The organism is Nocardioides sp. zg-DK7169 (genome assembly GCF_013155365.1).
Classification (GTDB): Bacteria; Actinomycetota; Actinomycetes; order Propionibacteriales; family Nocardioidaceae; genus Nocardioides.
Genome location: NZ_JABJRA010000018.1, coordinates 1 through 44,134 on the forward strand (window position 1 = coordinate 1; position 44,134 = coordinate 44,134).

General features: G+C 72.7%; 31 protein-coding genes. 23 read left to right on the forward strand and 8 right to left on the reverse strand.

Annotation, left to right across the window (positions count from 1 at the left end):
• Positions 1-405: 405 nt before the first annotated feature.
• The 4 genes from betT to pcrA all read left to right on the forward strand — a co-directional run bounded on the left by betT (position 406) and on the right by pcrA (position 6,951).
• Complete coding sequence (betT, locus tag HOQ23_RS19900; protein ID WP_172217280.1) at positions 406-2,472, forward strand: choline BCCT transporter BetT; 2,067 nt, start codon at positions 406-408, stop codon at positions 2,470-2,472.
• A gap of 95 nt (positions 2,473-2,567) precedes the next feature.
• Entirely contained in the window at positions 2,568-4,004 is a 1,437-nt protein-coding gene (locus tag HOQ23_RS19905) for an APC family permease (protein ID WP_172217282.1), read from the forward strand.
• A 3-nt stretch (positions 4,005-4,007) separates the two neighbouring features.
• A complete protein-coding gene (locus HOQ23_RS19910) occupies positions 4,008-4,469 on the forward strand; it encodes a universal stress protein (RefSeq protein ID WP_172217284.1) in 462 nt (153 codons plus the stop codon).
• Positions 4,470-4,533: 64 nt separating this feature from the next.
• Positions 4,534-6,951: a DNA helicase PcrA gene (gene pcrA, locus HOQ23_RS19915; RefSeq protein WP_172217286.1), complete on the forward strand. Its 2,418-nt coding sequence runs from the start codon at positions 4,534-4,536 to the stop codon at positions 6,949-6,951.
• A gap of 340 nt (positions 6,952-7,291) precedes the next feature.
• On the opposite strand, the gene HOQ23_RS19920 is transcribed toward pcrA, so the two are convergent.
• The gene (locus HOQ23_RS19920) at positions 7,292-8,374 is read right to left on the reverse strand and encodes a M23 family metallopeptidase (protein WP_216654477.1); all 1,083 of its coding nucleotides are present in this window, start codon (positions 8,372-8,374) and stop codon (positions 7,292-7,294) included.
• A 521-nt stretch (positions 8,375-8,895) separates the two neighbouring features.
• On the opposite strand from HOQ23_RS19920, the gene sucC reads away from it, so the two are divergent.
• Complete coding sequence (gene sucC / locus HOQ23_RS19925) at positions 8,896-10,062, forward strand: ADP-forming succinate--CoA ligase subunit beta (RefSeq protein WP_172217336.1); 1,167 nt, start codon at positions 8,896-8,898, stop codon at positions 10,060-10,062.
• A gap of 18 nt (positions 10,063-10,080) precedes the next feature.
• Positions 10,081-10,965 carry a succinate--CoA ligase subunit alpha gene (gene sucD, locus HOQ23_RS19930; protein ID WP_172217288.1) on the forward strand — a complete coding sequence of 295 codons (885 nt, stop codon included), beginning with the start codon at positions 10,081-10,083 and terminating at the stop codon, positions 10,963-10,965.
• Positions 10,966-11,098: 133 nt separating this feature from the next.
• Here the strand turns inward: sucD and HOQ23_RS19935 are convergent, their stop codons facing one another.
• A complete protein-coding gene (locus HOQ23_RS19935; RefSeq protein WP_172217290.1) occupies positions 11,099-12,922 on the reverse strand; it encodes a sigma-70 family RNA polymerase sigma factor in 1,824 nt (607 codons plus the stop codon).
• A 270-nt stretch (positions 12,923-13,192) separates the two neighbouring features.
• Between HOQ23_RS19935 and HOQ23_RS19940 the strand changes: the two genes are divergently transcribed.
• The 5 genes from HOQ23_RS19940 (at position 13,193) to HOQ23_RS19960 (ending at position 18,089) form a co-directional block, all read left to right on the forward strand.
• Positions 13,193-14,422: a DUF6350 family protein gene (locus tag HOQ23_RS19940; RefSeq protein ID WP_172217292.1), complete on the forward strand. Its 1,230-nt coding sequence runs from the start codon at positions 13,193-13,195 to the stop codon at positions 14,420-14,422.
• Positions 14,423-14,441: 19 nt separating this feature from the next.
• Positions 14,442-15,074, forward strand: coding sequence for a phosphoribosylglycinamide formyltransferase (gene purN, locus HOQ23_RS19945; protein WP_172217294.1), 633 nt, complete (start codon positions 14,442-14,444; stop codon positions 15,072-15,074).
• Between the two features lie 190 nt (positions 15,075-15,264).
• Positions 15,265-16,839, forward strand: coding sequence for a bifunctional phosphoribosylaminoimidazolecarboxamide formyltransferase/IMP cyclohydrolase (gene purH / locus HOQ23_RS19950; RefSeq protein WP_172217296.1), 1,575 nt, complete (start codon positions 15,265-15,267; stop codon positions 16,837-16,839).
• Positions 16,840-16,848: 9 nt separating this feature from the next.
• Positions 16,849-17,700: a bifunctional methylenetetrahydrofolate dehydrogenase/methenyltetrahydrofolate cyclohydrolase gene (locus tag HOQ23_RS19955; RefSeq protein ID WP_172217299.1), complete on the forward strand. Its 852-nt coding sequence runs from the start codon at positions 16,849-16,851 to the stop codon at positions 17,698-17,700.
• A 5-nt stretch (positions 17,701-17,705) separates the two neighbouring features.
• The gene (locus HOQ23_RS19960; protein WP_172217301.1) at positions 17,706-18,089 is read left to right on the forward strand and encodes a DUF3017 domain-containing protein; all 384 of its coding nucleotides are present in this window, start codon (positions 17,706-17,708) and stop codon (positions 18,087-18,089) included.
• A 115-nt stretch (positions 18,090-18,204) separates the two neighbouring features.
• Here HOQ23_RS19960 and HOQ23_RS19965 read toward each other — a convergent pair whose 3' ends face one another.
• On the reverse strand, positions 18,205-19,188 hold the full coding sequence (locus HOQ23_RS19965) for a malate dehydrogenase (RefSeq protein WP_172217303.1): 984 nt from the start codon (positions 19,186-19,188) through the stop codon (positions 18,205-18,207).
• 107 nt (positions 19,189-19,295) lie between these two features.
• Between HOQ23_RS19965 and HOQ23_RS19970 the strand changes: the two genes are divergently transcribed.
• Positions 19,296-20,024 (forward strand): hypothetical protein, encoded by a 729-nt coding sequence (locus tag HOQ23_RS19970; protein WP_172217305.1) that lies wholly within the window; start codon positions 19,296-19,298, stop codon positions 20,022-20,024.
• Here HOQ23_RS19970 and HOQ23_RS19975 read toward each other — a convergent pair.
• Positions 20,005-21,216 carry an MIP/aquaporin family protein gene (locus tag HOQ23_RS19975; RefSeq protein ID WP_172217307.1) on the reverse strand — a complete coding sequence of 404 codons (1,212 nt, stop codon included), beginning with the start codon at positions 21,214-21,216 and terminating at the stop codon, positions 20,005-20,007. The two genes, HOQ23_RS19970 and HOQ23_RS19975, sit on opposite strands and share 20 nt — an antisense overlap.
• 169 nt (positions 21,217-21,385) lie before the next feature.
• Here HOQ23_RS19975 and HOQ23_RS19980 point away from each other — a divergent pair, with 169 nt between their 5' ends.
• Together HOQ23_RS19980 and HOQ23_RS19985 are read left to right on the forward strand one after the other, a co-directional pair.
• Positions 21,386-23,575, forward strand: a complete 2,190-nt coding sequence (locus HOQ23_RS19980; protein ID WP_172217309.1) for an NADP-dependent isocitrate dehydrogenase — start codon at positions 21,386-21,388, stop codon at positions 23,573-23,575.
• Between the two features lie 140 nt (positions 23,576-23,715).
• The gene (locus HOQ23_RS19985) at positions 23,716-27,318 is read left to right on the forward strand and encodes an ABC transporter ATP-binding protein (protein ID WP_172217311.1); all 3,603 of its coding nucleotides are present in this window, start codon (positions 23,716-23,718) and stop codon (positions 27,316-27,318) included.
• Between the two features lie 47 nt (positions 27,319-27,365).
• Here the strand turns inward: HOQ23_RS19985 and HOQ23_RS19990 are convergent, their stop codons facing one another.
• Entirely contained in the window at positions 27,366-29,291 is a 1,926-nt protein-coding gene (locus HOQ23_RS19990; RefSeq protein WP_172217314.1) for a hypothetical protein, read from the reverse strand.
• Positions 29,292-29,434: 143 nt separating this feature from the next.
• On the opposite strand from HOQ23_RS19990, the gene HOQ23_RS19995 reads away from it, so the two are divergent.
• The 5 genes from HOQ23_RS19995 (at position 29,435) to HOQ23_RS20015 (ending at position 33,688) form a co-directional block, all read left to right on the forward strand.
• Positions 29,435-30,676 carry an MFS transporter gene (locus HOQ23_RS19995; protein ID WP_367650596.1) on the forward strand — a complete coding sequence of 414 codons (1,242 nt, stop codon included), beginning with the start codon at positions 29,435-29,437 and terminating at the stop codon, positions 30,674-30,676.
• A 125-nt stretch (positions 30,677-30,801) separates the two neighbouring features.
• A complete protein-coding gene (gene trpS, locus HOQ23_RS20000) occupies positions 30,802-31,818 on the forward strand; it encodes a tryptophan--tRNA ligase (RefSeq protein WP_367650597.1) in 1,017 nt (338 codons plus the stop codon).
• Between the two features lie 64 nt (positions 31,819-31,882).
• On the forward strand, positions 31,883-32,413 hold the full coding sequence (locus tag HOQ23_RS20005) for a 2'-5' RNA ligase family protein (protein WP_172217316.1): 531 nt from the start codon (positions 31,883-31,885) through the stop codon (positions 32,411-32,413).
• A gap of 3 nt (positions 32,414-32,416) precedes the next feature.
• Entirely contained in the window at positions 32,417-33,463 is a 1,047-nt protein-coding gene (locus tag HOQ23_RS20010; protein ID WP_367650598.1) for a YihY/virulence factor BrkB family protein, read from the forward strand.
• Positions 33,464-33,688, forward strand: a complete 225-nt coding sequence (locus HOQ23_RS20015) for an SCO4848 family membrane protein (RefSeq protein ID WP_172217318.1) — start codon at positions 33,464-33,466, stop codon at positions 33,686-33,688.
• Positions 33,689-33,795: 107 nt separating this feature from the next.
• On the opposite strand, the gene HOQ23_RS20020 is transcribed toward HOQ23_RS20015, so the two are convergent.
• Genes HOQ23_RS20020 through HOQ23_RS20030 form a run of 3 tightly spaced genes read right to left on the reverse strand, consistent with a single transcriptional unit; the run spans position 33,796 to position 37,302 of the window.
• A complete protein-coding gene (locus tag HOQ23_RS20020) occupies positions 33,796-34,539 on the reverse strand; it encodes a succinate dehydrogenase/fumarate reductase iron-sulfur subunit (RefSeq protein ID WP_172217320.1) in 744 nt (247 codons plus the stop codon).
• Complete coding sequence (locus tag HOQ23_RS20025; protein ID WP_172217322.1) at positions 34,536-36,587, reverse strand: fumarate reductase/succinate dehydrogenase flavoprotein subunit; 2,052 nt, start codon at positions 36,585-36,587, stop codon at positions 34,536-34,538. The genes HOQ23_RS20020 and HOQ23_RS20025 overlap by 4 nt, the downstream gene beginning before the upstream one ends.
• Before the next feature lie 13 nt (positions 36,588-36,600).
• A complete protein-coding gene (locus HOQ23_RS20030) occupies positions 36,601-37,302 on the reverse strand; it encodes a succinate dehydrogenase cytochrome b subunit (protein WP_172217324.1) in 702 nt (233 codons plus the stop codon).
• 379 nt (positions 37,303-37,681) lie between these two features.
• Between HOQ23_RS20030 and HOQ23_RS20035 the strand changes: the two genes are divergently transcribed.
• The 4 genes from HOQ23_RS20035 (at position 37,682) to HOQ23_RS20050 (ending at position 43,932) form a co-directional block, all read left to right on the forward strand.
• Positions 37,682-39,424: a methylmalonyl-CoA mutase family protein gene (locus HOQ23_RS20035; RefSeq protein ID WP_172217326.1), complete on the forward strand. Its 1,743-nt coding sequence runs from the start codon at positions 37,682-37,684 to the stop codon at positions 39,422-39,424.
• A complete protein-coding gene (gene scpA, locus HOQ23_RS20040; RefSeq protein WP_172217328.1) occupies positions 39,421-41,583 on the forward strand; it encodes a methylmalonyl-CoA mutase in 2,163 nt (720 codons plus the stop codon). The genes HOQ23_RS20035 and scpA overlap by 4 nt, the downstream gene beginning before the upstream one ends.
• Before the next feature lie 19 nt (positions 41,584-41,602).
• Positions 41,603-42,613 (forward strand): methylmalonyl Co-A mutase-associated GTPase MeaB, encoded by a 1,011-nt coding sequence (gene meaB / locus HOQ23_RS20045; protein ID WP_172217330.1) that lies wholly within the window; start codon positions 41,603-41,605, stop codon positions 42,611-42,613.
• 107 nt (positions 42,614-42,720) lie between these two features.
• A complete protein-coding gene (locus HOQ23_RS20050) occupies positions 42,721-43,932 on the forward strand; it encodes an amidohydrolase (RefSeq protein WP_172217332.1) in 1,212 nt (403 codons plus the stop codon).
• Positions 43,933-44,134: the final 202 nt, after the last annotated feature.

Below are 44,134 nucleotides of genomic sequence, written 5' to 3' on the forward strand. Positions count from 1 at the left end.
CAACGCACGACCACGTCCTACCCTCGACATGCGGACCCCAGCCCAAGCGCTGGACCAGCTGCTGGCCAACCGGCCAGCAGCCTGACCGTTGCTAACACCGGTTGACCTCGCCGAGACCTTCGGCGGGTCGAGTCGAGACTCCCGGTTCCTCGGCGCGCCACAAGCACCGACTCGCGCCACCACAAGCGCCGACTCGGCGCGCCACAAGCACCGACTCGCGCAACCACAAGGGCCGACTCGGCGAGAAGGGGGGAGCGGGCGGTGGGGCGTCCACCCCCTGGACGGAGGGGGTACGGCGGGGGTCGGGCATGATCACCTAGCCACGCGACGGCGCTCCTGCGCCCGGGGACGGCTGGGTCGTCCCGCGCCGCCACGACCGCGCTGATGCGCGAGGAGGACGCTGCCATGAGCGCGACCACGAGAACCCCGTCCGACGCGCCCGCACCCGCAGGGCGGCGCACCGAGGAGCCGTCGAGCCGGTTGAACCGGCCGGTGTTCGCGGTCTCGGCGACGTTCATCATCGCCGTGACGCTGTGGTGCACCATCGCCCCGGAGCACGCCTACTCGACCCTCGGCGACCTGGTCGCGTGGGTGTCGACCTGGTTCGGGTGGTACTACGTCGCGCTGGCGACCGGCATCCTCGGGTTCGTCCTCTTCCTCGGGTGCTCCCGCTACGGCTCGGTGCGCCTGGGCCCGGAGCACTCGCGCCCGCAGTTCAGCACCGGGGCGTGGTCGGCGATGCTCTTCGCCGCCGGCATCGGCACGGACCTGATGTTCTACGCCGTCTACGAGCCGGTGACGCAGTACCTCGCGCCGCCCTCGACCGAGGCCGGCACCGTCGACGCCGCCCGCGAGGCCACCGCCTGGACGCTGTTCCACTACGGGGTGACGGGGTGGGGGATGTACGCCCTGATGGGCATCGCGCTGGCCTACTTCGCCTACCGGCTTCACCAGCCGCTCGCGGTCCGTTCCGCGCTGTACCCGCTGATCGGGCGTCGGGTGAACGGCCCGATCGGGCACTCCGTCGACGTCGCCACGGTGCTCGGCACCATCTTCGGCGTCGCCACCTCGCTCGGCATCGGTGTCGTGGGCCTCAACGTCGGGCTGGACCTCGTGTTCGGGCTGCCGCAGGGACTTCCGGTCCAGGCCGCGCTCATCCTGGTCGCCGTCGTGATCGCCTCGGTCTCGGCGGTGAGCGGCGTCGAGCGCGGCATCAAGCGGCTCTCCCAGGCCAACGTCCTGCTGGCCGTCGCGCTGGTCGTCTTCGTGCTCGTCACCGGGCGCACGTCGTACCTGCTCAACGCGGTCGTGCTCAATGTCGGCGACTTCGTGCGGCTGTTCCCCGAGATGTCGATGCAGACCTTCGCCTACGAGGACACCGGCGACTGGATGAGCTTCTGGACGCTGTTCTTCTGGGCCTGGTGGATGGCCTGGGCGGCGTTCGTCGGGCTCTTCCTGGCCCGGATCTCGCGCGGCCGCACGATCCGTCAGTTCGTCGTCGGCACGATGATCATCCCGTTCACCTACATCGTGATGTGGGTGTCGGTCTTCGGCAACGCCGCCCTCGACGAGGTCCGCAGCGGCAACGTCTCCTTCACCCGCACCGCCTCCGAGGCGATCGATCCCTCGGTCGGGCTGTGGGCGCTGCTCCAGGAGTACCCCGCCTTCACCTTCACCGCCGGCCTGGCGATCGTGGTCGGCCTGCTGTTCTACGTCACCTCGGCCGACTCCGGCGCACTGGTGATGGCCAACCTGTCCTCGCACCAGCGCACCGTCCACGACGACGCGCGGCCGTGGCTGCGGGTGTTCTGGGCGGTCGCGACCGGCGCGCTGACCCTCGCCGCCCTGGCGGCGGGCGACATCTTCGCCCTCCAGTACGCCACGGTGGTGATCGGACTGCCGTTCGCCTTCGTCATGCTCGCGGTGGGCTGGGGTCTCTACCGCGCGCTGCGCACCGAGATGCACCTCGCCGACAGCCGCGACAGCGTGCTGCCCGGCGCCCTGTCGGGGCGGAGCACCGACCCGAGCGACGCCCGGCCAGCGGTGCCGTGGCAGGCCCGGATACGCCGGATGATGTCGTTCCCGCCGCGGGCGCGCGCCGAGCAGTTCTGCGCCGACGTGGTCACCCCCGCCCTGGCGGACGTGGCCGCCGAGCTCACCGAGCAGGGCGTCGCGGCGACGGTCCGCGTCGAGGACACCGACGGCGAGCTCGCCGTCGAGCTGCGCGCGGAGGTCGGGGGAGCGCTCACGTTCTGCTACCGCGTCGAGCACCGCAGCGCCCCCGTCCCGGCGTACGGCGGGGCACCGCTGCTCGGCAGCGACGTCTACAGCCGCCTCGAGGTGCACCTGCTCCACGGCGGCGAGGGCTACGACGTGATGGGCTACTCGCGCACCCAGCTGCTCGACGACGTCATGGACCAGTACGAGCGACACCTGGAGTTCCTGCGCCTGCGGGACGGGGCCGGGGCCTAGCAGCACCCGCGGGCCGCCGCCCGGGCATCGTTTCGCCCGGCGGGGCCGCGGGTACGGGCAGGCGGTTCCCGACCCCTCGCACCAGGAGCTCGCCCGTGAGCCAGGCAGATCCAGCAGCGCCGGCGCAGCCCGAGGGCGATTCCGAGCTCAAGCGGAGCATCACCGGCCGGCTGCTGTACTTCTACGTCCTCGGCGACGTCCTCGGGTCCGGCATCTACGTCCTGATCGGCGCAGTCGCCCTCGCCGTCGGCGGCGCGTTCTGGATCGCCTTCGCGGTCGGCATCACCGTCGCGACCATCACCGGCCTCGCCTACGCCGAGCTGGTGACGAAGTACCCGCAGGCCGCGGGCGCCGCGCTCTACGTCAACAAGGCGTTCCGCAACCCGATGCTGACCTTCCTGATCACGGTCTGCATGCTGTCCGCGACGTACGCCGCCGCGGGCTCGCTGGCCAACGGCTTCGCGTCGTACTTCAAGACCGTGTGGGAGCTGCCCCCGGAGCTGCTGCTGACGGTGGCGTTCATCATCGTCCTGGCAGTGGTCAACTTCATCGGCATCACCGAGTCGGTGATCGCCAACATGGTGATGACCCTCGTCGAGGTCAGCGGCCTGATCATCATCTTGATCATCGGGGTCTGGTACATCGCCCAGGGCGACGCCCGGTTCGCGACCCTCGTGGAGTTCGACACCGGCGACAACAGCGCGCTGCTCGGGGTGATCTCCGGCGTCGCGCTGGCGTTCTTCGCGATGACCGGCTTCGAGAACGCCGCCAACGTCGCGGAGGAGACCATCGACCCGGGCCGGACTTTCCCGCGCGCGCTCGTCGGCGGCATGGTCACCGCCGGCGTCATCTACGTCCTGGTCGCGGCGGTCACCGCGCTGACCGTGGACATCCCGGTGATCCAGGAGGCCGGTCGCAACGACGAACCGGCGCTGCTGGAGGTCATCGAGAAGGGCATCATCCCGGTGCCGGTGGGCTTCATGACCATCCTGTTCGCGATCATCGCGATGGTGGCGATCACCAACACCACGCTCGTCTCGGTGGTCACCCAGTCGCGCATCCTCTACGGCATGGCCCGCGAGGACGTCGTCCCGGGCATCTTCGGCCGCATCCACTCCACCCGCCGCAGCCCGTGGGTGGCACTGGTCTTCTCCGCCCTGGTCGTCTGCGGGCTGCTGGTCTCCGGCGCCGACATCGCCCGGCTGGCCACCGTCACGGTCGTGTTCACCCTGTTCATCTACGGCCTGGTCATCGTGTCCGCGCTCAAGCTGCGCGGGCAGGACGAACGCGAGGACACCTTCACCGCGCCCCGGCCGCTGCTGCTGCTCGGCGTGCTGGGCAACGCGGTGCTCCTCGTCTACGTCGTGTACGACGACCCGAGCTCGCTGCTGTGGTGCGCGGCGTTGCTCGCGATCGGCGTCGCCCTCTTCATCGTGGAGAGGATCTTCGGCGGCCGCACCCGCCCGCCCGGCCGGGACCAGGGCGAGACCGCCCTCGGCGAGCCGGTCACCCCGGATCGGCAGGAGGACTGAGCCATGCACATGATCGTCGCCACCGACGGGTCCAAGCAGTCCCTGGCCGCGGCCCGCTACGCCCGCCAGGTGATCGACCCCTCGAGCGTCACCGACGTCTCGGTCGTGGCGGTGCTGCGTCCGCTGGCCGCCGTGTCCTTCGCCGACGACCTGTCCGGCTCCGACCGCGAGCGCGCCGGCGTCGAGAGCATCAGCTTCCGCGCGGCCGCGGAGAGCTCGGTCCGGGTGGTGGCCGAGGTCTTCGCCGACTGGGGCCCGCGCGTGCACCGCAAGATCCGCAGCGGCTCGCCCGCCAACGAGCTGATCAAGGCGGCCCGCACGCTGGAGGCCGGGCTGGTGGTGGTCGCCTCCGGCAGCCGCGGGCTCAGCGAGACCGTGCTGCTCGGCAGCACCGCCCAGCGCGTCCAGCACTCCGCGCCCTGCCCGGTCCTCGTCGTACGCCCGACACCGCGGCGCAAGCGCTGAGCACCGACCGCCCGCCCCCGCGGCACCCGCACCGGGGGTGGGCGCACGTAGGCTGGGCGGCAGCATGAGCACCCCCTCCCTTCCCGGTTTCGAGCACCTCCTCGAGGTGCGTCCCGACGACTCGGCCCGCCAGCGGCGTGGCCCCTCCCGTGAGCAGCTGCTGGACGGGCTCAACGAGCCCCAGCGCGCCGCGGTGGTGCACGAGGGCGCGCCCCTGCTGGTGGTGGCGGGCGCGGGCTCGGGCAAGACCCGGGTGCTGACCCGGCGCATCGCCTGGCTGATCTCCGAGCGCGGTGCCCACCCCGGCTCGATCCTGGCGATCACCTTCACCAACAAGGCTGCGGCCGAGATGAAGGAGCGCGTCGAGGAGCTGGTCGGCAAGCGCGCCCGCATCATGTGGGTCTCGACCTTCCACTCCGCGTGCGTGCGGATCCTGCGCAAGGAGATCGACCGGCTGGGCTACAAGTCCTCGTTCTCGATCTACGACGCCGCCGACTCCAAGCGGCTGATGTCGATGGTCATCAAGGACCTCGACCTGGACCCGAAGCGCTACCAGGCCGGGCCGCTGCTCAACTGGGTCTCGAACCACAAGAACGAGCTGCACGGCCCCGAGGAGGCCGCCAAGGAGGCGGCCAACAAGCTGGAGGAGACCTACGCCGCGGCGTACACCATCTACCAGCGGCGCCTGCGGGAGGCCAACGCGCTCGACTTCGACGACCTGATCATGATGACGGTCCACCTCTTCCAGGCCTACCCGGACGTGCGCGAGACCTACCGCCGCCGGTTCCGCCACGTGCTGGTCGACGAGTACCAGGACACCAACCACGCGCAGTACGCCCTGGTGCACCAGCTCTGCGCCGACCAGCCCGAGCAGGACCGCCGCGAGGACCCCACGGCCGTCGAGCCGGCCGAGCTGATGGTGGTGGGCGACGCCGACCAGTCCATCTACGCCTTCCGCGGCGCCAACATCCGCAACATCCTCGACTTCGAGCAGGACTTCCCCAACGCCTCCTCGATCCTGCTGGAGCAGAACTACCGCTCCACCCAGACCATCCTCACCGCCGCGAACGGCGTGATCGCGCACAACAAGGGACGCAAGCCCAAGCGGCTGTGGTCCGACGCGGGCGACGGCGAGCGGATCGTCGGGTACGTCGCCGACGACGAGCACGACGAGGCCCGGTTCATCTCCGGCGAGATCGACAAGCTCGTCGACGCGGGCGCGAAGGCCTCCGACGTCGCGGTGTTCTACCGCACGAACGCCCAGTCCCGCGTGCTGGAGGAGGTGTTCATCCGCACCGGCCAGCCCTACAAGGTGGTCGGCGGGGTGCGCTTCTACGAGCGCCGCGAGGTCCGCGACGCCCTCGCCTACCTGCGGCTGCTGGCCAACCCGGCCGACGAGGTCTCGCTGCGCCGCATCCTCAACACCCCCAAGCGCGGCATCGGCGACCGCGCCGTGGCCTGCGTCGTCGCCCTCGCCGAGCGCGAGCGGATCACCTTCTGGGAGGCGCTGCGCCGCGCCGAGGAGGCGCCCGGCCTGGCGACGCGCTCGCTGAGCAGCATCCGCGTCTTCGTGGCGATGATCGAGGAGCTCCAGTCGATGGTCGAGGCGGGGGAGCGGGCCGACGTGGTCCTCGAGTCCGTGCTCGCCCGGTCCGGCTACCTCGCCGAGCTCGAGGAGTCCGACGACCCGCAGGACGCCACCCGCGTGGAGAACCTCGCCGAGCTGGTGGCCGTCGCCCGCGAGTTCAGCGACGACCCGGTCGCTGGCCCGTCCGCCGACCCCAGCGACGTCGACGCCGGCACCGTCGTGCCGGGCCTGACCGACTTCCTGGAGCGAGTGGCGCTGGTCGCCGACAGCGACCAGATCCCCGAGGGCGGGGAGGGCGTGGTCACCTTGATGACGCTGCACACCGCCAAGGGGCTGGAGTTCCCGATCGTCTTCCTCACCGGCCTCGAGGACGGCGTCTTCCCGCACAGCCGGGCCCTGGGCGACCAGACCGAGCTGGAGGAGGAGCGCCGCCTGGCCTACGTCGGCATCACCCGCGCCCGCGAGCGGCTCTACCTCTCCCGCGCGGTCGTCCGCTCCGCCTGGGGCGCCCCCGCGCACAACCCGGGCTCGCGGTTCCTCGACGAGCTGCCGGTCGACCTCGTCGACTGGCGCCGTACGGAGGCCGCGCAGACCCGGTGGAGCCGGCCCGACCTCTCCGGCGGGTCCTCCGGCCAGCGCCTCGGCACCCCGACCGCGGCCGGGCGCCGCAACTTCTCCTCCGCGGCGCTGCGCGTCGATGCCGCCGCGAAGGCGAAGAAGTCGCGGGAGATCCCGTCGCTGGCCCCGGGGGACCGGGTGCTGCACGACTCCTTCGGCATGGGCAGCGTGGTCGCAGTCGAGGGCGCGGGGGACAAGTCCGTGGCCTCGATCGACTTCGGCTCCGAGGGCGTCAAGCGGCTGCTGCTGCGCTACGCGCCGGTCGAGAAGCTCTGAGGACCCGCTACTGAGGACGGCCGCTCAGCGGCCGGCCACCTCCGCGCCCTCACGGACCCGCCACGGGGTGCCGTCGACCTCGACCCGGTTGCCGACCACGTCGATGTCGCGTCCGAGGGTGCTACGAGGGCACCGGATCGCCGTCGCGAGCGTGCTGGGTCCGAGCGTCCGGGAGCGCAGGCCAACCCGGCCGAAGAGACCCAAACTCGGTCGCCGGCAGCCAACGGCGGCCAAACGGCCGCCCCTCACGGGACCCGAAATGGGCTCGACCCCGCACGTCGTGGGACGTGCGGGGTCGAGGGGGACTGTGCCCCGGATCAGGCTCGGATCGGGCCGCCGCTCACGGGTGGAGACCGTGGTGGTGGAGCTGCGACTCCGGGTCGACCGGGTCGCCGCCGCCGGGACGGACCTCGAGGTGGAGGTGCGGGCCGGTGCTGTTGCCGGTCGAGCCGAGGGTGCCGATGCGCTGGCCGGCGTGGACCTTGTCGCCCACCGAGACCTCGATGGAGGTCTGGTGGCAGTACCAGATCTCGGTGCCGTCCTCGAGGGTCAGCACGGTCTTGTTGCCGTAGGCGCCCTCGTACCCGGTGGAGGTGACGGTGGCGTTGGCCACCGCGAGCAGCGGGGTGCCCGCGGGGGCGGCGAAGTCGAGGCCGGTGTGGACGCTGGCCCACAGGCCCGAGGACTGGCCGTAGCGGGCGGTCAGGCGGTAGCCGCTGACCGGGAGCACCCACTGGTTGCGCTTGATCTTCTCCGCCTGCGCCTCGGCCTGGGCCGAGAGCTTCTGCAGGGCGGTGTTGCGCTGGGCGTTCTTGGCCTCGGCAGCCTTCACCAGCTTGCTGTCGGTGGCGTCGTCGAGGGCGTCGCGGGAGCCGTCACGGCTCACCACGTTGCCCCGGGGCCGCACGGACCCGGTGCTGCTCGCGCCGCTGAGGGCGCTGGCAGCGACGATGGCGCGCTTCGCTTCGGGGGACGGCTCGGAGTCGTCGGTCGAGGTCACCACGGCTCCGCCGATGGAGGCGGCCAGGGCGGCGGCGCCGACGGCCGCAGGGACCGAGGGCAGCAGGCGCCGGCGTCGCGGCGAGGGCTGCTTCACCGCGCGGCGCTTGCCGACCGGCCCGACGAGCGGGATGGTGACGGTGCCGTCGGGGTCGCCGAAGACGGTGGTCCGGTCGAGACGGGCGGCGGGTTCTTCCTCGACGCGGCGGACGTCGGCCTCGAGGCCGTGCTCGGTGGGGTCGAGGGGGACCGGCGTCGTGGCGACGGCCGGTGCGTCGGTCAGCGCGGGGGCGCTGGCCGGGGGGGTCAGCTCAATGGTCGGAGTGCCGCTACGCCCGGCGACGCGCTTGCCGGCGTACCTGACGTGTGTGGTCTCCGAGGGGCGGCGACGGGTGTCGCGGCGTTCCGCTCGGTGGTTACCCATGAATCGATGGCTCCGCAGTGGTGGGTGCGTCTCGTGCTTCGGACAGGCGACCCAAACACTAACGGATCGACCGGGACCCCACGAAACAACTCGTAACGCCGATTGTGACGCGGATCTGACGATCATGCGGTGGTTTTCCACCGGTCCCGCTCAGCGCTCGTGGTCCAGACCACGTTTCACTCTGTGGGACGTGGTGGGGATCACGACCCGTTCCCGCCTCCGCCAACCCAGTTCTGGGTACGGGGTGGATCTGTCGGATCCGGCTGCGGAGTCACCGCATCATGCCCTCGATCCGGTTTCGGCGTCGATTCGAGGTGGGGGTGGGCCGTGGGGTCCTCCGCAGCATGCCGGACGGGGCTCGGTGAGGGTATGCCGTGCATCACTCCGGACCCCTCGGCCCTCGTGCCGCAGGGGCCGACGGGTCTATCGTGCCCCGGGTGTGCCGAGACGACCGGCCCGTGATGGTCGAGGGCTCCGGCGCCAATCCGTGACTGCATGCTGACTAGAGACTGGTGGAATCAGTGGATCTGATGGAGTACCAGGCGAAGGAACTCTTCGCCAAGCATGGCGTGGCCACCACCCTGGGAGTGGTCGTCGAGACCGCCGAGGAGGCCAAGGCCGCTGCCGAGCAGCTGGGCGGCGTGACCGTCATCAAGGCTCAGGTCAAGGCCGGCGGCCGCGGCAAGGCGGGCGGCGTCAAGATCGCCAAGACCGCCGACGACGCCTTCGAGCACGCCTCCAACATCCTCGGCATGGAGATCAAGGGCCTCACGGTCAACCGTGTCCTGGTCACCCCGGCCACCCCGCCGGTCGAGGAGTACTACTTCTCCTTCCTCCTGGACCGCGCGAACCGCTCGCACCTGTGCATCGCCTCGGTCGAGGGCGGCGTGGAGATCGAGGAGGTCGCCAAGACCAACCCCGAGGCCGTGCGCCAGATCCCGATCGACGCGCTGGAGGGGGTCACCCCCGAGAAGGCCGCCGCGATCGTCGACGACGCGAAGTTCCCCGCCGAGCTGCGCGACCAGGCCATCGAGATGGTCCAGGCGCTGTGGAAGGTGTACGTCGAGGAGGACGCCACCCTCGTCGAGGTCAACCCGCTGGCCCGCCTCGAGGGCGACAAGCTCGAGGCGCTCGACGGCAAGGTGTCGCTCGACGACAACGCCTCGGAGTTCCGTCACCCCGACCACGCCCAGTTCGAGATCCGCGAGGAGGCCGACCCGCTCGAGGCGAAGGCCAAGGACCTCGGTCTCAACTACGTCAAGCTCGACGGTGCCGTCGGCATCATCGGCAACGGCGCGGGCCTGGTCATGTCGACCCTGGACGTCGTCGCGTACGCCGGCGAGGCCCACGGCGGCGTGAAGCCGGCCAACTTCCTCGACATCGGCGGCGGCGCGAACGCCACCGTCATGGCGAACGGTCTCGACGTGATCCTCAACGACCCGCAGGTCAAGAGTGTGTTCGTCAACGTCTTCGGTGGCATCACCGCGTGCGACGAGGTCGCCAACGGCATCAAGGGCGCCCTGGAGATCCTCGGCGACAACGCCACGAAGCCGCTGGTCGTCCGTCTCGACGGCAACAACGTCGAGCAGGGCCGCGCGATCCTGGACGAGCTGAACCACCCGCTCGTGACCCAGGTCGACACCATGGACGGTGCGGCCGACAAGGCCGCCGAGCTGGCGAACGCCTGAGAACGGAGACCTGACAACATGACGATCTACCTCAACAAGGACTCCAAGATCATCGTCCAGGGCATCACGGGCGGGATGGGCTCCAAGCACACCAACCTGATGCTCCAGGCCGACGCCAACATCGTGGGCGGTGTCAACGCCCGCAAGGCCGGCACCACCGTCGAGCTGAACGGCAAGGAGCTGCCCGTCTTCGGCACCGTCGAGGAGGCCATGAAGGCCACCGGCGCCGACGTCTCGGTCGCCTTCGTGCCGCCGGCGTTCACCAAGGACGCCTGCATCGAGGCCATCGACGCCGAGATCCCGCTGCTCGTGGTCATCACCGAGGGTGTCCCGGTGCAGGACACCGCGGAGGTCTTCGCCTACCTCCAGGGCAAGAAGACCCGCATGATCGGCCCCAACTGCCCCGGCATCATCTCGCCGGAGGAGTCGCTGGCCGGCATCACGCCGCACACCATCGCGGGCAAGGGCCCCATCGGCCTGGTCTCCAAGTCGGGCACGCTGACCTACCAGATGATGTACGAGCTGCGCGACTACGGCTTCTCGACCGCCATCGGCATCGGCGGCGACCCGATCATCGGCACCACGCACATCGACGCCCTCGAGGCCTTCGAGAACGACCCGGAGACCAAGGCGATCGTGATGATCGGCGAGATCGGCGGCGACGCCGAGGAGCGCGCCGCGGCGTACATCAAGGACCACGTGACCAAGCCGGTCGTCGGCTACGTCGCGGGCTTCACCGCCCCGGAGGGCAAGACCATGGGCCACGCCGGCGCCATCGTGTCGGGCTCCTCGGGCACCGCGCAGGCCAAGAAGGAGGCCCTCGAGGCCGTCGGCGTGAAGGTCGGCAAGACGCCGTCCGAGACCGCCTCCCTCATGCGCGAGATCATGAAGGACCTGGCGTGAGCCTCTGATCCAGGCGATCGCTCGAAGGCCCGTCCCCGGTTCGCCGGGGGCGGGCCTTCGTCGTACGACGGGGGAGGCGCGGCACCCGGTGCGGCGCCGGGGCGCCGGGCGCCCCGGCTCAGACGCTCAGGGGTCAGGACCCCGGGACCGGCAGTCGGCCGAGCCGCGACAGCGAGCGCTCGGCCAGCGCCACGAAGGTGGAGTCGGACATCTGCACGTCCGGGGCCGGCACGAAGCCGATCTGGGAGAGCGCCCCGCCGCGGCGGGCCAGCGCCATGAGGTACCGCACCGAGGTGTTGTCGTCGATCTCGACGGTGACCTTCCAGACCGACAGGTCGATCTGGCCCTTGCTGCGGTTGAGGACGAGGTCGACCTCCGTGCCCGGGAAGCGCTCGGGGCAGCTCTGCATCCGCGAGCGGATGGTGGCCACGAAGTCCCGCGCCTGGGCAGCAGGCAGCGCGCCGATGGTCTGGGTGAGGCCGAACGAGGCCGGCAGCCGGGCGCCGGGGACCACGAAGGTCCGGGTGGTGCTGTCGGTCCAGCCCTTGCCCCGGAAGGTGGCCTCGTCGCAGCGGGTGGCCGCGAAGTTCTGGCGCACCTCGCGCGGGGCGGTGCCGACCCAGGGCTGGCTCACCCTGCCGACCGGCGGGAGGTCGACCTCGGAGAGCATCGCCGGGACGATGCCGACCGCCACCGGGTCCACGGTGCGCACCTCGGGTCGCTTGACCGCGCACTCGCCGGCCTCGGGGAGGCGGCACACCTTGTCGACCGCCCGGGCGAGCAGGGCGGCGTTGTCGCGGATGCTGGGACCGGCGTCGGTGGTGGCGGTGGTGACGAGTGCGGTGGTGAACCGGCCCGTGCGCGCGACCGACGCCGCGATGGTGACCGGGCCGTCCCAGTCGCGCAGGACCAGCAGCATCGCCTGGTCGCCGACGTCGCGGACCCGGTGGGTCGAGACCAGCTGGGTGCGGCCCTGGGTGCAGCCGGCGAACCACCCGAGCGTCGTGCGGTAGGCCCGCTCGGCGGCGCGGTCCTGGTCGGAGCCCTCGACGGTCTGGGTCGCCGTGCGCCGGGGGTTGCCCGGCTTGGTCTTGGCGCGGAAGTCCTTGACGAGGTAGGTGGAGCTGTTCGGGTCGGCGTAGCGCTGGAGCTGGCAGGGCAGCGCGGCGCCGTCGCCGTCGGCGTTGGCGTTCGGGGTGCCCCCGCTCCAGCCCCGCGCGGGCAGCAGTTTGTCGAAGTCGCCGGTGGTGAGCATGTCGCTCGCCTCGAGGCGCGGCGCAGGCGGCTCGTCGGACACCACCGAGCCGCCGTCGCCGCCGCGGTCCAGGCCCGGGCGTACGCCGTCGGTGCTGCTGACCGCGATCCCGCCGACGACGAGGACGGCGACGGTGCCCAGCACGCCCGCGGCGGTGTGCAGGCGGCGCCGGGTGATGCCGCTGCGACGCACGATCGTGGTGCGGGGGAAGCGGGTGCCGGCCACGGCGCGCTCGAGCGGGGCCATCAGCTGGCCCACCTGCGCCGGCGGCACCCCGCTGGCGGCGGCGAGCCGGGTGGTCGCGCTCTGCAGCAGGCCGTCCGCGACCTGCCGGGTCACGCCGATCTCGCGGGCGAACTCGTCGGGGGTCCCGTCGGCCAGCAGCGTCAGCAGCAGGATCCGCCGCTCGTCGATGCTCAGCGTGTCGAGGGCGTCGAGGGTGGCACGGACCTCCGGGTCCTCGGTCTTCTCCTTATGCCAGGGGCGGGCGGAGTGCCGGCGAAGCGCGTGCGCCCATGCCTGCGGACGGGTCCAGGCCTCCGGGTCGCTCTCGGCCTTGCGCCAGTGGTGCCAGGCGATGACGAACGCGTCCCGGACCGCGGCCCGCGCCGCCGGCAGGTCGCCGGTCAGCGCGTAGGTCTGCAGCAGCAGACGCTGGCGCGCGTCCGTGTAGAACGCATCGAACTCGTCGGGGCTCCTCATGGCGGCATCCAACCTACGCGACTCCCGGGCACCCACGCCCCCGACGACCGACGCGTGAGGCACCCGCCGGCGGTCGAGCGGGGGGCGCCGGCGGGCGGCCGTCGAGGCCTCCGCAGGCTGCGCGTCCACGTCGGGTGTGGGGGTCTCGCGGGACTCGACCAGGTGGGCGCGGGGCCTGGCGGGGGCGGTCGGTGAGACGTGCCTCGAGCCGGGGGCCGCGCGGCGTGGGAGCCGCAGGGCTCCGGGGGAGCGGGTGATGATGGTCCGGTCATGACCTCGCTGCTCACTGCACCAGCCCGAGCGCGGGCGGACCTGCGCGACCGCCGTCCGCTCGCGCTGGTGACCCTGCTCGCCGGCGCCTGCGCCGCCCTGATCCCGATGCTGGGGTGCATGGGCCTCGCCGTCGTCGGCTGGTTCCTCAGCGACGCCGGCGCGCACGGTGAGCCCCGCGACGCGCTGCGCGTCGGGGCGCTGGGCTGGCTGCTCGGGCACCGCTCGGGGATGCAGGTCGACGGTGTCGCGGTGAGCGTCGTACCGCTCCTGGTGACGCTCGGGTGCGCCTGGACGGTGTGGCGGGTGGGCCTGCGGGCCGGCGCCGCGATCTCCGGGCACGGCCCGGACGCCGACGCCATCGCCGACGGCGTGCGGGACTGGACGGTGCCGGTCGCGACGATGATCTTCACCGCGACGTACGTCGTGCTCGCCGCGGTCACCAGCTCGGTCGCCGGCACCGGCGCCACCGCGCCCGACACCGGCCGGGTGGTCGTGTGGTCGGTGCTGCTGTGCGCCGTCGTCGGCGGGGCCGCGATCGCGACCGGGTCGGGGCGCGCCGCCATCTGGGCGACCGCGCTGCCGCCCGTCATGCGCGGGTCCAGCGCCATCTGCGCCAGCGTGCTGCGGACCTGGTTCGCCGTGTGCGCGGCGGTGCTGGTGCTGGCCGTCCTGGTCGACCTCGGCACGGCCGAGAACATCCTGTCCCAGCTCGACCTGGACGCCGGGGACACGACGGCGTACCTCCTGGCCGCCGCCACCGTGGTGCCCAACGCGCTGGTCTTCGCCGGCTCCTACCTGCTCGGTCCCGGCTTCACCGTCGGCGTCGGCACCCTGGTCGCGCCCTCCGGCGTCTCGATCGGGGCGCTGCCGCTCTTCCCGCTGCTGGCGGCGCTGCCCGACAACGGCCCGGCGCCCGGCTGGGTGTCCGCGGTGATGGTGCTGCCGCCGCTGGTCGCGGTGGTGGCGACCCTGCGCGCGCACCGGACCCGGCCCACCGACCGGTGGGACGAGGGCATCGTGCGCGGCCTGGTCGGCGGCGTCCTCGCCGGTCTCGCCTTCGGTGTGCTGGCCGTGCTGGCCGGCGGCGCGGTCGGCCCGGGCCGGATGAGCGACGTCGCGCCGTTCGCCGGGGACGTCCTGGTGCACGCGGTGACCGCGTTCGGCCTCGGGGGCCTCGTGGGCGGGGCGGTGGCCACCTGGCTGACGCGCCGCTCGGCGCGCCGCTGAGGCTCACTAGGATCCGCGGGTGACCGTCTCCAGCCCCGCCCGTCTCGTCGTGCTCGTGTCGGGCTCCGGCACCAACCTGCAGGCCCTGCTCGACGCGTGCGCCGACCCGGCGTACGGCGCCCGGGTCGTGGCGGTCGGCGCCGACCGCGAGGGCATCGAGGGGCTCGCCCGCGCCGAGCGCTCCGGGGTGCCGACGTTCGTCAACCAGGTCTCGCACTACGGCAGTCGCGAGGACTGGGACCGGGCCCTGGCCGACCGGGTCGCGGCGTTCGAGCCGGACCTGGTGGTGCTCGCCGGGTTCATGAAGCTGGTGGGGGAGAGCTTCCTGGCCCGCTTCGGTGGCCGCACCGTCAACACCCACCCGGCGCTGTCGCCGTCGTTCCCCGGCATGCACGGGCCCGCCGACGCCCTGGCGTACGGCGTGAAGGTCACCGGCGCGACGCTGTTCGTCGTCGACGCCGGCGTCGACACCGGCGTGATCGTGGCGCAGACGGTCGTGCCGGTCGAGGACGACGACGACGTCGAGTCGCTGCACGAGCGGATCAAGGTCGCCGAGCGCGAGATGCTCGTGGAGAGCGTCGGGCGGATGGCCCGCGAGGGCTTCCGGGTCGAGGGACGTCGCGTCCACCTGGGCGTCGCGCCCCGCGGCTGAGCGCGCGGGCGGGGCCGGTGGGCGTGCGTCGGCGGGCGGCCCGCGCTCGATATGCTGGTCGCACACGACTGGCGCAGGTGGGTCCACCACCAGGGAGTGACCCCCTCGGGGGCAGCACGGAGCATCGACCGCCTGGGTGCTCCCGAGTCCGCACCGCACCCGAAGCAGGAGTGAACCCGGAGTGAACCCCGTGTCTGAGAACCGCGTCCCGATCAGGCGAGCCCTGGTCTCCGTCTACGACAAGTCCGGCCTCGAGGAGCTCGTCCGCGGGCTGCACGACGCGGGCGTCGCCCTGGTCTCCACCGGCGGCTCGGCCGCGCTGATCGAGGGCCTCGGCCTGCCGGTCACCAAGGTCGAGGAGCTCACCGGGTTCCCCGAGTGCCTCGACGGCCGGGTCAAGACCCTGCACCCGCGCGTGCACGCCGGCATCCTCGCCGACCGCCGCCTGGACTCCCACGTCGAGCAGCTCGCCGAGCTCGAGGTCGAGCCGTTCGACCTGGTCGTGTCCAACCTCTACCCGTTCACCCAGACCGTCGCCTCCGGCGCGGCGCCGGACGAGTGCGTGGAGCAGATCGACATCGGCGGCCCCTCGATGGTGCGCGCCGCCGCCAAGAACCACCCCTCGGTCGCGATCGTGACCAGCCCGGAGCGCTACGCCGACGTGCTCGCCGCCGTCGCCGCGGGCGGCTTCACCCTCGCCGAGCGCCAGCGCCTGGCCGCCGAGGCGTTCGTCCACACCGCGTCGTACGACGTGGCGGTGGCCTCCTGGATGGGCAACGTGCTCACCGACACCTCCGCGGGCACCGGGTTCCCGGCGTGGACCGGCGCGACCTGGGAGAAGCAGGCGGTGCTGCGCTACGGCGAGAACCCGCACCAGCCGGCCGCGCTCTACACCGACGGCTCGGGCCGCGGCCTGGCCGGCGCGACGCAGCTGCACGGCAAGGAGATGTCCTACAACAACTACACCGACACCGACGCGGCCCGGCGCGCGGCGTACGACTTCGACGAGCCGGCGGTGGCGATCATCAAGCACGCCAACCCGTGCGGCATCGCGATCGGCGCCGACGTGGCCGAGGCGCACCGCCGCGCGCACGAGTGCGACCCGGTCTCGGCGTTCGGCGGCGTGATCGCGGCCAACCGCCCGGTCAGCGTCGCGATGGCGGAGCAGGTCGCGGAGGTGTTCACCGAGGTGATCGTCGCCCCGGGCTACGAGGACGGCGCCGTCGAGGTGCTCCAGGCCAAGAAGAACATCCGGATCCTGGTCTGCGAGTCCGACACCGACCTCGGCGGCATCGAGGTCCGCCCGATCAGCGGCGGGCTGCTGATGCAGGCCGTCGACCGCGTCGACGCCGTGGTCGAGGGCGGCGGGGACGACCCGTCGAGCTGGACGCTGGCCACCGGCGAGGCCGCCTCGCCCGAGGTGCTGGCCGACCTGGCCTTCGCCTGGCGCGCGTGCCGCTCGGTGAAGTCCAACGCGATCCTGCTGGCCAGGGACGGCGCCTCGGTCGGCGTCGGCATGGGCCAGGTCAACCGGGTGGACTCCTGCAAGCTCGCCGTCGAGCGGGCGGGGGAGCGGGCCGCGGGCTCGGTCGCCGCGTCCGACGCCTTCTTCCCGTTCGAGGACGGCCCGCAGATCCTGATCGACGCCGGCGTCAGCGCCATCGTGCAGCCCGGCGGCTCGATCCGCGACGAGCGGACCATCGAGGCCGCGAAGGCCGCCGGCGTCACGATGTACTTCACCGGCACCCGTCACTTCTTCCACTGAGGAGCCGCCATGACCGCACAGAAGCTCGACGGCACCGCCACCGCGGCCGCGATCAAGGACGAGCTGCGGGGTCGCGTGGCGGCCCTGCGCGAGCGGGGTGTCGTGCCCGGCCTGGGCACGATCCTCGTCGGCGACGACCCCGGCTCGCGGTGGTACGTCGGGGGCAAGCACAAGGACTGCGCCGAGGTCGGCATCGAGTCGATCCGCATCGACCTGCCCGGCACGGCCACGCAGGAGGAGATCGAGAAGGCCGTCCAGAGCCTCAACGACGACCCTGCCTGCACCGGCTACATCGTGCAGCTGCCGCTGCCCAAGGGGCGTGACGAGAACCGGGTCCTGGGGCTGATCGATCCCGCCAAGGACGCCGACGGCCTGCACCCGACCAACCTCGGCTGGCTGGTGCTCGGCAAGGAGGCGCCGCTGCCGTGCACGCCGTACGGCATCGTCGAGCTGCTGCGCCGCCACGACGTGGAGATCAACGGCGCCGAGGTGGTCGTGGTCGGTCGCGGCGTGACCGTGGGCCGTCCGCTCGGGCTGCTGCTGACCCGCCGCTCGGAGAACGCCACCGTGACGCTGTGCCACACCGGCACCCGCGACCTGGCCCAGCACGTGCGCCAGGCCGACATCGTCGTCGCGGCGGCCGGCGTACCCGGCATCATCACCGGCGACATGGTCAAGCCGGGCGCGGCGCTGCTCGACGTGGGCGTCTCGCGCGTCGACGGCAAGATCGCCGGCGACCTCGCGCCCGACGTGTGGGACGTCGCCGGGTGGGTCTCCCCGAACCCCGGCGGGGTCGGTCCGATGACCCGCGCCATGCTGCTCGCCAACGTCGTGGCCGCGGCGGAGAAGGCGCTGGGCTGACGCCGATGACCGCGCAGGAGGCACCCGAGGGGGGACCGGACCCGGTCGTCCCGACCGAGGCCGAGGTGGTCGCGGACCTCGAGGCGGTGGATCGGCCCCCGGCCCCGCCCGTGCGCCGCTACCCCTCGACCATCGGGGGTGCCTTCTACATCGGCATCATGCTGGCCACCGCCATCGGGATGACGATCGTCGTCCTCGGCAGCTGGCGCACCGGGGTCCGCTGGATCGCCGGTGCGCTGGTGCTGGCCGCGTTCCTGCGCCTGGTGCTGCCCCGCAAGGACGCCGGCATGCTCGCCGCCCGGCACCGCTTCTTCGACGTGCTGTTCCTCGGCTCCCTCGGCGGCCTGCTCCTCTTCCTCGTGCAGACCATCCCCGACCAGCCCCTCTGACCCCCCACACTCTTCGCCGAGTCGGCGCTCGTGGCGATCAGCTCCACCACAAGCGCCGACTGGGGCAACCACAAGCGCCGACTGGGGCAACCACAAGCGCCGACTCGCGGAGGGGTCAGATGAGGCCGAGGCCGGTGACGGCGTCGCGCTCCTCGACGAGCTCGGCGACGGAGGCGTCGATGCGGGCGCGGGAGAAGTCGTCGATCTCCAGGCCCTGGACGATCTCCCAGTCCCCGTTGCTGGTGGTGACGGGGAAGGAGGAGATGAGGCCCTCCGGGACGCCGTAGGAGCCGTCGGAGGCGACCGCCATCGAGACCCAGTCGCCCGCCGGCGTGGAGCCGAGCCAGTCGCGGGCCGCGTCGATGGTGGCCGAGGCGGCCGAGGCGGCCGAGGACGAGCCACGGGCCTCGATGATCGCCGCGCCGCGCTTGGCGACGGTCGGGATGAAGTGCTCGGCGATCCAGTCCTGGTCACCGACGACCTCCGCGGCGTTTCGCCCGGAGACCTCGGCGTGGAAGAGGTCGGGGTACTGCGTCGCGGAGTGGTTGCCCCAGATCGACATCTTGGTGATGTCGGTGACCGACGCGCCGGTCTTGGCCGCCAGCTGGGAGATCGCCCGGTTGTGGTCGAGGCGGGTCAATGCCGAGAACCGCGCGGCCGGGATGTCGGGGGCGTTGCGCATGGCGATCAGCGCGTTGGTGTTGGCCGGGTTGCCGGTGACCCCGATGCGTACGTCGTCCGCCGCGACCTTGTTGAGCGCCTGGCCCTGCGCGGTGAAGATCGCGCCGTTGGCCTCCAGCAGGTCGCCGCGCTCCATCCCCTTCGCACGCGGGCGGGCGCCGACGAGCAGCGCGAGGTTGACCCCGTCGAAGAGCTTCTCCGCGTCGTCGCCGATCTCGATGCCGGCCAGCGTCGGGAACGCGCAGTCGTCGAGCTCCATCACCACGCCCTCGAGGGCCTGGAGCGCCGGGGTGACCTCCAGCAGTCGGAGCTCCACCGGACGCTCACCGAGCGCGCCACTTGCGAGGCGGAACAGCAGGCTGTAGCCGATCTGGCCGGCTGCACCGGTGACGGCCACCTTGAGAGGGGTAGGGCTCACGTTCGACTCCTTCGTCGGAAAGTCACCGCCAACGGCGGTCGCGCGCCCGACGCTAGCAGCGCATCGGCGTCGCGGGGAGGCTACGAAGGTGGGGGGATGATGGGGGCATGAGCACCCACCCCCTCCGTCGTCCGCCGCGCGTCCCTGCGGCCGCGGGGCTCCTCCTCGCGGCGGCGCTCGCACTCGCGGGATGCGCGAACTCGCCCGGGGAGGTCGATCCGACCGGCGTCGACGAGCTGACCGTGCCCACGCCGTCGCCGGATCCGGACGACTTCGTCGACACCGTGGACAGCGAGTGGTTCCCGCTCGAGCCCGGCAGCGTGCAGCGCTGGCGGGTCCTCGGCGGTGCGGGCGGCGGGGTCCGGGTCGTCGTGGAGGAGGAGCCGCGCACGGTCGCGGGGGTCGAGGCGACGGTGGTGCGCACTCGGGCCACCATCGGCGAGGAGGCCCGGCCGCTCGGGTGGAGCACCGAGACGGAGCGCGACTACTTCGCCCAGGACGTCGACGGCAACGTGTGGTGGATGGGCCGCGAGGGGGTCTGGGAGGCCGGGGTCGACGGCGCGATGGCGGGCGTGTTCGTGCCCGCCGAGCCTCGCGTCGGCGACGGCTACCGGATGGCGCTGCTGGAGGGCGTGGTGGCGGACCGTGCGGAGGTCGTCGAGGTCGAGGACGACCTGGTCCGGCTCACGGTCTACGTCGCCGTCGAGGTCGACGCCCCCGAGGTGGTCCTCGGGACCGACGCCACCCAGGAGATCGTCCTCGAGCGCGGCATCGGCGCGACCCAGGTCGAGGTCGGCGTGGAGCGGCTCGAGCGGATCACTGACCCGGAGGCCTGACGTGGCTGGCGCCGTCCTCCGGCCACTCGTCGCTGCGCCCCGGGTCCGAGGCCGGGTCGACCGTCGGGTCGACCGGGTCCGCGGCCGGTCCGGCGGCGGACCCGGCCGCGGGACCGGCGCTCGCCTGCGCGGCGCCTGACCCCGCGCCCGTCCCCGAGCCCGTGCCTCCCTGCTGGGGAGCCGGCTGCTGGGCGGGGATCCACTGCTGGGCGTGCGGGTCCCACTGCCAGCCGTCCTGGATGATCGGCTCGGAGCTGTACTGCTGGCCCGCCGTGCCCTGCGCGACCGATGCGCCCTGGCCGCCCTGCCAGGCCTGGCCGGGGTCGCGGGCCGGGTCGTCCTGGCCGGTGACGGCGTGGGCGTCGGGCTGGTTCCACTGCTGCTGGAAGGAGTCCGAGCCGGCGCCGCGTGCGCGGGCCCGGGCGAACGCGAGCCCCGACCCGGGGACGGGCTCGGTGTCGCGGCCGAAGGCGAGCGGGTAGAGCAGCCCGGCGATGGCCGCGCCCACCAGCGGGGCGAGGATGAACAGCCACAGCTGGAGGATGGCGTCGCCGCCGGCGAACAGGGCCGGGCCGATCGAGCGGGCCGGGTTGACCGAGGTGCCGGTGGCGGGGATCGCGACGAGGTGGATCCCGACCAGCGCGATGCCGATCGCGAGCGGCGCGAGGGACGGGTGCTCGTAGCGGCCGTCGGTGACGGAGAGGATCACGGTCACGAAGATCGCGGTGAGCAGGATCTCCAGCAGCAGTGCCGCCCAGACGGCGTAGCCGCTGGTGTCGTCGCCGAAGAAGTTCTGCCCCATGTTGCCGGTGGCGTCGTAGCCCTCGAAGCCGTGCATCAGCACGAAGAGGCAGAACCCGGCGAGGATGGCGCCGAGCAGCTGGCCGCCGATGTACGTCGGCAGCTGCTGCCAGGCGACCCGGCCGCTCAGCGCGGCGCCGAGGCTGACGGCGGGGTTGAAGTGGCCACCGGAGATCCGGCCGAAGGCATACACCCCGACCAGCAGGGCGAGGCCGAAGGCGAGAGCGGTGCCGACGTAGTCGCCGCCGCTCATCACGGCTGCGCCGCAGCCGAAGAAGACAAGGATGAAGGTGCCGATCGTCTCGGCGACCAGCTTCTGCACGGTACTGGGCTCGTCGGTGACCAGACCTGCGTCCGGTCCGGGTGCGGGGGTGGCAGTCGTGTCAGTCATGCTGCTCCTCGAGACGGCCCCCGGCACGGCCGCGGGCGTGTCCAAGCACTCTAATCCCGCCGGGGCCGCGTTGCCGAGGGCATGGCCGGGTGCGAAGGTGAACGGGTCGGGGACGTCAGGTATCTTGACGTCAAGAAACATATCTCCCAGTGCTCAGGAGCAGCCGTTCATGGCCAAGATCATCTACACGCACACGGACGAGGCGCCGCTGCTCGCGACGTACTCCCTCCTGCCGATCATCCAGGCGTACGCCGGCAAGGCCGGCGTGGAGGTGGAGACCCGCGACATCTCGGTGGCCGCGCGCATCCTGGCCCAGTTCGGGCTCGCCGACGACGCCCTCGCCGAGCTCGGCGCGCTGGCGACGACGCCCGAGGCCAACATCATCAAGCTGCCCAACATCTCCGCCTCCGTCCCGCAGCTCAAGGCCGCGATCAAGGAGCTGCAGGAGCAGGGCTTCGACATCCCGGACTACCCGGAGAGCGCCACCTCCGAGCAGGACAAGGAGATCCGCGCCAAGTACGACAAGGTCAAGGGCTCCGCGGTCAACCCGGTCCTGCGCGAGGGCAACTCCGACCGTCGTGCGCCCGCCTCGGTGAAGAACTACGCCAAGGCCCACCCGCACCGCATGGGTGCCTGGAGCGCCGACTCCAAGACCAACGTCGCCACCATGGGCGAGCGTGACTTCTTCTCCAACGAGAAGTCCGTCGTGATCCCCACCGACGACAGCCTCACCATCAAGCTGGTCGGCACCGACGGCACCGAGACGGTCCTCAAGGACGGCGTGAAGGTGCTCGCCGGCGAGGTCGTCGACGCCACGTTCATGGACGTCGCCGCGCTGCGCAGCTTCCTCAAGGACCAGGTCGCCCGGGCCAAGGAGGAGGGCATCCTCTTCTCCGCCCACCTCAAGGCCACGATGATGAAGGTCTCCGACCCGATCATCTTCGGCCACGTGGTCGAGACCTTCCTGCCGGCCGTCTACGAGCAGTACGGCGAGCAGCTCGCCGCCGCGGGCATCTCCGCCAACGACGGCCTCGGCGCCGTCCTGGCCGCGGTCGACAAGCTCCCCGACGGCGAGGCCATCAAGGCGGCCGTCACGAAGGGCCTGGCCGAGGGCCCGGCGCTCGCGATGGTGGACTCCGACAAGGGCATCACCAACCTGCACGTCCCCAGCGACGTCATCATCGACGCCTCCATGCCGGCGATGATCCGCACCTCCGGCCACATGTGGGGTCCGGACGGCGAGGAGCACGACACCCTCGCGGTGATCCCGGACTCCTCCTACGCCGGCGTCTACCAGGCCGTGATCGACGACTGCCGCGCCAACGGCGCGCTCGACCCCGCCACCATGGGCTCGGTCCCGAACGTCGGCCTGATGGCCAAGGCGGCCGAGGAGTACGGCTCGCACGACAAGACCTTCGAGGTGCCGGCCGACGGCACCGTGCAGGTCGTCAACGGCGCCGGCGAGGTGCTGCTCAGCCACGAGGTCAAGGCCGGCGACATCTGGCGCGCCTGCCAGACCAAGGACGCCCCGATCCGCGACTGGGTCAAGCTGGCCGTCAGCCGCGCCCGCGCCACCGGCGTGCCGGCGATCTTCTGGCTCGACGAGAACCGCGCGCACGACGCCAACCTGATCGCGAAGATCAACGAGTACCTCCCCGAGCACGACACCGAGGGCCTCACCATCGAGATCATGGCGCCGGCCGCGGCCTGCACCTACTCCCTGGAGCGGATCCGCCAGGGCCTGGACACCATCTCGGTGACCGGCAACGTGCTGCGCGACTACAACACCGACCTGTTCCCGATCCTCGAGCTCGGCACGTCGGCGAAGATGCTCTCCGTCGTCCCGCTGATGAACGGCGGCGGCCTCTTCGAGACCGGCGCCGGCGGCTCGGCCCCCAAGCACGTGCAGCAGCTGGTCAAGGAGAACTACCTGCGCTGGGACAGCCTCGGCGAGTTCTTCGCCCTGGTGCCCTCCCTGGAGCTGTACGCCGAGCAGTCCGGCAAGCCCGGCGCCAAGGTGCTCGCCGCCGCGCTGGACCGCGCGACGGAGACCTTCCTCAACGAGGACAAGTCCCCGACGCGTCGCCTCGGCGGCATCGACAACCGTGGCTCGCACTTCTTCCTGGCGCTCTACTGGGCCCAGGAGCTGGCGAACCAGACCGAGGACGCCGACCTCGCGGCCGCGTTCAAGCCGCTGGCCGACAAGCTCAGCGCCGAGCAGGACACGATCGTGGCCGAGCTCAACGCGGTGCAGGGCAAGCCCGCCGACATCGGGGGCTACTACCGCCCCGACGACGCCAAGGCCGACGCGGTCATGCGCCCGAGCACGACCCTGAACGAGGCCCTCGCCTCGCTCTGATCCACCCGCTCCACCCGTAGGGGAGGTCCTCCGGCACCCAGGTGCCCCGGGGACCTCCCCTTCGTCGTTGCCGGCGTCCTGGACGGCTGCCCGACAAACCGGGTGAGAGATGTCGGCTCCACGACGTAGCGTGGATCGAGATGTCCGGGACCTTCCACGCCGCCGCACCCTCCGGCGCCACGACCGCCGATCCCACCGCTGCCCCGGTCGCTCCCGGTGGCCCCGGTGGCGCTGGCGGTCCCGGCCCCACGCTGGCCGCTCGCGCGCCCGAGGACCCGCGCCGGCACCTGGACTGGCGGCGCCTCAGCGGCCCGGTGGCCGGCGTGGCGCTGGTCGGATCGGCGCTCGCCGCCGTGGGCCAGGCGCTCGGGACCGTCGTGGCCGGCCGGCTCGCCGCGGATCCGACCGGCGCCCTCGTCGCGCTCCTGGCGGCGTGCGTGGTCGGGGCGGCGCTGCTCGACACCGCCGGGCGCACCGCCTGGGCCGGCGTCGTGGACCGCGCGGAGGGCCGGCTGCGCGCCGACCTGCTGGACGCCGCGCTGCACCAGCCGCTCGCCGCGCTGTCGGAGCAGGCGGTCGGCGAGGTGCTGGACCGCGTCGACGACGACACCCACGAGGTCGGCACGCTCGTACGTCGCCAGGTCTGGGACGCGATCCGCACCCTCTTCGCCTGCCTGCCGATGTGGATCGTGGCGGGCACGACCTGGTGGCCCGCGTGGCTGCTGTTCCCGCTCTTCGCGGCCGCCGCGATCTGGGTGGTGCGCCCGCTGCTCGGCGAGGTCGCGCGCCGCAAGGTGGTCGAGGAGATCGCCTGGACCGACCACGCCGCGGCGATGGAGGAGGGTGTCACCGGACGCGACGACCTGCGCACCAGCCTGGGCCAGGCCCACGTGCTGCGCCGCAGCGCCCGGCTCTCCGCGCGGGTGCACGAGCTGTTCGCGGCGGTGCTGGCGGTGGAGGCCCGCATCGCTCGGCGCGCCGGGGTGCTGCTGCACGCGCTGCTCGCGGCCGTCGGGGTGGTCGGCGTCGCGCTGGTCGTCGAGGGAGACCTCTCGGTCGCCCGCCTGGTGACGCTCTTCCTGGTCACCACCGCCTTCGTCGGCCAGATCGACCAGCTCGCCCAGCACCTGCCCGACCTCCAGGCCGGGGTCGGCGCGCTGATGCGGCTGCGCCAGCTGCTGGAGACCGAGCCGGAGCCCGTCGGCGGGCTTCCGGTGCCGCCCGGGCCGCTCGACCTGGAGCTGCGCGACCTGCACTTCGCCTATGCCGAGGGCACCTTCGCGCTGCGCGAGGTCGACCTGCAGGTCCCGGCCGGGCAGACCTGTGCGCTGGTGGGGCGCACCGGCTCGGGCAAGTCCACCCTCGCCGCCCTCGTCTCGCGCGCCGTCGACCCCGAGCCCGGCACCGTGCTGCTGGGCGGGGTGGACGTGCTCGACCTGGACCTGCAGCAGCTGCGTGCCGCCGTCGGCGTCGTCACCCAGCGCACCGAGATCCTCGCCGGCACCCTGGCCGAGAACATCACGCTCTTCGCCGACCTGCCCCGCGCGCGGGTGGAGGCGGCGATCGCCGAGCTCGGGCTCGGCGAATGGGTGGCCGGCCTGCCCGACGGGCTGGAGACCCGGCTCGGCCCCGATGGCACGACGCTGTCGGCGGGGGAGGAGCAGCTGGTCGCCTTCGCCCGCCTGCTGGTGCGCGAGGTCTCCGTGGTCATCCTCGACGAGGCGACCGCCCGGATGGACCCGCTGACCGAGGCCCGGGTGGTCCGCGCCGCCGACCGCCTCCTGACCGGGCGCACCGGCCTGCTGGTCGCGCACCGGCTCTCCAGCACCGCCCGGGCCGACCTGGTCGCCGTGCTCGGCGGCGGCCGCGTGCTGCAGCAGGGGCCCCGCGCCCGGCTCGCGGCCGAGGCCGGCCCGTTCCGCACCCTGCTCGAGGCCGGCGGCACCGAGGAGGCCGCGCCCGAGCAGACCCCCGAGCACCCGGCCCCGCCCGCCGCGCCGGCCGGCGCGGTCGGCGGCGTACGACGCTCCGGGCCGCCGCCGGCGCTGCGCGAGCCCCACGAGGGCCCCAGCCTGACCAGGGGAATCTGGCACGCGCTGGTGGTGCAGCCGCAGTGGGGCCTCGCCGGCGCCGGGCTGTTCGTCCTGCTCGCGATGGTGGGCGCGTACGGCGCCGTCACCGGCTGGATCTGGGGCCACCTGGTGCAGGACCTGCGCGACGGCGCGGCGCCGTGGGGGCTGACCACCGCGCTCACGGTCTCCCTGATCGCCTCGCCGCTGCTGCTCGCGGAGGCGTTCCGGCGCTACCCGCGCTGGTGGGTGGAGGTCCTGCTGCGGGTGCGGATGGCGGTGCTCGCCGGCCAGACCGAGCAGCGTCGGCTGCGGCGCACCCCGCCCGGAGAGGTGGTCGCCCGGGCGATGGACGCGGACCGGTTCGCGCGCTACGCCGACCGCTGGGTCGACGTGCTCACCGGCCTCCTGCTGGTCGTGGTCACCGCGGCCGCCAGCGTCAACCTGCTGGCCGGCGGCGTGCTGCTCGCCGTCATGGCCGCCTCCGCGCTGGCCTCCATGCTGGGACGCCCCGTCGCCGGCCGCTCCGCGACGGCGTCGTCGGCCGCACGCGCCGGGTTCGGCCGCTCCCTGGTGTCGGCGCTGGAGTCGGCCCGCACCGTCAAGCTCGCCGCGGCGACCCCGGCCGTGCACGCCCACCTGCGTCGTGTCGACGGTGGGCGGGTGGACGCGGCCGTGCGCGAGCACCGCGTCCAGGCCCTGCTCGACGGCGTCCCGGTCGTGCTGGTGCAATGCGGCGTCGTCGCCGCGTGGGGCGTCCTGGTCCTCGACGGCTGGGACCTGGCCACCGCGCTGATGGTCGCCAACGTCGTCAACGGGTTCGGCTGGTTCGGCCGGGTGGCGGGGGCCGTGATCACCGAGGCGCCGGGCACCCGCTCCTGGCAGCAGGAGACCACCCGGCTGGCCGGCGGCGGCGACCTGATGGACCTGCCGCCCGGCATCGACCTGGTCACCGGCGCCGCGCCCGACCCGCAGCCCGCGACCCGGATGCCGCTGCGCGAGCTGGAGCTGCGCGACCTCTCCGCCGTCCACGACGACGGCACCCGCGGCGTGGTCGGGGTCGACCTCACCGTCCGCGCCGGCGAGCTGGTGCTCCTGCTCGGGCAGGTCGGGTCAGGCAAGTCCAGCCTGCTGGCCGCGCTCGCCGGGCTGGTCGAGCACACCGGGCAGCTGCGCTGGAACGGCGTCGAGGTCGACGACCCCGAGTCGTTCCTGCGCCCCGGCCAGGTCGCCCACGTCGCCCAGGTGCCGCGCGTGCTCTCCGGGACCTTCGCCGACAACGTCCGACTCGGCCACGAGCGCCACCTCGACCGGGCCGTCGTCGACGCCCGCCTCGGCCAGGACGTGGACGCCGCGGGCGGCCCGGACGCCGTCGTCGGCCACCGCGGCGTCCGGCTGTCCGGCGGCCAGGTGCAGCGGCTCGCCCTGGCCCGCGCGCTGGCCGCCGACGCCGAGCTGCTGCTCGCCGACGACGTCTCCAGCGCCCTCGACGCCGCCACCGAGATCGAGCTGTGGGCGGGCCTGCGCGAGCGGGGGACCACCGTCCTGGGGGCGACCTCGAAGCGCGCCGCGCTGGAGCAGGCCGACCGGGTCGTCGTGCTCGTCGACGGGGAGGTGCGCGCCGTCGGCCCGTGGGCGGGGCTCGCCGGGCGCTGGGGGCACCTGGCCGGCTGACCCGGGCGGGGCGCGAGCAGTCCGACGGCCGCTCGCAGGAGGCTGCGTCAGCTCGTCGGCAGGGTGCGCAGCAGGTAGCGCTCGGCCTCGCCGGACTGCTCGGCGAGGTCGCCCAGCAGGGAGGAGGCGGCCGCGCCGTCCGTGGCGGCGTCCGGTGAGCGCCGTTCGGAGCCGTACTCGGCGCGGAGCATCTCGACGGCCCGGGCCAGCGCCGCGTCGTCGAGGGAGCCGGCGTCGGCGGCGATCGTGGACAGGTCGCGCAGGCCGGACTGGAGCCGGTCGAGCTCGGCGAGCTGGCGGTCGTCGAGGCGCTCGCGGTCGGGGACGAGCTCGTCCTGCTTCTGGGCGGCGTCGCGCTGCAGCGCGATGAGCTGCGGCACCGACCGGGTGGACCCGCTGGACGCTGCGCGCAGTACCGCGGCGGTCGCCTCCGCGGCGGACTCGACGCGGTCGCGCAGCGGCGCGGGCCGGAACGCCGGCACGACGGCGAAGCCCAGGATCAGCCCGCCCGCGACGGCGCAGGCGGTCAGCGCGGTGTACTGCACGAGCAACTCGCCAGCGTCGAGGTCGCGGGTGACCGCGTTGAACCCGACGCTGACGACGACCATGAACCCGGCGCCGAGCGCGGGGCGAGTGATGATGTACCACAGGCCCAGGGCCAGCGAGACCGCCGCGATCGCGGTCAGGTAGCGCTCCGGGACGGCCAGCAGGATCACCGCGACGGCGGCGGACCCGGCGACGAGGCCGAGGATCTTGTTGCGCGCCTTGCCGAGGGTGTCGCGCCAGCTCGCCTGGAGGATGCCGAAGGTCGTCAGCAGCACCGTGCTCACCAGGGGGTCCCCGGGCTCCAGGGTCGCGGTGATCGCGAGCATGACCAGCAGCCCGAACGCCGTGCGGAACGCGTGCCGCACCTGGATCGAGCGCAGCCGGGCGGAGGGGTGCAGCACCGCGTCGCGGAAGTCGTGCCGGGTCCCGCGGTCGAGGTCCACGCGGGTCGTGTCGCGGTGGCGGACCGCCCGCGCGACGGCGTCCAGGGCGTCGGAGGCCGGGCCCGCCGGTGCGGCGGCGGTGGCCGTGGCGGTGCCGGTGGCGGAGCTGGCGGGGCTGCTGGTGGAGGGGCTGTCGGCCGGGGCGTCGCTCCGGTCCGCGAGGTGGCGCGGGGGGACGTGCTTGGCACGCAGCTGGTCGGCCAGGTCCTCGGCCCGCGCGTGCAGGGCGTCGGCAGCGCCGTCGGTGTCCGCGCCGGACGTGGTGACCGTGCCGACACGCAGCGCGAGCCGGTAGCGCGAGGCGGCCTCGAGCGCGGTGCCCAGCCAGCGCTGCCGGCCGTCGCTGAGCCAGGTGTCGAACGCGGTCGCGGTGGCCTCCGCGGGGTCGTCGGTCACGAGGACGTCGGCGACCTTCTCCCGGGTGGGCTTCGAGGGGTCGGAGATGCCCAGCAGCACGCGTACCAGCAGCGCCACCGCGACGCCGGCGAGCGCCGCCGCGATCACCTGCTGGTGGTCCGTCGCCCCCCGGGTGGCGTAGGCATAGGCGTAGAGCGTGGTCATGCCGAGACCGAGGCCGCCGTTGGCGAACCGGGGGCCCCGCAGCGGGAGCAGGCCGGCGACGAAGATGATCACGACGACGAGGGCGATCGCAGCGGGACGCGACACGTCGGAGAGCAGCCGGGGAACCACCGCGCCGAAGACCAGGAGCGGACCCATCAGCGCCGCCGTCCGCAGGTCGGCGCGCAGTGGACCGCCCATGAAGGCCACCAGGGAGAACATGCCCACCATGCCGCCGATGATCCCGGCGGGACCGGCGTCGAAGGCGTCGGCGACCATCACCGCCGGCACGACCACGATCGCCATCAGGAGGATCAGCACCGGGCTGCCGCCCGGCCGCTTGGGTCGTGCCACCTGCGCCGGCTGCTGCGCCGTTTCCTGCGCCGAGTCCTGTGAGGAGGTGTCGGTGTCGCGTGCGTCGCTCATGTCCCCTCCCGAGGCGGAGGCACCCTATGGGTGAAGTGTAGGTCCGTGTGACACACGCCACGGCGCTCCCGGCGGCCGCTGCCTCGTTCGGGCCGCGCGGGCGGAATAGGTCCCTGCGCGTGAGCCGTTGAGACTGGGTGCCCGTGGATCACTCACCCGTCAGCGCCGCGCCCGACGATCTCGACCGGGAGCGGCCCGCGTCCGCCGTCCGCGTCGGCCTGGCGATCCTGGCCCTGGCGATGGGCGGCTTCACGATCGGCACCACCGAGTTCGTGACGATGGGCCTCCTGCCCCAGGTCGCCGACGGCGTCGGCGTCTCGATCCCGACGGCCGGCCACACGATCTCCGCCTACGCCCTGGGGGTCGTGATCGGTGCGCCGGTGCTGGCCTACTTCGGCGCGACCTGGCCCCGGCGTGCATTGCTGCTGTGGCTGATGGCGGCGTACGCCGTGTTCAACCTGCTCAGCGCGGCCGCGCCCACCTACGAGGTGCTGGCCGCGGCGCGCTTCCTCGACGGGCTGCCGCACGGCATCTACTTCGGCGTCGCCTCGCTGGTGGCCGCCAGCCTGGTGCCCCCCGAGCGCACCGGCCGCGCGGTCGCGTCGGTCATGCTCGGGCTCTCGGTCGCCAACGTGGTCGGCGTCCCCGCGGCCACCTGGCTGGGCCAGGTCCTCGGCTGGCGCGCGGCGTACGTCGTGGCGGCGGTGCTGGCCGCCCTGACGGTCGCGATGGTGCGGGCCTTCGTGCCCGCCCGCCCCGGCGACCCGGAGGCCACCGGGCGCCGCGAGCTGAGCGCGTTCGGGCGCCCGCAGGTGTGGCTGACCCTCGCGGCCGGCGCGGTCGGCTTCGGCGGGATGTTCGCGGTGTACTCCTACATCGCCCCGACGGTCACCGAGGTCGGTGGCCTCGGCGAGGGCACGGTCCCGCTCTTCCTGCTCGCCTTCGGCCTCGGCATGGTCGCGGGCACCTGGGCCGCCGGCGAGCTGGCCGGCTGGTCGGTGTTCGGGTCGCTGTTCATCGGCGCGATCGGCACCGGCGTGGTGATGGTGCTGTTCTTCCTCGCCGCTCCGCACGGCTGGTGGGCGCTGCCGGTGGTGTTCGCGATCACCGCCCTCGGCTCGGTGCTGGTGGTCAACCTCCAGCTGCGGCTGATGGACGTCGCGGGGGAGGCACGCACCCTCGGCGCGGCCATGAACCACGCCTCCCTCAACGCCGCCAACGCGCTCGGCGCCTGGAGCGGCGGCCTGGTGATCGCGGCCGGCCACGGCTACCGCTCCACGGCACTGGTCGGGTTGGGCTTCAGCGTCCTCGGCGTCGCGGTGCTGCTCTGGTCGGCGCTGTGGCAGCGCTCCAGCGACGCCCGGCAGCGCACCGCTCAGGCCTGAGGCCCCCCGGCACGACCCCGCGACGACCCCGCGACGACCCCGGCTCGACCCGGCCGCACGCGACGTCGGACACACGCCCACGCCCCGGTCCGCGGCCACGCGGGTCCATCGGCGAGAATCGGGGTGTGTCCACCACTCCCACCGCCCGCCCCCGGGTCCTCTCCGGGATCCAGCCGACCGCCGACTCCTTCCACTTCGGCAACTATCTCGGCGCGTTGCGGCAGTGGGTCGTGCTCCAGGACGAGTACGAGCCGTTCTTCTTCATCGCCGACCAGCACGCGATCACCGTCGAGCAGGACCCCAAGGTGCTGCGGGAGCGCTCGCTGCGCGCGGCCGCCCAGCTGCTGGCCGCCGGGGTGGACCCGGAGAAGTCGGCGATCTTCATGCAGTCCCACGTGCCCGCGCACGCCCAGCTGGGCTGGGTGCTGCAGTGCATCACCGGCTTCGGCGAGGCCCGCCGGATGACCCAGTTCAAGGACAAGTCGGCCAAGGGCGGCGAGGGCGCGGCGAGCGTCGGGCTGTTCACCTACCCGGTCCTGATGGCGGCCGACATCCTGCTCTACCGGCCGGCGTACGTCCCGGTGGGGGAGGACCAGCGCCAGCACCTCGAGCTCACCCGCGACCTCGCACAGCGCTTCAACAGCCGCTACAAGAAGACCTTCCGGCTCCCGGACCCCTACATCATCAAGGAGACCGCGAAGATCGCGGACCTCCAGGACCCGACCCGCAAGATGTCGAAGTCCGCGTCCTCGCCCGCCGGCATCATCGAGATGCTCGACGAGCCGAAGGTGAGCGCCAAGAAGATCCGCTCCGCGGTGACCGACTCCGAGGCCGAGGTCCGCTTCGACCCCGAGCAGAAGCCGGGCGTCTCGAACCTGCTCACCATCTACTCCGCGCTCACCGGCGAGGACGTCGAGAAGATCGCGGACCGCTACGCCGGCCGCGGGTACGGCGACCTGAAGTCCGACCTCGCGGACGTCGTGGTCGACTTCGTGACCCCCTTCCGCGACCGCACCCTCGAGCTGGTGGAGCACCGCGACCACCTCACCCAGGTGCTGCGCGCCGGTGCCGAGCGCGCCGCGGAGGTCGCCGAGCGCACCCTGGCCGACGTCTACGACAGGGTCGGTTTCGTCGCTCCCTGACCGACCGGCCCGTCCACCGGCTCCGCGAGCCGGCCAGTAGTCTCGACGCAGAAGGGGGTGGCGCATGCCGACCATCGGTGTGGCGGTCGCGATCCCGGAGCCCTGGGGGACCCAGCTCCAGGAATACCGGATGGCCGTGGGGGACACCACGGCAACCATGATCCCGACCCACATCACGTTGGTGCCTCCCACCGAGATCCCCGACGACGGGCTCCGTGCCGTGGAGGACCACCTGGCGTCCGTGGCGGCCGGGTCCCCGCCGTACCACGTCCACCTGCGCGGCACCGGAACCTTCCGCCCGGTCTCGCCGGTGGTCTTCGTGATGCTCGCCGAGGGGATCTCCTCGTGCGAGCAGCTGGCCGCCGGCGTCCGCAGCGGCCCGCTCTCGGTGGAGCTGGACTTCCCCTACCACCCGCACGTGACGGTGGCCCACCACCTCGACGACGAGCGGCTCGACCAGGCCTTCCACGAGCTGGCCGGCTTCGAGTGCCGCTTCGAGGTGGACCGCTTCCACCTCTACGTGCACGACGCCACGGCGGGCTGGCAGCCCACCCGCGAGTTCGTGCTGGCCGACGGCGTCTCCGCGGAAGACTGAGCGGTGCCAGCGGGGCCGGCGGCGGCCGTCACCGGGCGCCTGGACGCGCTGCGCGCGCGCCGCCCGCTGCTCGACCACGTGGTGCGCATGCAGGAGCACTACAACGCGGTGAGGGCCACCCAGCAGGCCGGGGCGGTCACCTACTTCGCCTTCCTGTCCTTCTTCCCGCTGCTCGCCCTCGCAGTGTTCGTGGTCGGCCGGATCACGGTCTTCTACCCCGACGCGGACACGGCCCTGCGCGACGCCATCGACGCGGTGATCCCCGGGATGATCGGGCCTGGGCGCCACCAGATCTCCCTGGACGACATCCGCACCTTCTCCGGGATCGCGGCGACCGTCGGCATCGCCGGCGTGCTGTACGCCGGCCTGGGCTGGGTCTCCGCGCTGCGCCGGGCGCTCGCGGTCGTCTTCGAGGTCCCCGAGGGGCGGCAGCCCGGGTTCGTGGCCGGCAAGCTGCGCGACCTGTTCGCGCTGGTCGTCCTGGGTGCCGTGCTCTTCGTCGGCGTCGCCGTCACCGGTCTCGTCTCCGGGTTCTCCGACAACGTCCTGGACTGGCTGGGGCTGAGCCGCGAGCTCGGCTGGGTGGTCCGTCTGCTCACCGTCGCGCTCGGGCTCCTCGCCGGCGTGCTCGTCTTCTTCTTGATGTTCCGGCTGCTGGCCGACCCGGCGGCGCCGACGAGGTCACTGTGGTCGGGCGCCCTGCTCGGCGCGCTCGCCTTCGAGGTGCTCAAGCAGGCCTCCGGGCTGCTGCTCGGCTCCACGAAGGGGCAGCCGGCGTTCCAGGCCTTCGGGATCGCGCTGATCCTGCTGGTCTGGATGAACTACACCTCACGCGTCGTGCTGTACGGCGCGTGCTGGGCCTGGACCACCCCCCAGGCCCGCGCCCGGCGCCTCGTGGAGCCCGTGGACCCCGTGCAGGGTCCGCGGATGCCGAGCCGCGAGGAGGCCGGGTCCACCGATCCCGCCCGACCCACCCGGGTCGCGGCGTTCATCGCCGGGGCCGCCACCGCGGCGCTGCTCCGTCGTCTGGTCCACCGGAAGGAAACGTAAGTGAAGTTCGAGCGCAAGCACGCCGTCCTGCTGCTCGCGGTTGCCGCCTGGAACGTCTTCTCGTTCGGCAACTTCGCGCGCAACCTTGCCAACGCCTGGTCCTCGGGGGAGGAGCGGGCCACCGGCTACTGGGTCGCCCACACCGTCCTGATCGTCGTCAACTTCGTCATCGCGGGGCTGCTCGGCTCCCTCGGCGTGAAGGCGCTGCGCGCGACCAAGCGCTGAGCCGCGGCTCCCGCGCAGGCCGAACCCCGGAACGCAGCACAGCGGGCCGGTGACCACCGAGGTGGTCCCCGGCCCGCTGTGTGCGCTGGGGTGCTCTGGGTCGAGCGTCAGCGGCCCTGGGCGATGGCCGTGCGCAGGTCCTTGTTGAGCTGGGAGATCACGTCGAGCGGGATCTCCTTGGGGCACGCGGAGGTGCACTCGCCGATGTTGGTGCAGCCGCCGAAGCCCTCCGCGTCGTGCTGGGCGACCATGTCGACCACGCGGGAGTAGCGCTCCGGCTGGCCCTGCGGGAGCTCGCCGAGGGCGGTGATCTTCGCACCCATGAACAGCGACGCCGAGCCGTTGGGGCACGCCGCCACGCAGGCGCCGCAGCCGATGCAGGTGGCGACGTTGAAGGCGCGCATCGCCTTGTCACGCGGCGCGGGCACCGAGTTGGCCTCGGGGGCCGAGCCGGTGTTCGCCGAGATGTAGCCGCCGGACTGGATGATCCGGTCGAAGGCGGAGCGGTCCACGATCAGGTCCTTGAGGACCGGGAACGGGTCCGCACGCCACGGCTCGATGGTGATCGTCTCGCCGTCGCTGAACGAGCGCATGTGCAGCTGGCAGGTCGTGGTGACCTCCGGGCCGTGCGCCTCGCCGTTGATCATCAGCGAGCAGGTGCCGCAGATGCCCTCGCGGCAGTCGGAGTCGAACGCCACCGGCTCCTGACCCGAGGTGACGAGCTGCTCGTTGAGCAGGTCGAGCATCTCGAGGAACGACATGTCCTGCGACACGCCATCGAGCTCGTAGGTGTGCATCGCCCCTGCGGCCGACGCGTTCTCCTGGCGCCAGATCTTGAGGGTGAGCTTCACTTGTAGGACCTCTGCTTCATTTCGATGGCGGTGTAGATCAGGTCTTCCTTGTGCAGGACCGGCGCGCCGTCCTCGCCGCCCCATTCCCAGGCCGCGACGTAGGCGAACTCCTCGTCGTGGCGCATGGCCTCGCCGTCGTCGGTCTGCGACTCGGCGCGGAAGTGGCCGCCGCACGACTCGCGACGGTTGAGGGCGTCGATGCACATGAGCTCGCCGAGCTCGATGAAGTCGGCCACGCGGCCGGCCTTCTCGAGGTCCTGGTTGAGCGACTCGCCGGAGCCGAGCACGCGCACGTTGCTCCAGAACTCCTTCTTCAGGTCGCGGATCAGGCCGATCGCACGGATCAGGCCCTCCTTGGTCCGCTCCATGCCGCAGTACTCCCACATGATCGTGCCGAGCTCCTTGTGGAAGGACTCGACCGAGCGGGAACCGTTGATGGAGAGGAACTTGTCGATGCGCTCCTGCACCGACTCGCGCGCCTCGACGACCGCCGGGTGGGACTCGTCGATCGCCTCGAAGGGACCGTCCGCGAGGTAGTCGCGGATGGTGTTCGGCAGCACGAAGTAGCCGTCGGCCAGGCCCTGCATCAGCGCCGAGGCGCCGAGGCGGTTGGCGCCGTGGTCGGAGAAGTTGGCCTCACCGGTCACGAACAGGCCGGGGATGCTCGACTGGAGCTCGTAGTCGACCCACAGGCCGCCCATGACGTAGTGCACGGCGGGGTAGATGCGCATCGGCACCTCGTAGGGGTTCTCACCCGTGATCCGCGCGTACATGTCGAGGAGGTTGTCGTACTTCTCCTCGACCTTGTCGCGGCCGAGGCGACGGATCGCGTCGGTCAGGTCGAGGTAGACGCCGCGACGGACGAGCTTCTCCTCGCCGTTGGGTCCGACCTCCTTGACCGTCGGGCCGACACCGCGGCCCTCGTCGCACATGTACTTCGCCGCACGCGAGGCGATGTCGCGGGGGACCAGGTTGCCGAACGCCGGGTAGATCCGCTCCAGGAAGTAGTCGCGGTCCTCCTCGGGGATGTCGCGCGGGTCCTTCTCGCAGTCCTCGGCCTTCTTCGGCACCCAGACGCGACCGTCGTTGCGCAGCGACTCCGACATCAGGGTCAGCTTCGACTGGTGGTCGCCGGTGACCGGGATGCAGGTGGGGTGGATCTGCGTGTAGCAGGGGTTCGCCATGTAGGCGCCCTTGCGGTGCGCACGCCACGACGCGGTGACGTTGGAGCCCATCGCGTTGGTGGAGAGGTAGAAGACGTTGCCGTAGCCGCCGGTCGCCAGGACGACGACGTCGGCGATGTGGGTCTCGATCGCGCCCGTGACCATGTCGCGGGCGATGATGCCGCGGGCCTTGCCGTCGGCGACGACGACCTCGAGCATCTCGTGGCGGGTGAACTGCTCCACGGTGCCCTCGGCGACCTGGCGCTCGAGCGCCTGGTAGGCGCCGAGCAGCAGCTGCTGACCGGTCTGGCCGCGGGCGTAGAACGTGCGGGACACCTGCACGCCGCCGAAGGAGCGGTTGTCGAGCAGGCCGCCGTACTCGCGGGCGAACGGGACGCCCTGCGCGACGCACTGGTCGATGATGTTCGCGCTCTCCTCGGCCAGGCGGTAGACGTTGGACTCGCGGGCGCGGTAGTCGCCGCCCTTGACCGTGTCGTAGAAGAGGCGGTACGTGGAGTCGCCGTCCTCCTTGTAGTTCTTCGCCGCGTTGATGCCGCCCTGGGCCGCGATCGAGTGCGCGCGGCGCGGGGAGTCCTGGTAGCAGAAGACCTTGACGTTGTAGCCGGCCTCGCCGAGCGTCGCCGCGGCCGCGCCACCGGCGAGGCCGGTGCCGACGATGATCACGTTGAGCTTGCGGCGGTTGGCCGGGTTGACCAGCCGGTTCTCGAACTTGCGCGTGGTCCAGCGCTCGGCGATCGGGCCGGTCGGCGCCTTGGGGTCGACGAGCTTGTCGCCGAGGACGTAGAAGCCGGCGGCGTCGTCGGACTTCTGGACCGGCGCCTCGTTGGTCGGCGTCAGGCCGGGAAGGAAGTGAACGGAAGCCATGTCTGGGTGACCCTTACTTGGTGATGACGCCGAAGAGCGTGAAGAGCGGGACCAGCGAGAAGCCGCCGGCGATGACCACCGCGACGACCCAGCCGGCCATCCGCGCACGGGCCCGGGAGGTGGCGGTGTTGGTGAAGCCGAGCGTCTGCAGCGCGCTGAAGGTGCCGTGGTGGAGGTGCATGCCGAGGGCCAGCATCGCGGCCAGGTAGATGAGGGTCATCCACCACAGGTCGAAGGACTCCACCATCAGGTTGTACGGGTCGTTGGTCTCGCCGCCGGCGGGGTTCACCTTGCCGATCGTGAAGTGGATGAGGTGCCAGATGACGAAGAACAGGATCGCCAGGCCGCCCCAGCGCATGGTGCGCGAGGAGAGCGAGGAGCCCTTGTTCTTCTTCACCTCGTACTTCACCGTGCGCGCGTTGTTCGCGCGCCGCCACAGGGCAGCTGCACTGCCGACGTGCACCACGAGCGCCAGGATCAGGACCACGCGCATGATCCACAGGAAGCCCTCGTAGGGGAGCATCGGCTCCCCGAACTCCCGGAGGTGGTGCGCGTAGCTGTTGTAGGCGTCGTGGCCAGCGAAGGCCTTGAGGTTGCCGTACATGTGCGCGAGCACATAGCCGATGAAGACGATGCCGCTGACCGCCATGGCCAGCTTGAGGGCGATCGTGGAGCGCGTCGCGCGCGCTCCCTTGACGAGAGTCGGGGTTGCCACGGCAGCACGGTACCGCTCGAAACGGGTCCAGATGGACCCCGGGACTGTGACAAATGCCCGGTTACCGCCGAGTATCGGTAAGTAAGGTAAGCCTAACCCGAAAAGATCCCCCCGTCACGTCACCTTGAGCAACGGGCGTGTCGCGCCGGGGGTTCCCGCGCGAAGGGCCCGTGGACACCGTCGTACCCCCGGCGACCGGGCGCGGCGTGTGTCTCGCACGCGCCGAGCGGATCGGGTCCCGGTGGCCGGGACGGCCCCCGGAGCGGGTCGGCGCGGTCTGGGCGGCCCGCCGCACGGGGGAGTGCGGAGCCGGGTCTGGTCCGTCACAGTGGGACACCGGGGGTGTGCCCGACGCGCTGCACTACCTATGGTTCGCACCATGAATCCCGACACGACCGTCGAGGGCGGGCTCGAGGAGCCCACCGAGCTGGAGCCGGAGCAGGGCTCGCTCGACCTCGCCGACCCCGAGGACCGTGCCACGGTCGCCGACTGGGAGGCCGCCACCGCCGCGGTCCTTCGCAAGTCGCGACGCCTGAGCGAGGAGGACCCCGACACGGCCGTGTGGGACCGCCTCACTCGTACGACGCTGGACGGGATCGGCATCACGCCGCTCGGCACCCCGCAGCTCCTCGACGCGCTGAGCACCGCCGGGCGGCCCTCGCGTGCCGGTGCCTGGGACGTGCGCGCCCACCTGGGCTCCGGCCCGGACAAGGCGCGCAACGAGGCCGCGCGCGTCGACCTGGACGGCGGTGTGACCTCCCTGTGGGTGCAGGTCGACGCCGACACCGACCTGGCGACCCTGCTCGACGGGGTGCTGCTCGACCTCGCCGCGGTCGTCCTGGACGCCGCGGAGCCGGTCGCGGCGGCGCGGTCCTTCCTCTCCCTGCTGGGTGACACCGCCCCGGCGGCGGGCACCAACCTCGGCATCGGCGCCGACGCGGCGGAGGAGGACCTCGTCGAGGTCGCCCGGCTGGCCCGCGACGCCGGCGTGCTCGGTGTCGTCGTCGACGCCACCGCCGTGCACGACCGCGGCGCCTCCGACGTCCAGGAGCTCGCCCGCTCCCTGGCCCTCGGCGTGCGTGCGCTGCGGGTCCTGACCGACGCCGGGTTCGGCGTCGACGAGGCGGCCTCGCTGCTGGAGTTCCGCTACGCCGCCACCGACGAGCAGTTCCCCAGCATCGCCAAGCTGCGCGCCGCGCGCCGGCTGTGGGCGCGGGTGCTGGAGCTCAGCGCCGCCGAGACCGCCACGCAGCGCCAGCACGTGGTGACCAGCCGGCCGATGATGAGCCGCTACGACCCCTACGTGAACATGCTGCGCACCACCGTCGCCGCGTTCGCCGCGGGCGTCGGTGGCGCCGACGCCGTCACCGTGCTGCCCTTCGACGCCCCCCTCGGGCGCCCCGAGGCGTTCGGCCGCCGGATCGCGCGCAACACCTCCCACCTGCTGATCGAGGAGTCCCACGTCGCCGCGGTCGCCGACCCGGCCGGCGGCGCGTACGCCGTCGAGAAGCTCACCGACGACCTCGCCGTCGCGGCCTGGGAGCTGTTCGGCCGCCTCGAGGACGGTGCGTCGCTCGACGAGCTCATCGAGGAGACCGTCGCGCGCCGCGAGGCCGAGGTGGCCCGGCGCAAGCGCCCGATCACCGGCGTGAGCGAGTTCCCGCACCTCGCCGAGGAGCTCCCGCAGCGCGAGGCCGACGGCGGCTTCGACGGCGTCCGCTCCTACGGCGCGAGCTTCGAGGCGCTGCGCGACGCCCCGCCCGCCCGGCCGGTCTTCCTGGCCACCCTCGGCACCGTCGCCTCGCACACCGCCCGTGCGACGTTCGCGAGCAACCTGTTCGCCGCCGGCGGGATCGCCGTCGAGATCGCCGGCCCGACCGCGGACCCCGAGGCCCTCGCCGCGGCGTACTCCGCCTCGAGCGGCAGCCCGGTGGTCTGCCTGGCCGGCAGCGACGCGACCTACGCCGAGTGGGCCCCGGCCGCGATCGAGGCGCTGCGCGCCGCGGGCGCGACGCGGGTCCTCATCGCCGGCAAGCCGATCGACGGCCTGACCGACGACTCCTGCGCGGTGGGCGTCGACGCCCTCGCGTTCCTCACCCGCACCCGGGAGGCACTGGCATGAGTGTTCCGAAGTCCTTCTCCGGCCTCGCGCTGTCGGGCGACGCGCCCGTCCGCGACGCCGGCACGCCCGCCTCCGGCGCGGCCTGGACCGCCCCCGAGGGCATCGAGATCAAGGCCTCCTACGGCCCCGACGACATCGCCGGCCTCGACGCGCTCGACACCTTCCCGGGCCTGAGCCCGTTCCTGCGCGGGCCGTACCCGACGATGTACACCACCCAGCCCTGGACCATCCGCCAGTACGCCGGGTTCTCGACCGCCGAGGAGTCCAACGCCTTCTACCGCCGCAACCTCGCGGCCGGCCAGAAGGGGCTCTCGGTCGCCTTCGACCTCGCCACCCACCGCGGCTACGACTCCGACCACCCGCGGGTGCGCGGCGACGTCGGCATGGCCGGCGTGGCGATCGACTCGATCTACGACACCCGCACCCTCTTCGACGGCATCCCGCTCGACGAGATGTCGGTGTCGATGACCATGAACGGCGCCGTGCTGCCGGTCCTGGCGCTCTACATCGCGGCGGCCGAGGAGCAGGGGGTGAAGCCGGAACAGCTCGCGGGGACGATCCAGAACGACATCCTCAAGGAGTTCATGGTCCGCAACACCTACATCTACCCGCCGGCGCCGTCGATGCGGATCATCTCCGACATCTTCGCCTTCACCAGCCAGCGGATGCCGCGGTTCAACTCGATCTCGATCTCCGGCTACCACATGCAGGAGGCCGGGGCGACCGCCGACCTCGAGCTCGCCTACACCCTCGCCGACGGCGTGGAGTACATCCGCGCCGGCCTGGAGAGCGGCCTGACCATCGACCAGTTCGCGCCCCGCCTGAGCTTCTTCTGGGCGATCGGCATGAACTTCTACATGGAGGTCGCGAAGATGCGGGCGGCCCGGGCCCTGTGGTCCCGCCTGGTGCGCCAGTTCGACCCGAAGAACCCCAAGTCGCTGAGCCTGCGCACGCACAGCCAGACCTCCGGCTGGTCGCTCACCGCGCAGGACGTGTTCAACAACGTCGGGCGCACCGCGATCGAGGCGATGGCCGCGACCCAGGGCCACACCCAGTCGCTGCACACCAACGCCCTCGACGAGGCGATCGCGCTGCCGACGGACTTCTCGGCCCGCATCGCGCGCAACACCCAGCTGCTGCTCCAGCAGGAGTCCGGCACCACCGGCACCATCGACCCGTGGGCCGGCTCCTACTACGTCGAGCGCCTCACCCACGACCTCGCGGAGCGCGCCTGGGCGCACATCCAGGAGGCGGAGAACGCCGGCGGCATGGCCAAGGCCATCGAGCAGGGCATCCCGAAGATGCGCATCGAGGAGGCCGCGGCCCGCACCCAGGCGCGGATCGACTCCGGCGCGCAGGCCGTGATCGGCGTCAACACCTACCGGCTGGCGGCCGAGGACAAGCTCGACGTGCTGCGCGTCGACAACGACGAGGTCTACCGCGCCCAGATCGCCAAGCTCGAGCGGCTGCGCGCCGAGCGCGACGACGCCGAGGTCACCCGCACCCTGGAGCACCTGACCAACGCCGCCGAGCGCGGCGCCGGCCAGGGCCTCGAGGGCAACCTGCTCGGGCTGGCCGTCGACGCCGCCCGCGCGAAGGCCACCGTCGGGGAGATCTCGGAGGCGCTGGAGAAGGTCTACGGGCGCCACCAGGCGGTGATCCGTACCATCAGCGGCGTGTTCCGTGAGACCGCCAGCGCCGCCGGTGACAGCAAGCTCGACGAGGTCCTCGCCGCCACCGCGGCCTTCGAGGAGGCCGAGGGGCGCCGCCCGCGCATCCTGGTCGCCAAGATGGGCCAGGACGGCCACGACCGCGGTCAGAAGGTGATCGTCTCGGCGTTCGCCGACATGGGCTTCACCGTCGACGTGGGTCCGCTGTTCTCGACCCCCGAGGAGGTCGCCCAGCAGGCGATCGACGCGGACGTCCACATCGTCGGCGTCTCCTCCCTGGCCGCCGGGCACCTCGCCCTGCTGCCCGCGCTCAAGCAGGCGCTGGCCGACCAGGGCCGCCCCGAGATCATGGTCGTCATCGGCGGCGTCATCCCGCCCGACGACGTGCCGACGCTGCTGGAGATGGGCGCGGCCGCCGTGTTCCTGCCCGGCACCGTGATCGCGGACTCGGCGCTCGACCTGCTCGCCAAGCTGCGCAGCGACGGCTGAGGGGCGAGACACCTCCTCGATGAGCGTCCCCGACCTCGACGTCCTGCTCGACGGCATCCGCGCGGGTCAGCGCGCCATGGCGGCGCGAGCGATCACGCTCGTGGAGTCCCGGCGCGCCGACCACCGCGCGGCGGCCCGTGAGCTGCTCGCGCGGCTCTCCGAGGACGCCTCCGCGGTCCCCGCCGTACGGGTGGGGATCTCGGGGGTGCCCGGGGTCGGCAAGTCGACCTTCATCGAGACCCTCGGCAGCCGGCTGACCGCGCGCGGGCACCGGGTCGGCGTCCTGGCCGTCGACCCCTCCAGCGTGCGCACCGGCGGCTCGGTGCTCGGCGACAAGACCCGGATGCCCACGCTGTCGGTCGACCCGAACGCCTTCATCCGGCCCTCGCCGTCCGCGGGCACCCTCGGCGGCGTCGCGGCGGCCACGTCGCAGGCGATGAGCGTGCTCGAGGGGGCGGGGTACGACGTCGTGCTCGTCGAGACCGTCGGGGTCGGCCAGTCCGAGATCACCGTGGCCGGCATGGTCGACACGTTCCTCTTCCTCACCCTCGCGCGCACCGGCGACCAGCTCCAGGGCATCAAGAAGGGGATCCTGGAGATCGCCGACGTGATCGCGGTCAACAAGGCCGACGCCGAGGGCTCCGGGGGAGTGGACCGCGAGGCCGAGGCCCGCGGCGCGGCTCGCGAGCTGGCCGGGGCGATGCGGATGGTGCGCGGCCCCCAGGAGTGGGCCCCGCCGGTGGTCACCTGCTCGGGCCTCACCGGCACCGGCGTCGACGACGTGTGGGACCGGGTGCTGGCCCATCGCGACCACCTCGGCCGCGACGGGCTGCTCGCCAAGCGCGCCCAGCAGCAGCTGGACTTCACCTGGACGCTGGTGCGCGACCAGCTCGACGAACGGCTGCGCCGCTCGCCCGGCGTCGCCGCGATCCGCGACCAGGTCGCCGCCGACGTGCTCGGCGGCCGGCTCGGCGCACCGGCAGCGGCGGACCTGCTGCTCGGGGCGTACGACGCGGACCCGCGTGCCTGAGGGCGCGGGCACCGCTCGCCGCCGGGGCGTGGGGCCGGTCACCCGCACGCTGCCCACGTCGCGTACGTCTCAGGTCCCTGCCGCCCAGGTCGTCTAGGCTCGCCCTGATGCCCGCGGACAGCCCCACCCCGACCGACCCGACCACCAGCGCACTCCTCACCGACGCCGTCGACCAGCATCTCGAGGACCTGATCGCGCTCCGCCGGGACCTGCACGCGCACCCTGAGCTGTCGTGGCGCGAGACCCGCACCACCGCGCTGGTGGCCGACGCGGTCGAGCGGATGGGCTGGCAGGTCACGCGGCTGCCGCGCACCGGCCTGGTCGCCGACCTGGGCGACACCGGCCCGATCGTGGCGCTGCGCGCCGACCTCGACGCGCTCCCGGTCCCGGACCTGACCGACGACCCGTGGGTCAGCACCGTCGAGGGCGTCGCCCACGCTTGCGGGCACGACATCCACATCACCGCAGTCCTCGGCGCCGCCCGCGCCCTCGCCGCGGTGCACGCGGCCGGCCGGCTGCCCGGGCGGGTGCGCCTGCTCTTCCAGCCGGCCGAGGAGGTCATGCCCGGCGGCGCGCTGACGCTGCTGGAGTTCGGTGCCCTGAGCGGGGTCTCCCGCGTCTTCGGCCTGCACTGCGACCCCAGCCTCGACGTCGGCCACATCGGCCTGCGCGAGGGCCCGATCACGGGCGCGGCCGACCACCTCCAGGTGGAGCTCTCCGGCTCCGGCGGGCACACCTCGCGCCCGCACCTCACCGAGGACCTCACCTTCGCCCTGGGCAAGGTCGTCACCGAGCTGCCCGCGATCCTCTCGCGGCGCCTGGACCCGCGCGCCGGGGTCAGCGTGGTCTGGGGCGTGCTCCAGGCCGGCTCCGCGCACAACGTGGTTCCCAGCACCGGCTGGCTCGGCGGCACCGTGCGGATGCTCGACGCCATCGCCTGGTCCGAGGCCGAGAAGCTGGTGCCGGTGCTGATCGAGCAGATCGTCGCGCCGTACGGCGTGCGCGCCGACGTGGACTACCGCCGCGGCGTCCCGCCGGTCGTCAACGAGGCCCGCTCCATCGCCCTGCTCTCCTCGGGCACCGGGACGGTCCTCGGGGCCGGCGGCGCCGTGGTCACCCAGCAGAGCCTCGGCGGCGAGGACTTCGGCTGGTACCTCGACCACCTGCCCGGCGCCATGATGCGCCTGGGCACCCGCACGCCCGGCGGCCCGACGTACGACCTGCACCAGGGCGACCTGCGCGTCGACGAGCGCGCCGTCGCCATCGGCGCCAAGATCCTCGCCCACACGGCGTGCTCCGCCCTCGCCGACCTCGCCTGACCCCCACCCTCCTCGCCGAGTCGGCCCGAATGGTGTGCCGAGTCGGCCCGAATGGCGCGCCGAGTCGGCCCTTCTGGCGAGCCAGGTCTCGGCGAGGTCAACCGGTGTTAGCAACGGTCAGGCTGCTGGCCGGTTGGCCAGCAGCTGGTCCAGCGCTTGGGCTGGGGTCCGCATGTCGAGGGTAGGACGTGGTCGTGCGTTG

Excerpts from the sequence above, each read along its gene's own strand:
- sucD (WP_172217288.1), top strand. The coding sequence starts at position 10,081 with ATGACGATCTACCTCAACAAGGACTCCAAGATCATCGTCCAGGGCATC.
- HOQ23_RS19940 (WP_172217292.1), top strand. The coding sequence starts at position 13,193 with ATGACCTCGCTGCTCACTGCACCAGCCCGAGCGCGGGCGGACCTGCGC.
- HOQ23_RS19910 (WP_172217284.1), top strand. The coding sequence starts at position 4,008 with ATGCACATGATCGTCGCCACCGACGGGTCCAAGCAGTCCCTGGCCGCG.
- HOQ23_RS20005 (WP_172217316.1), top strand. The coding sequence starts at position 31,883 with ATGCCGACCATCGGTGTGGCGGTCGCGATCCCGGAGCCCTGGGGGACC.
- HOQ23_RS20050 (WP_172217332.1), top strand. The coding sequence starts at position 42,721 with ATGCCCGCGGACAGCCCCACCCCGACCGACCCGACCACCAGCGCACTC.
- HOQ23_RS19935 (WP_172217290.1), bottom strand. The coding sequence starts at position 12,922 with ATGAGGAGCCCCGACGAGTTCGATGCGTTCTACACGGACGCGCGCCAG.
- betT (WP_172217280.1), top strand. The coding sequence starts at position 406 with ATGAGCGCGACCACGAGAACCCCGTCCGACGCGCCCGCACCCGCAGGG.
- HOQ23_RS19980 (WP_172217309.1), top strand. The coding sequence starts at position 21,386 with ATGGCCAAGATCATCTACACGCACACGGACGAGGCGCCGCTGCTCGCG.
- HOQ23_RS19985 (WP_172217311.1), top strand. The coding sequence starts at position 23,716 with ATGTCCGGGACCTTCCACGCCGCCGCACCCTCCGGCGCCACGACCGCC.
- pcrA (WP_172217286.1), top strand. The coding sequence starts at position 4,534 with ATGAGCACCCCCTCCCTTCCCGGTTTCGAGCACCTCCTCGAGGTGCGT.
- HOQ23_RS19955 (WP_172217299.1), top strand. The coding sequence starts at position 16,849 with ATGACCGCACAGAAGCTCGACGGCACCGCCACCGCGGCCGCGATCAAG.
- HOQ23_RS19975 (WP_172217307.1), bottom strand. The coding sequence starts at position 21,216 with ATGACTGACACGACTGCCACCCCCGCACCCGGACCGGACGCAGGTCTG.
- meaB (WP_172217330.1), top strand. The coding sequence starts at position 41,603 with ATGAGCGTCCCCGACCTCGACGTCCTGCTCGACGGCATCCGCGCGGGT.
- HOQ23_RS19920 (WP_216654477.1), bottom strand. The coding sequence starts at position 8,374 with ATGGGTAACCACCGAGCGGAACGCCGCGACACCCGTCGCCGCCCCTCG.
- HOQ23_RS20035 (WP_172217326.1), top strand. The coding sequence starts at position 37,682 with ATGAATCCCGACACGACCGTCGAGGGCGGGCTCGAGGAGCCCACCGAG.
- HOQ23_RS20025 (WP_172217322.1), bottom strand. The coding sequence starts at position 36,587 with ATGGCTTCCGTTCACTTCCTTCCCGGCCTGACGCCGACCAACGAGGCG.
- HOQ23_RS19960 (WP_172217301.1), top strand. The coding sequence starts at position 17,706 with ATGACCGCGCAGGAGGCACCCGAGGGGGGACCGGACCCGGTCGTCCCG.
- HOQ23_RS19990 (WP_172217314.1), bottom strand. The coding sequence starts at position 29,291 with ATGAGCGACGCACGCGACACCGACACCTCCTCACAGGACTCGGCGCAG.
- scpA (WP_172217328.1), top strand. The coding sequence starts at position 39,421 with ATGAGTGTTCCGAAGTCCTTCTCCGGCCTCGCGCTGTCGGGCGACGCG.
- HOQ23_RS19970 (WP_172217305.1), top strand. The coding sequence starts at position 19,296 with ATGAGCACCCACCCCCTCCGTCGTCCGCCGCGCGTCCCTGCGGCCGCG.